Source organism: Amphritea sp. (assembly GCF_016744155.1).
Classification (GTDB): domain Bacteria; phylum Pseudomonadota; class Gammaproteobacteria; order Pseudomonadales; family Balneatricaceae; genus Amphritea.
Window position 1 is genome coordinate 57,672 of sequence record NZ_JADGEW010000013.1, and the last position, 47,829, is coordinate 105,500.

General features: G+C 47.9%; 38 protein-coding genes and 1 pseudogene. 13 read left to right on the plus strand and 26 right to left on the minus strand.

The features are described 5' to 3' along the window. Positions 1 to 21 precede the first annotated feature (21 nt). The 6 genes from QZZ54_RS11515 to QZZ54_RS11540 form a co-directional block, all read right to left on the minus strand. On the minus strand, positions 22 to 519 hold the full coding sequence (locus tag QZZ54_RS11515) for a universal stress protein (protein ID WP_290702833.1): 498 nt from the start codon (positions 517 to 519) through the stop codon (positions 22 to 24). Positions 520 to 531: 12 nt separating this feature from the next. After that, entirely contained in the window at positions 532 to 1,836 is a 1,305-nt protein-coding gene (locus QZZ54_RS11520; RefSeq protein ID WP_290702834.1) for a TRAP transporter large permease subunit, read from the minus strand. A 39-nt stretch (positions 1,837 to 1,875) separates the two neighbouring features. Beyond that, entirely contained in the window at positions 1,876 to 2,415 is a 540-nt protein-coding gene (locus QZZ54_RS11525) for a TRAP transporter small permease (protein WP_290702835.1), read from the minus strand. A gap of 152 nt (positions 2,416 to 2,567) precedes the next feature. Further along, positions 2,568 to 3,584, minus strand: a complete 1,017-nt coding sequence (locus tag QZZ54_RS11530; protein WP_290702836.1) for a TRAP transporter substrate-binding protein — start codon at positions 3,582 to 3,584, stop codon at positions 2,568 to 2,570. Positions 3,585 to 4,050: 466 nt separating this feature from the next. After that, positions 4,051 to 4,944 carry a LysR substrate-binding domain-containing protein gene (locus tag QZZ54_RS11535; protein WP_290702837.1) on the minus strand — a complete coding sequence of 298 codons (894 nt, stop codon included), beginning with the start codon at positions 4,942 to 4,944 and terminating at the stop codon, positions 4,051 to 4,053. Between the two features lie 120 nt (positions 4,945 to 5,064). Continuing rightward, positions 5,065 to 6,138 (minus strand): substrate-binding domain-containing protein, encoded by a 1,074-nt coding sequence (locus tag QZZ54_RS11540; RefSeq protein WP_290702838.1) that lies wholly within the window; start codon positions 6,136 to 6,138, stop codon positions 5,065 to 5,067. Positions 6,139 to 6,285: 147 nt separating this feature from the next. On the opposite strand from QZZ54_RS11540, the gene QZZ54_RS11545 reads away from it, so the two are divergent. From QZZ54_RS11545 to QZZ54_RS11565, 5 genes are read left to right on the plus strand one after another with little or no spacing between them, the layout of a single operon-like run. Beyond that, the gene (locus QZZ54_RS11545) at positions 6,286 to 6,777 is read left to right on the plus strand and encodes a formate dehydrogenase subunit gamma (protein WP_290702839.1); all 492 of its coding nucleotides are present in this window, start codon (positions 6,286 to 6,288) and stop codon (positions 6,775 to 6,777) included. Next, positions 6,777 to 8,393, plus strand: coding sequence for a formate dehydrogenase beta subunit (locus QZZ54_RS11550; protein WP_290702840.1), 1,617 nt, complete (start codon positions 6,777 to 6,779; stop codon positions 8,391 to 8,393). The genes QZZ54_RS11545 and QZZ54_RS11550 overlap by 1 nt, the downstream gene beginning before the upstream one ends. After that, positions 8,390 to 11,275 carry a formate dehydrogenase subunit alpha gene (fdhF, locus tag QZZ54_RS11555; RefSeq protein ID WP_290702841.1) on the plus strand — a complete coding sequence of 962 codons (2,886 nt, stop codon included), beginning with the start codon at positions 8,390 to 8,392 and terminating at the stop codon, positions 11,273 to 11,275. Before QZZ54_RS11550 ends, fdhF begins: the two co-directional genes overlap by 4 nt. Before the next feature lies 1 nt (position 11,276). Beyond that, positions 11,277 to 12,167: a formate dehydrogenase accessory sulfurtransferase FdhD gene (gene fdhD, locus QZZ54_RS11560; protein ID WP_290702842.1), complete on the plus strand. Its 891-nt coding sequence runs from the start codon at positions 11,277 to 11,279 to the stop codon at positions 12,165 to 12,167. Between the two features lie 2 nt (positions 12,168 to 12,169). Next, the gene (locus QZZ54_RS11565; RefSeq protein WP_290702843.1) at positions 12,170 to 12,385 is read left to right on the plus strand and encodes a formate dehydrogenase subunit delta; all 216 of its coding nucleotides are present in this window, start codon (positions 12,170 to 12,172) and stop codon (positions 12,383 to 12,385) included. A 431-nt stretch (positions 12,386 to 12,816) separates the two neighbouring features. On the opposite strand, the gene QZZ54_RS11570 is transcribed toward QZZ54_RS11565, so the two are convergent. From QZZ54_RS11570 to QZZ54_RS11595, 6 genes are all read right to left on the minus strand, one after another. After that, positions 12,817 to 14,115: a TRAP transporter large permease gene (locus tag QZZ54_RS11570; protein ID WP_290702844.1), complete on the minus strand. Its 1,299-nt coding sequence runs from the start codon at positions 14,113 to 14,115 to the stop codon at positions 12,817 to 12,819. Continuing rightward, the gene (locus QZZ54_RS11575) at positions 14,115 to 14,651 is read right to left on the minus strand and encodes a TRAP transporter small permease subunit (protein WP_290702845.1); all 537 of its coding nucleotides are present in this window, start codon (positions 14,649 to 14,651) and stop codon (positions 14,115 to 14,117) included. The genes QZZ54_RS11570 and QZZ54_RS11575 overlap by 1 nt, the downstream gene beginning before the upstream one ends. Positions 14,652 to 14,715: 64 nt before the next feature. Beyond that, on the minus strand, positions 14,716 to 15,753 hold the full coding sequence (dctP, locus tag QZZ54_RS11580; RefSeq protein WP_290702846.1) for a TRAP transporter substrate-binding protein DctP: 1,038 nt from the start codon (positions 15,751 to 15,753) through the stop codon (positions 14,716 to 14,718). A gap of 815 nt (positions 15,754 to 16,568) precedes the next feature. Continuing rightward, positions 16,569 to 17,234 (minus strand): SDR family oxidoreductase, encoded by a 666-nt coding sequence (locus QZZ54_RS11585; protein ID WP_290702847.1) that lies wholly within the window; start codon positions 17,232 to 17,234, stop codon positions 16,569 to 16,571. Between the two features lie 207 nt (positions 17,235 to 17,441). Continuing rightward, positions 17,442 to 17,846 carry a hypothetical protein gene (locus QZZ54_RS11590; protein ID WP_290702848.1) on the minus strand — a complete coding sequence of 135 codons (405 nt, stop codon included), beginning with the start codon at positions 17,844 to 17,846 and terminating at the stop codon, positions 17,442 to 17,444. Between the two features lie 268 nt (positions 17,847 to 18,114). Then, entirely contained in the window at positions 18,115 to 19,233 is a 1,119-nt protein-coding gene (locus QZZ54_RS11595) for a GlxA family transcriptional regulator (RefSeq protein WP_290702849.1), read from the minus strand. Between the two features lie 523 nt (positions 19,234 to 19,756). Between QZZ54_RS11595 and fdhA the strand changes: the two genes are divergently transcribed. After that, entirely contained in the window at positions 19,757 to 20,956 is a 1,200-nt protein-coding gene (fdhA, locus tag QZZ54_RS11600; RefSeq protein ID WP_290702850.1) for a formaldehyde dehydrogenase, glutathione-independent, read from the plus strand. A gap of 99 nt (positions 20,957 to 21,055) precedes the next feature. Here the strand turns inward: fdhA and QZZ54_RS11605 are convergent, their stop codons facing one another. From QZZ54_RS11605 to QZZ54_RS11615, 3 genes are all read right to left on the minus strand, one after another. Next, positions 21,056 to 21,763: a 3'-5' exonuclease gene (locus tag QZZ54_RS11605; RefSeq protein WP_366645491.1), complete on the minus strand. Its 708-nt coding sequence runs from the start codon at positions 21,761 to 21,763 to the stop codon at positions 21,056 to 21,058. A 13-nt stretch (positions 21,764 to 21,776) separates the two neighbouring features. Next, complete coding sequence (locus QZZ54_RS11610) at positions 21,777 to 23,648, minus strand: DUF294 nucleotidyltransferase-like domain-containing protein (RefSeq protein WP_290702852.1); 1,872 nt, start codon at positions 23,646 to 23,648, stop codon at positions 21,777 to 21,779. 138 nt (positions 23,649 to 23,786) lie between these two features. Beyond that, positions 23,787 to 24,914: a hybrid-cluster NAD(P)-dependent oxidoreductase gene (locus QZZ54_RS11615; protein WP_290702853.1), complete on the minus strand. Its 1,128-nt coding sequence runs from the start codon at positions 24,912 to 24,914 to the stop codon at positions 23,787 to 23,789. A gap of 353 nt (positions 24,915 to 25,267) precedes the next feature. Here QZZ54_RS11615 and QZZ54_RS11620 point away from each other — a divergent pair, with 353 nt between their 5' ends. Together QZZ54_RS11620 and QZZ54_RS11625 are read left to right on the plus strand one after the other, a co-directional pair. After that, positions 25,268 to 26,542, plus strand: coding sequence for an aromatic ring-hydroxylating dioxygenase subunit alpha (locus QZZ54_RS11620; protein WP_290702854.1), 1,275 nt, complete (start codon positions 25,268 to 25,270; stop codon positions 26,540 to 26,542). Positions 26,543 to 26,676: 134 nt separating this feature from the next. Next, on the plus strand, positions 26,677 to 26,943 hold the full coding sequence (locus QZZ54_RS11625) for a DksA/TraR family C4-type zinc finger protein (RefSeq protein WP_290702855.1): 267 nt from the start codon (positions 26,677 to 26,679) through the stop codon (positions 26,941 to 26,943). A gap of 26 nt (positions 26,944 to 26,969) precedes the next feature. Here QZZ54_RS11625 and QZZ54_RS11630 read toward each other — a convergent pair whose 3' ends face one another. The 10 genes from QZZ54_RS11630 to nhaC all read right to left on the minus strand — a co-directional run bounded on the left by QZZ54_RS11630 (position 26,970) and on the right by nhaC (position 40,815). Beyond that, a complete protein-coding gene (locus QZZ54_RS11630) occupies positions 26,970 to 27,212 on the minus strand; it encodes a hypothetical protein (protein ID WP_290702856.1) in 243 nt (80 codons plus the stop codon). A gap of 119 nt (positions 27,213 to 27,331) precedes the next feature. After that, positions 27,332 to 28,906, minus strand: coding sequence for a BCCT family transporter (locus QZZ54_RS11635; RefSeq protein ID WP_290702857.1), 1,575 nt, complete (start codon positions 28,904 to 28,906; stop codon positions 27,332 to 27,334). A 599-nt stretch (positions 28,907 to 29,505) separates the two neighbouring features. After that, positions 29,506 to 30,330, minus strand: coding sequence for an electron transfer flavoprotein subunit beta (locus tag QZZ54_RS11640; protein ID WP_290702858.1), 825 nt, complete (start codon positions 30,328 to 30,330; stop codon positions 29,506 to 29,508). Then, positions 30,320 to 31,597, minus strand: a complete 1,278-nt coding sequence (locus QZZ54_RS11645) for an electron transfer flavoprotein subunit alpha/FixB family protein (RefSeq protein WP_290702859.1) — start codon at positions 31,595 to 31,597, stop codon at positions 30,320 to 30,322. Before QZZ54_RS11645 ends, QZZ54_RS11640 begins: the two co-directional genes overlap by 11 nt. After that, positions 31,597 to 33,522, minus strand: coding sequence for a (Fe-S)-binding protein (locus QZZ54_RS11650; protein WP_290702860.1), 1,926 nt, complete (start codon positions 33,520 to 33,522; stop codon positions 31,597 to 31,599). The genes QZZ54_RS11645 and QZZ54_RS11650 overlap by 1 nt, the downstream gene beginning before the upstream one ends. A 243-nt stretch (positions 33,523 to 33,765) precedes the next feature. Further along, positions 33,766 to 35,829, minus strand: coding sequence for a dimethylglycine demethylation protein DgcA (gene dgcA / locus QZZ54_RS11655; RefSeq protein WP_290702861.1), 2,064 nt, complete (start codon positions 35,827 to 35,829; stop codon positions 33,766 to 33,768). Positions 35,830 to 36,095: 266 nt separating this feature from the next. Continuing rightward, positions 36,096 to 36,626, minus strand: coding sequence for a 4-vinyl reductase (locus tag QZZ54_RS11660; RefSeq protein WP_290702862.1), 531 nt, complete (start codon positions 36,624 to 36,626; stop codon positions 36,096 to 36,098). Positions 36,627 to 36,802: 176 nt separating this feature from the next. Further along, positions 36,803 to 37,780 carry a dipeptidase gene (locus QZZ54_RS11665; RefSeq protein ID WP_290702863.1) on the minus strand — a complete coding sequence of 326 codons (978 nt, stop codon included), beginning with the start codon at positions 37,778 to 37,780 and terminating at the stop codon, positions 36,803 to 36,805. Between the two features lie 490 nt (positions 37,781 to 38,270). Further along, positions 38,271 to 38,834, minus strand: a complete 564-nt coding sequence (tehB, locus tag QZZ54_RS11670; RefSeq protein WP_290702864.1) for a tellurite resistance methyltransferase TehB — start codon at positions 38,832 to 38,834, stop codon at positions 38,271 to 38,273. Between the two features lie 490 nt (positions 38,835 to 39,324). Then, complete coding sequence (nhaC, locus tag QZZ54_RS11675; RefSeq protein WP_290702865.1) at positions 39,325 to 40,815, minus strand: Na+/H+ antiporter NhaC; 1,491 nt, start codon at positions 40,813 to 40,815, stop codon at positions 39,325 to 39,327. 796 nt (positions 40,816 to 41,611) lie between these two features. Between nhaC and QZZ54_RS11680 the strand changes: the two genes are divergently transcribed. The 3 genes from QZZ54_RS11680 (at position 41,612) to QZZ54_RS11690 (ending at position 44,929) form a co-directional block, all read left to right on the plus strand. After that, positions 41,612 to 42,241, plus strand: coding sequence for a hypothetical protein (locus QZZ54_RS11680; RefSeq protein ID WP_290702866.1), 630 nt, complete (start codon positions 41,612 to 41,614; stop codon positions 42,239 to 42,241). A gap of 73 nt (positions 42,242 to 42,314) precedes the next feature. Further along, entirely contained in the window at positions 42,315 to 43,490 is a 1,176-nt protein-coding gene (locus tag QZZ54_RS11685; protein WP_290702867.1) for an AAA family ATPase, read from the plus strand. Positions 43,491 to 43,498: 8 nt separating this feature from the next. Then, a complete protein-coding gene (locus tag QZZ54_RS11690; protein WP_290702868.1) occupies positions 43,499 to 44,929 on the plus strand; it encodes a hypothetical protein in 1,431 nt (476 codons plus the stop codon). Positions 44,930 to 45,134: 205 nt separating this feature from the next. On the opposite strand, the gene QZZ54_RS11695 is transcribed toward QZZ54_RS11690, so the two are convergent. Continuing rightward, positions 45,135 to 46,265: a GlxA family transcriptional regulator gene (locus QZZ54_RS11695; RefSeq protein WP_290702869.1), complete on the minus strand. Its 1,131-nt coding sequence runs from the start codon at positions 46,263 to 46,265 to the stop codon at positions 45,135 to 45,137. Between the two features lie 572 nt (positions 46,266 to 46,837). Here QZZ54_RS11695 and QZZ54_RS11700 point away from each other — a divergent pair. Beyond that, positions 46,838 to 47,566: a response regulator gene (locus QZZ54_RS11700; protein WP_290702870.1), complete on the plus strand. Its 729-nt coding sequence runs from the start codon at positions 46,838 to 46,840 to the stop codon at positions 47,564 to 47,566. Continuing rightward, positions 47,563 to 47,829, plus strand: a pseudogene (locus QZZ54_RS11705) (ABC transporter substrate-binding protein); the annotation flags it as partial. The gene QZZ54_RS11700 and the pseudogene QZZ54_RS11705, both read left to right, overlap by 4 nt.

The window sequence follows — 47,829 nt, forward strand, 5'->3', positions numbered from 1 at the left end:
GTTGATGTTGAACAACCTGAATTAACGGTTGTAATCTTTGCCTGTTGGAACGACCAAGACTGGCACTTTTGCTCTCTTAATCACTTGCTGAGTGGTATGGCTCTGACTATGTAAGCCCAGTTTATTTTCAGTACCCATAACAATCAGATCAACCTGCTCCTGTTTCGCCGTAGCCAGAATAGCTTCATCATGATTGCCTTCAACCACTTTCGGCGTGACTTTCATTTTGATCGTTATATCCAGATTCTCTAGCTCTTCATCAAAGAACTTTTGAACCCGTTCTTCCATCTGCCCCATCACCTTTGAGATCCCTTCATCATGCACCTTTTTCACCAGATCTTGAGGCAGATACTGACGAATCAGCGCTTCACCCAGCTCGCCCACCGGGTTGATCACGTGCAACATTACCAATTCAGCCTGGTTTTGCTGCGCCAATTGAATGGCATGACGATAAACAGAACGGGTATAAGGCCCCAACGAAGTCGTATACAAAATTTTATTAATTTGCGGCAAGCTCATTGTTTTCATTCCTTACATCATATTCGGCAGGAACAATACGACCTGCGGGAAAAAGCTGACAATCACTACTGCCAAACACATCAGTAAGAAAAACGGGAATGCCGCCTTTACTACTTTACCAATCGACTGACCGGTCAGACCCTGCAAAATAAACAAGTTAAAACCAACCGGTGGAGTCATCTGTGCCAACTCAACCATCAGTACCAGAAATACCCCATACCAGATCGGATCAAATCCGGCCTGTAAAATCAGCGGCAGTGTAATTGGCAGGCTCATTACAATGATAGAAATACCATCGAGGAAGAAACCCAACAAAATGTAAAACAGAGCCAGAATCCCTAGTAACGCATAAGGGGACAAGGCCAGGCTCTCTATCATTTTCACCAGCTCAACTGGAATATGCAGATAGCCGATAGCCGTCGACAAAAACGCGGCTGAGATCAGAATTGAACACACCATGCAGGAGGTTTTTACCGCCCCCATTGCCGCTTCAATAACGATGTCCCAGGAGAAGCTACCCATACAGATAACCAGCACAAAGGTTGCTGCCACACCGACCGCTGCGGCTTCCGATGGCGTTGCGATACCGCTATAAATACCACCCAGTACCAGAAAAATAAGGGTAATTATCGGTATCAGATCTTTTAGACCACTCAGCAGCCGTCTCAGCGTCAGCTTTTCTTCCGAACGGGGCGCTAACTCAGGGTTAATCGTGCAACGAACGATAATGTAAGAGGAATACAAAAAAGCGACTAGCAGACCCGGCATAATACCTGCTGCAAAAAGCTTCGCTATCGAAACTTCGGCCAACACACCGTAGATAATCATCACTATTGACGGTGGAATCAGCAGTCCTAAACTACCGGCACCCGCCAGCGAACCTACCGCCAGTGAATTGTCATAACCACGCTCAGCAAGTGCTGTTGTCGTGATTTTACCCACCGTAGCTGTCGTCGCAGAAGTAGAACCACTCACCGCGGCAAATAGGGTACAACCCAACACATTAGTATGTAGTAACCGACCCGGCATCCACTGCACAAACGGTGAAAGGCCACGGAACAACCGGTCAGAAATATCAGTACGGAAGATAATTTCTCCCATCCAGATAAAGAGGGGAATGGCGGACAACTCCCAGGCACTGGAACTGCGCCAGATGACAGACCGGGCAATATAACCCACCCGATCAAGTGGAAAATCAGCGATCAGGGTCAAACTTGTTATTGCGACCAAAAACAGGCCAACAAACACCCAAACCCCAACACCAAGAAACAGTATGATAAGGGCAAGCATGATGCCCATTGTCATTAAAACGTCCATAGCAGACTCTCTTATAATTGTTATAGTTGCGACAGTAGGTCAGTCTTGCTCACTGAGCAGTCGCTGGCCTGAAACAACCCGCACAACGTAGGCGAGCATCTGAATAATAAAGATCGCCAGCCCCAGTAAAACAAAGGCTTCTGGAATCCACAGAGGTACCGCAGCGATAGTCTCGCTGGTTGAACCCCGCTCAATATTTCGGACAACACTCTTCCAAAAATACAGGGCGATATACGAAGTCAGTACCAGAGCGGCACTCACACAAAGGATCTCGATAATTTGACGACCAAGCCTACTGCGAACCCGGGTCAGCAGAATATTCACTCGGATTAGAGTATTGGTTTCAAAGGTATAGCCCAACGCCATAAAGGTCATTGCCGCAACACCGTAGCCAACAAATTCATCCAGAACAAAAGTTGAAGTACTGAAAAAAGCCCGCAACGATATCTCTAAAATTACGTGCAGAGTCATACCGGCCATCAGCATTACCGCCAGCACTGCCCCAGCTTTAGCTAAAAATGAAGCGAAGCGGATAAACAGCGCAGCTAACAACTGCAAAACATTTGAATCGGTTCTCATAGCCACACCCGTCTTAACGTTTGTTATTGTTATGACCGAAGCGGATGACCAGGCACAATAAGCCCGTACCACATCGGCAAGCACAGAACAGTTCAGATTAAAAAAGCAGACCGGGCGATTCCCGGCCTGCGTAGTGAAACAGACAAACAGACTTAGTTAGAAGCAACCTTCTTGGCTACCGCAGCACGATACTGAGACAGTAATTCTTCACCTTTAGGACCCATCTTCTTCACCCATTCCTGAATCACAGGCTGAGCCGCAGACTGCAGCTCTGAACGGAAGTTAGTAGGCACATCTTCAACAATAGTCAGACCCTTTTCACGGCCAGCGGCATAAGCTTCCTGAACCACGTTGCTGGTGTTATTCCAGACATGTGCTTCGGTCTCAGTCGCCGCGGCAGTCACTGCTTGCTGCAACTCAGGAGAAAGGCCATTCCAAGTATCCAGGTTCATAGTTATCAGGTTAATAGTGCTGTCGTAGTTAAGCGCAGTGAAATGCGATACATAGTCATTAAAACTACCGCTCAGACCGGCTTCGATTGAAGTCAGTACACCATCGATACCGCCAGTACTCAGCTGCGGTACGATATCCGCCCAGCTCAGCTGAATCGGTGAAGAACCAGCATTACGAAACACCTTAGTACCGTTAGCGTCATAGGTGCGCATTTTCAGGTTATTGACCGCTTCGTTATTAGTCAGTGCTTCCTTACCCCACAAACCACTTGAAGGCCATGGAGATGCGTACAACAATTTCTGATTATACTTAGCCAGTACACGCTGATACTCAGGTTTAGCCACATCGTACAATGTTTTAGCTTCCTCAGTATTCGAGCTCAGGAAAGGCAAAGAAGACAGTAGGAAGATTGGATCAACACCCCCTAGTGGCGGAATAAAGGTATTCGCCAACACAACAGCGCCGTCGCCTACCGCATCCAGCTGGTCTTTAGATTTCAGACCCAGAGCACCACCAAAGTGATGCGCAATTTCAATTTCACCCTTAGATGTCTTCTTCAGCTGAACACCAAAGTATTTGTCACCCTCACCCTGCACTGAAGTTGAAGGATATTCGTTAGGCATATCCCAGATCACTGTTCCAGCGCTGGCTGGCAATGCCAAGGCAACCGATAAAACTGCAGACAGACCCAATGTAGTAGTTATTTTTTTAATCATTGTCGTATCCCAAATTGTCGAACCACTTACAGCAGCTCAAATATTATTATTATTGACAGGGCATTTGAGGATCAGCAGTAGAACTGCTTTAGACTAATCCACAAAACTCTTCTTCAACAAAGAACTTCCAGATACCGGCGAGGTAGTTATTTTCTTCATCTGTAAAGTTGAAGTGATCTGACCTTTTCAGCCGATTCCTTAGATCCAGATCAATAATGTCACAATTTTTTCGCCTGACCATGAAGGGGTACTCAAGGAACTGTGAGCTGGATTCATACCAAGTAAAATAAACTCATAGCCATAAATAAAAAAACGTTGAGAGCTCCCTTGATATATATCAAGACGTTGTTTTCATTATAAAAACGGACACACCAGCACTTATGAGAGGAGTAAAAAGGGAGACATAGCGGCGTTAAAACAGGCTAAAACAACCGCTAATTTGTGACTTCAATGAATAAAATTGACCCTACTGTGAGAAAGACTTGTCATCGGTTTGCTGCAAAATCCAGTTAACAAAGGTTTCCATATTACGGGTCAACTGCATTTTTTTAGGGTACACCAGGTAATAGGAGTAGGTATCCAGACAGATATCAAACAACTGCACCAATCGGCCTTCTTCCAGATCCCGCTTAAGCAAGGTTGGACAACCTAACATGATCCCCTGACCATTGATGATGGATTGCACCCGGACATTCGTATCGTCGATAATCAGATTGGCCTTACAACTAACATTACCCGCACCGGACTTCTCCAGCCAGGCATCCCAGGCGGAACGATCCTCATCATGAATCAAGGTATAATCACAGAGATCAGCAGGCGTTTTGGGCCGCCCCTGTTGTTCTATAAGACTGGCGCTGCAGATAGGCGTCAGATCCCCCGGCAGTAAAAACTTGGCCTCCATATCCGGCCAGTCCCCTTTGCCCCAGACAATACCCAGATCGACATTATCCGTCATGAAGTCCGGTACTTTAATGGTATGAGTCAGGTCGATCTCAATTTTTGGGTTAAGCCCCCAGAAATTATTCAATCGCGGGGCCAGCCAGGCACTCGACAGAAAAGGCCGTAAGGCGATATTGAGCGACTCCCGCCCCCGGTTATGCAGGGTGTCTTGAAGCGCCCTGGCGATCTGATCAAAAGGCCCTTCCAACGCGGCATGCAGATGCGCACCATCGATAGTAAGAGTCAATGTACGGTTTTGGCGAATAAACAGCTTAAAACCAAGATAATCTTCCAGCACCCGAATCTGATGACTCACCGCCGAAGGAGAAACCAGCAGATCCTCGGAGGCTTTAGTAAAGTTAAGGTAATGCCCTGCGACTACAAACGTTTTTAACGCATTCAACAAAGGTAGGTGAAGCATGGTTCAGATCTCGTTTTGGCTTCAGTATCAAATAAATTAAAGCAGTGATATCAGTTAATCACATCACTAAGTTATTAAATATAAAAACTATTGTTCGTAAACGAAAAGTTACATTGGGTCTTAACGACTAAAGACCTGATCCACCGAAACAACGTCACCACAGTGATCCGGCGAGTACCCCGGTAATTGCTGTACCGCCTGCTGAAACGCCTCCCCACGAATACTTTCCAGCAACCGCACCATCGCTTCCTGCTTCAGGGTTTTGTTATGGCACACCAACAGGTAATACTCAGAAGATAACGGTATAAAATCAAGACCAAACTGACGGGCAGCTGCTTCGACGCCCATACCTACATCCGCCATACCGGCGCCAACAAAGGCAGCCACGGCTGAGTGGGTGAACTCTTCATCGGCAAAGCCACTGATCTTTTTACTGTTAATCCCTTGCTGGCGTAGCAGTTCATCCAGCAGGGCACGGGTGCCTGAGTCCTTCTGTCGGTTGATGAACTTTACATCTTTACCTAACAGATCTTTAAGCCCGGTTATCTGTTTAGGATTGCCAGGTTTAACCATCAGCCCCTGCTGGCGGGTAATAAACTTAATGATCTTATGCACCCTGGGTTTCAAATGACGACTGTAGGTTTCATAGAGCGCATCACTCATCCCCCCTTCCCGGCCATTAACCGGCACATGGAAACCGGCGACATCACAGACACCCCGACTCAGCGAGGCCAATGCGTCTTCGGCACTTTTGTACTGTAGGTCCAGTTGAATATCGTCAGAAAATCCTGGTAGCAACGCAACCGCGTAACCGTAACTGGCATGCAGACGCAGTAGCGGACTCACCCCTTCCAGAGCGCGGTGAATCTCCAAATTAAGCTCTGAAGCCAGACTGTCTAACTGAGGTTCGAGGCGTGCCAGCACCCGCTGTTCCGCCCAGAGTAGTTTTTCCCCAAGCCCGGACAGCGTTGCCCCTTTGCCCTTTTGCATATCCACCAGCGGCAGACCAAAAAAAGCCGCCCAGGTGTTCAGAAGATTCCAACCATGACGGTAGGATATGCCGATTTGTGCAGTTGCCGCCGTGAGCTTGCCTGTCTCATGTATCGCAGCTAATAGCGAAAATAACTGAGGATTCAACTGGTTACCGCCAGAGTCCCGGAACGACCAGCTGGGTACAACTTGAATTCGTTTCATATGCACAAGATTTCATATTTAGTAAAACATCAACTAATGCTACTTTAAAGCTATAGATAAAGCACTTAGATAAGAACATACACACCTTTTCAGACACTAACAAAGCAACCTATGAACTTGAGTTCATATGTGAAAGAGAATAATAAAATGACCGCAGTTAATGAACAGCTGTTGCCGGTAGTGACCGAAGTCATCGCCGGCCTCAAACATAAACCGGGTGCTTTGCTGCCGATCCTTCATGAAATACAGAACCGCCTGGGCTACATTCCCCCGGACGTTGTACCTGTGATCGCAGAATCCCTGAATCAATCCCGCGCCGACATACACGGCGTTATCAGCTTCTATCACCAGTTTCGCACCACCGCGCCAGGTAAACATACCGTTGAGGTCTGTCGTGCAGAAGCTTGCCAGGCAATGGGCGCGCGCCAACTGGAAGCTCACGCGAAAGCGACACTGGGTGTGGACTATCACGGCACTACCGGTGACAAAAACGTCACACTCGAAGAAGTTTACTGCTTAGGGAACTGCGCCTGTTCACCTTCAATCAGAATCGATGATGAGATCGTCGGCCGGGTGACCCCGGAGAAATTCGACCAGCTGATTGATGAGCTACGTTCACAAACACTGGAGGTTCTCTGATGACCAGCTCAATGACTAAGAGTTCAGTGACAACAATTTATATCCCCCGGGATACTACCGCGCTGGCGATGGGTGCTGATCGTCTGGCAACAGAGATCGCTGCAGAGGCCGCCAATCGAGGCGAAAGCGTTGAGATTATCCGCAACGGTTCCCGGGGCCTGTTCTGGCTGGAACCCCTTGTGGAAGTTGAAACAACTTCCGGACGTATCGCTTACGGTCCGGTAGAAAGCAGAGATATTGATAGCCTGTTTGATCAGGCATTCCTCAGCGGCGAGACAACCCACCCATTGTGTCAGGGACTCACCGAAGAGATCCCCTACCTTAAGAAGCAACAACGTCTGACATTTGCCCGTGCGGGTATCACTGACCCGGTATCGCTGGAAGCTTATCAGCAACTGGATGGCTTCAATGGCCTGAAAAAAGCGCTACAGATGGATGGCCAAAGCATTGTTGATGAGGTGAAAACCTCCGGTCTGCGTGGTCGTGGCGGCGCAGCCTTCCCTACTGGAATCAAATGGCAAACCGTACTGGATGCAAAGTCAGCTGAAGCGCGTGACGGCAAGCAGGATCAGAAATATATCGTCTGTAACGCCGACGAAGGCGATTCCGGAACCTTTGCTGACCGGATGGTGATGGAAGCCGACCCCTATATGCTGATCGAGGGTATGACCATCGCCGGTCTCGCCGTCGGTGCCGATCAGGGTTATATCTATCTACGTTCAGAGTATCCCGTTGCCCATCAGATTCTCAACGAAGCGATTGCTAAAGCAGAAGCCGCCGGCTTTCTAGGCGATAACCTGCTGAATAGCGGCAAGACCTTTCATCTCGAAGTTCGCCTGGGCGCAAAGGCCTACATCTGCGGCGAAGAGACCTCTCTATTGGAAAGCCTGGAAGGTAAGCGTGGCATGGTGCGGTCAAAACCACCACTGCCTGCGCTAGTGGGCCTGTTCGGTCAACCGACCATTGTGAATAACGTGCTCTCTCTGGCGGCTATCCCTTACATTCTATCCCAAGGTGGTCAGGCCTATGCCAATTACGGCATGGGACGCTCTCTGGGTACTTTGCCTTTCCAACTGGCAGGCAATATTAAACGTGGCGGCCTGATCGAACTGGCTTTTGGTGTCACCCTGCGTGAACTGTTAGAAGAGTACGGAGGCGGCACCTTTAGTGGACAACCCATGCGCGCGGTACAGGTGGGTGGACCTCTCTGTGCTTACCTGCCGGAAAGCCAGTGGGACACGCCGATGGAGTACGAATCTTTCCAGGCAATCGGTGCTGGTCTGGGCCACGGAGGTATCGTGGTATTCGATAACAGTGTGGATATGTCTGAGCAAGCACGTTTCTCCATGGAGTTCTGTGTCGCTGAATCCTGCGGTAAATGTACCCCTTGTCGCATAGGTTCAACCCGCGGCGTAGAAGTAATCGACCGAATACGTAACGACGAGAATCGAGCCGCCAATATGGAACTGCTTGACGATCTGTGTGAGACCATGATCGATGGTTCTCTCTGCGCCATGGGCGGAATGACCCCCTTCCCCGTTCAGAGTGCCGTTAAGTACTTCCCGGAAGACTTTAATCAACCAAAGCAAGCAGCTAAAGGGAGTGCCCGGTCATGATTCAGATCTTTGATCCCAAGAACGTCGATTACGACAAAGATTACGGCACCCCAGCCAGTGTTTCAGAAAACCTGGTTACACTGGAGGTTGATGGTGTATCCATCACCGTTCCAGAGGGCACCTCGGTAATGCGTGCAGCAGCAATTGCGGATATTAACATCCCAAAACTCTGCGCCTCTGATAACCTGGAAGCGTTTGGTTCTTGCCGTATCTGTGCGGTCGAGATTGAAGGCCGTCGCGGCACGCCAGCCTCCTGCACCACGCCTGTTGATGCAGGTATGAAAGTCACCACTCAGAACCCTCGTCTGGGTAAGCTGCGCCGTAATATTATGGAGCTGTACATCTCTGACCACCCGCTGGACTGTCTCACCTGTCCTGCTAATGGTAACTGCGAATTGCAGGATGTTGCCGGTGAAGTCGGTCTTCGGGACGTGCGTTACGGTTTCTCAGGCGAGAATCATCTAGATGCTGAGAAAGACCACTCCAACCCCTATTTCAGTTTTGATCCGAGTAAATGTATCGTTTGCTCACGCTGTGTCCGGGCCTGTAGTGAGGTTCAGGGAACTTTCGCGCTGACCATTGATGGTCGCGGATTCGATTCCAAAGTGTCACCGGGACAAAACCAGGATTTCCTTGATTCCGAGTGTGTCTCCTGTGGCGCCTGTGTCCAGGCCTGCCCGACTTCAACCTTGATGGAAAAGACCGTCATTGATGCCGGTCAGCCGGAACACAGCGTGGTTACTACCTGTGCATACTGTGGCGTTGGCTGTCAGTTTAAAGCCGAAATGAAAGGCGCTGAAGTTATCCGCATGGTGCCCTATAAAGGCGGCCAGGCAAACCATGGCCACTCCTGTGTGAAAGGCCGTTTCGCCTTTGGTTACGCCACCCATGAAGACCGTATTACCAAGCCAATGGTGCGTGATTCCATCGACCAGCCCTGGCAGGAAGTTAGCTGGGAGGAAGCCCTGAGTTTTGCGGCCACCAAGCTACGTGGCATTCAGAAGCAGTACGGGCGTGAAAGTATTGGCGGGATTACCTCTTCTCGTTGCACCAATGAAGAGACCTATCTGGTACAGAAGCTTATCCGTGCAGCTTTCGGCAATAACAACACCGATACCTGTGCCCGAGTCTGTCACTCTCCTACCGGTTATGGCCTGAAAACCACGCTGGGCGAGTCCGCCGGCACCCAGACTTTTGACTCAGTCATGTTCGCCGATGCGGTCATGGTGATCGGTGCTAACCCCACCGACGCTCACCCGGTATTTGGTTCGTTGCTGAAAAAACGTCTGCGCCAAGGCGCCAAACTAATTGTGGCCGACCCACGCCGGATCGATCTGGTGAAAAGCCCCCATGTAGAGACTCAGCACCACCTGACCCTGCGCCCCGGCAGTAACGTCGCCTTTATCAATGCAATGGCACACGTCATTATGGACGAAGGGCTGGAAGATAAAGCCTTTATCGCTGAACGTTGCGAAACGGAAGCCTTTACTGCGTGGCGCAACTTTATCAGCGAAGAACGCCACTCGCCGGAAAACACCGAGTCTGTGACCGGTATTCCTGCGGCCGAACTACGCGGTGCCGCACGTATCTATGCGACCGCTAAAAACGCAGCTATTTACTACGGACTGGGGGTAACTGAACACAGTCAGGGTTCTAGTATGGTGATGGGTATCGCCAACCTGGCACTGGCCACCGGTAACATAGGCCGTGAGGGTGTGGGTGTTAACCCACTGCGGGGTCAGAACAACGTTCAGGGTTCCTGCGATATGGGTTCCTTCCCCCACGAATTGCCGGGTTACCAGCACGTTTCCGATGATGCTCTTCGTGCTAAGTTCGAAGCCGTTTGGGGCGTTACCATTGATAATGAACCGGGCCTGCGGATTCCGAATATGTTTGATGCCGCACTGGATGGCACCTATAAAGGGATGTACTGCCAGGGCGAAGATATCGCCCAGTCAGATCCGAACACCAACCATGTGCAGGCCGCATTGCGCTCCTTAGAGTGTCTGGTCGTACAGGATATATTCCTCAACGAAACCGCGAAATTTGCCCATGTGTTCCTGCCGGGTTCCTCATTCCTGGAAAAAGACGGCACCTTCACTAACGCAGAACGACGTATCAACCGGGTGCGTAAAGTCATGCCGCCACTGGCAGGTTTGCAGGACTGGGAAGTAACTCAAGCCCTCTCCAATGCGCTGGGCTACGAGATGAGCTACAACCATCCATCCGAAATTATGGATGAGATCGCTCTACTGACACCCACCTTTACAAACGTCAGCTACGAACGGTTAGAAGAACTAGGCAGCATTCAATGGCCCTGTAATGACGAAGCACCGGATGGTACTCCAACCATGCACGAAGAAAGCTTCCCGATCGGCAAAGGCCACTTCGCTATCACTGAGTACGTGGCCACCGAAGAGCGGTCGAGCCGCAAGTATCCACTGTTGCTGACTACGGGTCGTATTCTGTCGCAATACAATGTGGGCGCACAAACACGCCGTACCGACAACCAGATGTGGCATGATGAAGATGTGTTGGAACTGCATCCACAGGATGCGGAAGATCGCGGTATTAACGATGGCGATCACGTCGGAATAGCCAGCCGTGCCGGTGAAACCGTGATGCGCGCTAAAATCTCTGACCGGATGCAACCAGGCGTGGTCTACACCACCTTCCATCACCCCGACAGCGGAGCCAATGTTGTTACCACCGATAACTCTGACTGGGCGACTAACTGTCCTGAATATAAAGTCACCGCAGTACAGGCAGTGAAAGTGACAGAGCCATCCGACTGGCAGCAACGCTATCGCGAATTTAACCAAAAGCAACTAGGCTATCTACAAAAAGCACAAACCAACGAGCCAGTGGTTGCGGGAAAGTAAGATGGCACTCAAGAAACCTACAGAGAAAGAGTCTGACATCAGCGTAACTGAGGAAAGCTGTTATAAGCAGTCCGCCGTTACCCGCTGGCAAAAGGGTCAGTCGCTGGATGCATTAGACAGTATCGCCGAAGAGATTCCGGTGGCGATGATTTACAACGGTATCTCCCACGTAGTCATGATGGCCAGCCCCTGCGACTTGGAAGAGTTCGCAATGGGCTTTAGCCTGAGCGAAGGGATCATCAGAAAGCCAGAAGAGATCTACGCCATCGATCTGATGATGGCTGATCCGGAAAATCTGGTATCGGGCATCGAGATTCAGATGTCGATCACTACCCAGCGATCCATGCAGCTTAAAAAGCGTCGCCGTAATCTCACCGGCAGAACCGGCTGTGGGCTCTGCGGTGCTGAATCTCTGCAACAGGCGATCCGCCCGGTTAAACCGGTACCCGCCCTGCCCCTGGCAACACCGGCAGCGGTTGAAAATGCGGTCGGCCAGCTAACCGGCAAGCAACCCCTACAGAATATTACTGGAGCCTGTCACGGCGCTGCCTGGTGCGACAGTGAAGGTAATATTCAACTGTTAAGAGAAGATGTTGGCCGCCATAACGCATTAGATAAGTTACTGGGCGCGCTACAGCATGAAAACATCAACCTGAGTGAGGGCTTCGCCCTGATATCCAGTCGCGCCAGTTACGAGATGATTCACAAGGCATCTAGCTGCGGCATCAGCACACTGGTCGCAGTTTCAGCCCCTACAGGGCTGGCACTGGATCTGGCAAAGCAGGCGGGATTAAACCTGATAGGCTTCGCTCGCCCCGGCAGACACGTCATCTACAACCGGTCTACAAAGGCCGATTCAATTAAAACTTCAGGCGATTCAAAGGAAATATAAGCATGGGAAATCATCAACTCACCAGCCTGATTAAAATGGCCAACCAGATCGCCGCGAACAACACCCACATCGGCGACGAAACCGCAGAAGCGGAGATGGTTGCAAATCACCTGACAAAGTTTTGGGCGCGCTCTATGAAAGCTCAGATTAAGGAGTATCTGGAAAGCGATGGGAGTGAATTGTTACCGATTGCTAAGAAGGCAGTCGCTTCGCTTTAAGCCGTAGCTCGTTGTTCGAACGGCGCTTCGCACCTTGCTCGTAACTCAACAAATAATAAGGAGCCTGATGGCTCCTTTTTTAATGCCAATCTATCAGTGTTTACTCGTAAATGTAGGAGCAGGGCCCTTGTCGAGATTATTCATCGACACGAGTGCGTGCCTCACTACTAACTAGCTTAATCGACCTGAGTTAGACCAGCCCTGCATAAAATAAAAAGGAGCCGTCAGGCTCCTTTTTAACTATCAGTCAGACCAGTAATCACCAGCAAATGTAGGAGCAGCATCTTGCCGCGATGCTTTTCGCTGCTGGTATCCAGAGGGCATGCTAAAGCAGCTCCTACAAATCACCAAACAAAGCAAAAACCCATCTTACAAAGCACGTTCTCAGCCTCTCCCAAAAGAAGGATTTTCCGAGCTACGGCCCTAATGCTCTACATCAACCCTAGTAACCTGGGGAAGAATAGCGACAGTTCCGGTACTAAACTAGTAACCGCCATCACCGGCAGCCCAACGAAGGCCATCAGCCCGAGTGCAGGTAACATCGCTTTATGAATAGGCACCTGACCAATACGACAAGCCATATAGAGAATAGGCGCCACCGGTGGACTGTTAGCCCCGATTACCACTGAGCAGGCAACTATCGACGCGAAGTGTATCGGATCGACCCCACTGGCAACCATCAACGGCATAAACAGTGGCGCGACCACCACCGTCACAGACACATCATCCATAACCATGCCCGCGATAATCAGAAAGATGTTCACCGCGATCAGAATCTTAAACGGGTCCTGGACCAGATCAGTAATCACCTCTGTCAGTTCCTGGGGAATCCGCTCTGATGCCAATATCCTACCAATCATGAAGCTGAACAGCAGGATAAGAATTACCGTACCGGTGGTTTCAGCAGCCGCTATCACACTATCGCTCAAACGCTTAAGCGTCAGATCCCGATAGACAAAGAAACCGATCACAATAGCCATAAATGCAGCTATCGCAGCCGCTTCAGTCGGCGTGCAGATACCACCATAGATCCCTCCCAGAATAATAACTGGTAGGGATAGTGCTGGTAATGCACGAAAAGCTGCGGTGCCTTTGGATGGCAGTTTTTCCAGACCATCCTGAGCCCCGGCAGAAACCTCCTGAAACAGGCGACCCACACTAAAGCGGTTGGCCATTATCAACCCTGCAATAAGTAACAAGGCAGGTCCGATTGATGCTGCAAAACAAGCCGCAACCGATTGCCGTGTTACTACCGCAAACAGAATCATCGTTATCGAAGGTGGAATCAGAATACCCAGGAGAGAGGAAATCCCCAGGAGTGCCGAAGAGTAACCTCGCGGGTAACCCCGTTTCTCCAGTGGCCCGACCATAATGGTTCCGATCGACGCAACAGCCGCCGTAGCAGTACCGGCGATAGCACCAAAGATACCGGAGGCCAGGACCATCGACGCTCCCATGCCTCCCTTACGCTTACCCACCATGACTTCAATAAAGTTCACTAGTCTGAGTGCGATACCACCACTCTGCATCAGGTAGCCGGTCAGTACAAACAGCGGCAACGCTATCAAAATTACCGAATCGATAGACCGGTAGCCCTGCAACATCAGGGTATTAAAGTTAGCATCGTAAGCGAACGTCAGATACGCCAGTACGCCGGCAAAAGACCAGGCTACAGGCACCCCTACAATCATCAGGAACAATAATATTCCTACAGCTATTAAACCTTCCATCAGCGAATGTCCTGCTGGTTTGCTTCAGCGATAATAACCGGCTCTGGATGATAACCAATTACGCATTGAATTAAGTCCCGCAGGGCGTACAGGGCGCAGCCAACACTGGCAAACATGATAGCGCTCTGAGGTATCCACAGGGGAATCGACAAACCCGGGGTGTGTTGCGGTCGACGCAGCCCCCAAGCCAGCATCCGATAAGCGAGATAGACGAAGAACCCGGTAATCACCAGAGTTATCAGCGAAATAAAACATTGATGATACCGACGGATCTGTCGGTCTCGAATACTGGTCTGAACAAAATCAACCACCAGATGCTCACGTTTACGGCTGGCAATAAGACTACCCACCATATACAGCCACATACCGCACAGCATAATCAGTTCCAGCAAGCCTATAATGGACCAGCCAAATATATAACGAGCCACGACCAGAAATAGCATCAAGCCCACCAGAGCAAGGCTACTAATCACAGCGATTGCATTGAGCAACCAACTAAACTTTAGGTCCAGCCCGGTAAAGAAACGCACAATCATGGCATTACCTCAGAAAGCAAAAACGGCGGTACAATCGCTGTACCGCCGTCGGGGGCTAAAAGCGTTACAACTTGGTTGCGTTCGCCCGGATGGTATCCATAATTTCAGAGCCAATTTCCTGATCCATCAGTGGCCATACTTTCTCGCGGGCTGCCCTTGCAAATTCTTTTATCTGCTCATCGGACAACTCAAAGTATTTCATTCCCGCTTTTTCAGCTTCTGCAACGTAGTGCTGATCTTGCTTTTGTGCATCTTTGAACTGAGTCATCATCACTTCGTTAGCGGCATCAGCTACAACTTTCTGTTGCTCTTCATTCAGCTCATCGAAGGATTCCTGGTTCATACTCAGAACACCGGTCATGAAGAAGTGCTTAGAGCGAACGTAATAGTCGAGCAGATCTCGGAAGTATTCGTAATCCCAGTAGATTACGTTACCCGCTTCACCATCAACAACGCCGGTCTGCAGTGAAGTGTAAACTTCGCCCCAGTCGATAGCAGCAGTCTGGTAACCCAAAGCCTGCATTGTCTGAGGCGCAGGGAATACCGTCATCGTACGGACTTTAAGCCCATCCGCTTCTGCAATATTGGTGGCGTATTTACCCTTAGTAGCGACACCATTGAAGCCTTCAGGCCAAGGGCCAAAGAACTTCAGACCGATATCGGAGTAGATACCACCGAGCATATTATTAACCCAGCCACCCGGACTATAGGCTTTGATCGCCTCATCCCAGGTTAAGGTCATGTAGGGGGTGTAGATAACTCCAATACGCTTATCATAAGAAGTCATTGGCCAGTTGAGCATTACATCAACATCGCCTGCCACGTGCAGATCGAATACTTCGTTCTGACTGCCCAGTTCATTCTGGTAAAAAACATTAACGTCGATATCGCCATTTGAGTTGGTCTCAATCAACTCTGCCCAGCGTTCCAGAGTATCTCCAGCGGGGGACCCTTTTGCTCCTGAATCGGTTGCCATTTTCAGGGAAGCAGCCTGTGCTGAACCGGCCATCAGAACACCTGTAGCCACGAGACCGGTCAATAGAGAACGAATCCTTCTTTTAGCAAAAGCAGGTGTACTGGTCGAATTATTTTTTATAGTCATTTACATACTCGCCGTTGTTATTTTTTATCAAAGAGTCACTGTATGGCACAGTAGAATCCGTTGTATTTTCCCGGGAGCACATAGATACCAGCAATGAAGATCAGCGGTCAAATACCACTAATACAGAGATTAACTCCATCATTATTTATTTATGTAGATTTTAAATACGTTAAAACAAATAAACACATTACTTAATTTTCACACAATTAATGCATGGTAATTCATTTCACTTATGTCACTTTTATCGCCGCTTCGCAAACAGGTAGTAGAAGTGTCGTTTCTGAAATGGTCGGTGACTAACATCACCAAATAAGAGTTTATGAGAATCGACACTTCAAATCACTCACGTAGAGTGATGAAGTAAGAACGATTAATCACAGTAGAGAAAGTAATTGATTTTTATCAAGAATATCGAGATCGGGTCAGAAAATACTTAGATGAGAATGGTTGTGAATTGGTGCCGATTGGTTCGCTTCGCTCAAGTGGTTAGTACGTCGCTGCGCGACTCGCTAGACGCGGCTTCGCCGCTTGCTAGGGGCTAGAAAAACATAAGGAGCCTGAAGGCTCCCTTTTAAATACCAAACTGATCAGTGTTTACTGGTAAATGTAGGGGTGGCAATCTGCCGCAATGCTTTTCGCTGCTTAAAGCAGCTCCTACAAATCTATCGCGACGAGGGCGTCGCTCCCACACAAAGCGCAAGCTCTACCGGACCCATCTTATAAAGCACGTTTTCACCGGATCCAGTAATAAGGCTTTTGTGAACAACGATCAAGTCACGCTTTTTGTGACGTTCGAGCTACGAGCAACGATTTTTTTACCAGGGCAAAATATCGCCATTCGAATGCCAAAACGTTCCACTATTCTCCAATGTCAGCCCATCTATGCGTTGGGAAAGCCGCTCTGCAGCCTGATCAGGGGTGATGTCACCATGACCACCGATCATCTCTGTACCGACTAGTCCCGGATGCAAAATAGCGACAGCAACGCCTCGAGGTTTGAGATCATGTGACAGCGAGACACCGGCAATATTCAGTGCGGATTTAGACATGCGATAACCGTAACGACCACCACTGGTATTGTCCGTTACTGAACCCATTCGGCTGGTGATCAACGCCACTTTTGCATTCGCAACGAAGCGGCTTGTTAAAGCTTCTGTCACCAGCAAAGGCGCCAACGCGTTAGTTTCAAACTGCTGACGAATCTGGTCTGGATCGATATCCCCCAGTACCTCATTACGCAAAATACCGGCATTATTAATCAGCAGATCGATACTGACATTTTCCAGCGCTGAACGCATACGTTCAACTCCCTGGTGCTGGGTAACATTAACCCCATCAATAATATGTACACCGAGCGACTTAAGCTCTTCAGAGGCACTTCGACACACAGCATAGACTTCATACCCGCGCGACTGATACAACCGACAAAAAGACAGACCGATTCCCCGGCTTGCACCAGTAATAACAACAGTTTGAGACATGAATAAGTGCCTATAAAGTAATAATTAAGTTATCTGTATAGATTGGGGTAGAGAAACAAATTTCAATCTTAGATCGAGGGACTTGGTTAATTCACCAAGATACTAATCCCCCTCCTCCTTCTACAACGCACGCTTTCACAAATCTAATTTAGTAGACTTTTTCGAGCAACGAGCAAGTCACGTTTTTTGTGACGTTCGAACAACGAACTACGGCAATTCAGGTTTCAAAGCTTCGACCTGATCCCGCTCCGCTTCGGTCAACTCCCCGTACCATCTGAAGTATGACCAGCCGTACCCCCATCGGAACTCTGTTGGCCAAATAGGACTACCGCCAACACGGACTCCAGCCAGCATCACTTCGGCGATGGCTGGTTTACCTACTTTAGCAACACAGGCCTTTAATGCTTTATCAGCATCGAGCCGCTGTTCATAGGTTCCACCTTTCCAATAGGATACATCGTGTGCTGTACAGCAGCTTTTCCACAGTGTCTCTTCGTGCAAAGTACCGTCAGGGAAAGAGCTACAGCCATCAGTAGTAAAGGGTTTTAGAGTATCTGCTTCGGCACATCCGGAAAGAAGACAAATAAACATCAGGAAGAATAAATGCTTCATTGGTTTTTGTATCCAGCAAGATTTAATAGCCCAAATATAACAGCGGCACGAGGGACAAGCGCTTATATCCCTGCATATTTAGCTTTATACACAGTGTAAGGAAATCCGGCTGAAAGGCATACAGTAGAAGAGGATATGTTAAGAAGAAGCCTGTTCCGGGGAGCTAAGTCATGCAAATATACTAAAATTGGCCAAGTATTTTTTTAATCTGCGTCTCTAGCACTAACCTGGTAATTCCAGGTTAGTGCTAACAGCTAAAGTGACTCACTCAGATCGCAACTGAGCCAAAGCTCGGTTCCGTCTGCGCTGAATTCAATACCGAGACAGAACGCTTTATATTGGCAAGAAAGCCGTCATCCTGAAGCGGCTCTCGCGCTTCAATCGACGAATTAGTCGCCCACACACCTTTACGTTCATCCCTGGGCGAAATACCGATATGCTTACGGTAACAACGGCTGAAATGAGGGGTTGAAACAAAACCACAGGCGGTCGATATCTCAACAATCGCCATGCTCGACTGTTTCAACAACTGGCGAGCCCGATCAAGACGCAACTTCAGATAGTAGCGGGATGGGGAGCAATTTAGATATTTCAGAAACATTCTTTCCAGTTGCCGACGGGAAACGTCAACAAACGCAGCCAACTCATCAAGACCGATAGGCTCTTCGAGGTTATTCTCCATAAGTTCGATCACATCAACCAGCTTAGGTTTACTTTCACCACAGTTATGTAGCTGTCGCAAAGGAACTTTTTGCTGATCAAACTCGCTGCGTATCCTGTCGCATATGAACATATCCGACACGGCCATAGATAATTTCGGACCATGCTGCAGTGACACCATGTGCAGGAACATATCCATAGGCGAGATTCCACCGGAGGATGTCATCCTGTTTCTATCCACCGAAAATAGTCGATTATTGCAGTTCACTTTAGGGTAGAGTTCCTGCAGTGACGCCATGCATTCCCAGTGGGTACTGCAATCATAACCATCAAGTAAACCGGCATGAGCCAGCAGATAGGCTCCGGTACAGATACCTCCCAGCGTCACCCCCCGACGGCCCATCAGCTGTAGCCAGCTAACTTGTTTTTTAGTAAAGCTACGGGTGATGTCCACGCCACCGCACACAATCAGCAGATCCAATTCAGGCATATCTGCACAGGAATAATCCGGCTTAAAGCTCAATCCATCACTGGCACTCACCGGCTCACCGGTTTCAGATACCATGTGCCAACTGTACAGTTCTAAACCCGATAATTGATTCGCCATTCTCAGTGGTTCTATCGAAGATGAGAGAGCTATCATGGTAAAATTGTCGAGTAGTAAAAACCCTACCCGGGTGGCTTTTTGGTAATCCTTAATCGGATCCAATGCAGTAGATAAAGTCATGATGAAACACCCTTTATAACGCGTAACAAAGACAATCTGAAAGGCGCGAAACAGACTCACACCGATGTTCTTCACTCACGTTAGTTTTTTATATTTTTCAGGACAATCAAGGGTGGCTGAAGAAGTACATTGAACTGTATATTCGTCGCCAGTTTTGTCGTTTTTTATTCAGCACATAATTGACTTAGGTCTTATTTTGTAACTAAACGACAAAATCAATACTATTTGATTTATATCAAACAAAGAATATCCAAAAACGACCACTTCCTGATTTCACTTACCTCTAAGCGACGCTACCATTCAGCTGCCTTTTTCTTCCCTTAAAAATTAGCCCCGGTACTTAGCCGGTCGCTAAAAGAATAACCGTCTTTATTATCCCTGTTCATAGACAGAACACCCTTCTAATGTCGTTTCTGATCAATTAGGGCGCGGTGCCGGTCAGTCTGCATCCCTCGCTTTTAATTATGGTGGTATCACACCCATTACCGGGTGATCCAATAATAAAATAATGGGAGAAGCATCCATGTGTAGCAATCATGCAAACCGTGGTGTCGTCTATAAAGGCCCGGGTGAAGTCGCTGTTGAAGCGATCCCCTTTCCAGAACTTTCAATAGGTAACCGCAAGTGTAATCACGGTGTCATTCTGCGGGTTTTGACAACTAACATCTGTGGCTCTGACCAGCATATGGTGCGCGGCCGTACCACTGCGCAATCGGGCTTAGTGCTCGGTCATGAAATTACCGGCCAGATCATAGAGTGCGGTGACGATGTAGAGTTTCTTAAACCCGGTGATATCGTCTCTGTCCCATTCAACATAGCCTGTGGTCGCTGCCGCAACTGTAAAGAGGGCAACACTGGTATTTGCCTAAACGTTAACCCTGCACGCCCTGGCGCAGCCTATGGCTATGTCGACATGGGTGGTTGGGTCGGCGGGCAGTCAGAGTACGTTATGGTTCCCTATGCTGACTTCAACCTGTTGAAATTCCCTGATTCAGACCAGGCGATGGAGAAGATCCGCGACCTCACGCTGCTATCAGATATATTCCCTACTGGCTTCCATGGCTGCGTCACTGCTGGCGTTGGACCAGGTTCAACGGTATATATCGCTGGAGCGGGCCCTGTTGGTTTGGCGGCAGCTGTCTCTGCACAGTTATTAGGTGCGGCCTGTGTCATCGTTGGCGACATGATTGAAGACCGCCTGGAACAGGCACGCAGCTTTGGTTGTGAAACAATAGATCTGCGCCAAGAAGGCGATATGGCCGATAAGCTGGAAGTCATTCTGGGTGAGCGAGAAGTGGATGCTTTCGTCGATTGCGTTGGTTTTGAGGCCCATGCTTGCGGCTGTAATCACGGTGTTGAGGCACCTGCAACGGTGCTGAACTCTGCAATGCAGATCACCCGTGCCGGTGGCCAGATAGGTATTCCGGGCTTGTATGTTACCGCAGACCCAGGTGCCGTTGATGAAGCAGCTCAAGAAGGTGCTCTTAGCATGCGCTTCGGGCTTGGTTGGGCTAAATCTCACTCATTCCATACCGGCCAGTGCCCGGTAATGAAATACCACCGTCCTCTGATGCAGGCGATCCTGTTTGATAAGGTGGATATTGCTAAGGCGGTTAACGTGCAGATGATATCTCTGGATCAGGCGCCTGAAGGTTACGCTGACTTCGATGGCGGTGCAGCTAAGAAATTCGTAATCGACCCACACGGTAGTGTAGCGGCTTAAACTTTAGCGCTGCTCCTTGCAAAGCCACCGCCCTGTCGGTGGCTTTTCTTTATCCCTTTATACCTCGATTAGTTATTCACCCGTCGTGATATAAAACTATCAGATCCAGATTTCTTTCAGCGGGGTAATATGACTGTAGCGGTGGAGAATTTGGGCCTGCAGCAATTCTGCAGTCGCAATCGCATCGGTTAGTGCATGATGCTGACCATAGTGCGGCAGGTTATAACGACTTCGGCTATCCCCGAGACGAATAGATTCCGGCTTGCAGCCAATCAACCGCTTCATCAACTGACCTACTCCTCGACGGTAGAGCATCGCTTCAAGTTCCATGGTATCAACCATAGGAAAGCATATCCCCTCGCTGATACGTCTTTTTAGCGCAGCATCAAGAAACTCACGCTCAATATAACGATAATGCACCACCACTATCCGACCTGCGATAGCTTCCAGTACCTGCTCAAGAATCCGATTCAAGTCAGGCGCATCACTCAGCTCCGTATGGGTAATACCATGAATAACAATAGATTCATCTTTCATCGCTCTCCGAGGTTTCAGCAACCAGTGCCGGGCTTCACGTAGGCGAATTCTATTCAGATCGAAAGGCACCAAACCAATACTGATAATCTCATCACTGCCTGCATTCAACCCGGTGGTTTCGAAATCTAATGCGACAAAAGGAACATCGGACAGAGGCGTATCCCCGGCTACTGTTCCTTGCTCATAGAATGCCCTTAAACGCTCATCCTGGGCGGTGAGTGCTTGCTCCTGAAATAATTCAGGCCAGTTTACTAGGTTAGAGTCTGTCACAAGAGCCACTTATTTATGGGTAACGAAATTTCAGAAAACGCTGACTATTACTCAACACCTGAAAGGCTTCTTTCAGGTTACGGCGTTCAAAATCAGTCAGATTTTCCGGTTCAACACTGTTATCAACGTCCCGCCCTGTCTCAATATCCAGAGCCTGATGTCGAATACGCACCATCGCGATAAACTCCATCGCATCACGCAGATCATTCTCCCGACCAGCTGGAAGTATGCCGGCTTTAACGACATCATCCAGCCGTTCAAATGAATTCTGGGCTCTGGAACCCACCGCCAGCGCATGCACCCTAATCAGGTCAGAAAGAGGAGCTGTCCCCCGGCGTTTGAGATTGATTGAATTTCGGTGCTGACCATCTTTTTCCATAACGAAGCCTTTAAAAAAACCCAAAGGCGGTTTACGACTCAGAGCATTACGGCCCATGCTGCCAAGAAAACGCGGTGAACGTTTTGCTTTACGCACGATAAAGAGATTGAGCTGATCAGCCCAACTCGTTTTACCAAACACACCGTCCAGATCAAAAAATATTGAACAATTCAACAGCGATTCAGGGTCCGGATTTTCTATCCAGTCGGCAAAAGTTTCCTCCCATTCCCGACGGGTTTTGCGCCACAGGGGATTGGTCGCCATGATATCGCCGCTGCAGTAAACATAGCCGCAGGTATTCAGCCCATCACTAACAAACTTAGCCAAGGCTTCAAAGTACTTCCCATGCTGAGCCGCATCAAAACTATTATCCAGAATCAGCGCGTTATCCTGGTCGGTCATCAGTAACTGCTCATCTCTGGCCATCGATCCCAGCGCTAGAAAACAATAGCGTACGGGGGGTGGCCCAAGCTGTTCTTCCGCCAGTTCCAGTAAGCGCTGTTTAAAGCAACGACCGATGACCGACATCGCACTGCCGATCATATGAGAGTTAGCGTCTTCATTTACCATGCGTACAAAACAGGCACTAATTTGCGGCTGTAACTGCGCCAGTTCCTCGACACTGTTCTGTCGCATAATGTTACTGACCAGATACAGGCTGCTTTGGGATTCATAACGAACAATATCCGAGGTCGCCAGCACACCTACCGGACGACCATTTTCAAGAATCGGCAGATGGTGGAGATTTAAGCGTAGCATCGTCAGCATCGCCTCAAAGGCATAAGCATCTTCATCCAGCGTGATCGGTTCGGCCGTCATGACTTGCGTCACCGGCGCATCCAGATTCAGACCCGGTGCAACCACCCGGCTACGTAGGTCCCGATCGGTGAGAATACCAGCCACTGACTGATCCGGCTCATCCTCTTCTCTGTTGCTGTCTGCGGCCTGCATAATCAGTATGGATGACACGCCCTCATCAGTCATCTTCTGGGCTGCCTCACGGATAGTCGCAGAATCATCGAGGCAGACTGGCTCCCGGGAGATCAGTCGAGTCACTTTTGATACCATCAGATCATTACTTTCCTGCTTACTGGAAATCGCCTGACGCAGACGGTTATCATCCATTTCGACAAAGTAGGCAAAAGAGTCAAAGCGATCACAGAGTTCGATGAACAATGCTTCAGGGATAAAATAGATCAGTGAATCTTCTAACGCCCGCGCAGGTAGCCGGATTTTATTGTTCATCAACAGTCCCAGCTGACCAAACAGGTCACCTTCACTGAGACGATTATAAAGATCACCGTTACGACGATAGATCTCCACCGCACCACTGCGAATAATACAGAGATCTTTTATTTCATCCCCGAACTGGTAGATATCATTACCGGAACGGTAATATGAAATTTCCGCCTGGCAGGCTATATCATCTACAACAGTTTCAGGAAGCGTATTAAAGGGCGGGTACTGCTTCAGAAACCCAGCTATTTCTACCTGTTCTGCTTGCATCGATTATTCCGGAATAATGCTTAAAATTTCAGTTTAGAGCACAACTTAAAACTCTATTCATCGCGCTTTAATAGCACTTTTGATAGCTCTAACAACAAAAAATCGCCCGCAGGCGATTTTCAACAACACTCAGTACTATCAAAAATCGAGAACAACATCGGTTTTTGGCACACTGCAGCAAGACAAGACATAACCGGCTGCTACATCCTCATCGGTTATACCGCCGTTATGGGACATCTCTGTTTCACCCTCTACCACCAGTACTTTACAAGTACCACAGATTCCCATACCACAGGCCTTAGGAATCAGCAGATCAAGCTTAGAAGCGGCTGCGTGAAGTGTTTCACCGGGGGCGATCTGAATACTCTTACCTTTACTAGAAAACTCAACCCTAAGCATATCAGCCTGGGTTAGCGCATCAGCTTCGTCCTGTGCAATATCAGCATTCTCAATCGCTTCCTCTTCGACACCGACCGGCATCTCACCAAAGGACTCTTCATGATAACGGCTCATGTCAAAACCATTAGTCTGCAGAAGTTTCTTAACCGCATTCATGTAGGGTGCGGGGCCACAACAGAACACTTCCCGCTCCATAAAGTCCGTTGCAATCATCTCCAGTTTGGACTGATCAAGGTAACCTCGATAGCCATGCCATGCCTGACCGCTTTCAATGTGTTCACAGATCAGGTGCAGGCTGAAGTTACTGATTCTTGAAGCCATATGATCCAACTCACGCTGGAAGATAATATCTTTTGGTGTACGGGCACTGTGCACAAAGGCGATGTCTACATCCGCGTTGGTATCAAACCACCAGCGCGCCATCGACATAACAGGAGTGATACCTACGCCACCGGATAACAACAGTATTTTCCTGGAAGGAAAATCAATACAGTTGAATTGCCCAACCGGACCGTGTACCGCCAGTTGGTCACCCTCTTTCATATTCTCATGCAACCAGCTTGAAACTAATCCGTTAGCGTCCAGCTTTACGGTAATAGAGAAACTATAAGGCACCGAAGGTGAGCTTGAAATCGTATAGGAACGCATCACCTGATTGCCCTCAATTTCTAACTCAAGGGTGACAAACTGGCCCGGTTTAAAGAAATACATCACCGGTTGTTCTGACATAAAGCAAAAGGTACACACATCCCAGGTTTCACGGATCACTTTGACACAACGAACATTGTGACGACCGTTGACCCAGGTTTGGGTATTTACCGGGATAAAGCTGTCGGAACCAACAGTAGCAGGGACGGTATTAGTCATGGTGTATCTCTCATCGGTGCGCGGTAATGCACCGGTTCAGTTATTGGGCTTAAAAATTGAACTCAATCGGATGGTTGCTAAAACAGCGCCCCACCAATTCATACTCATTGAGCACATTGTCTGTCGAGCCGGTTTTCGAATATTAACCACTAACGACATTTATTTGCTTATTGCGACCATCCCCGACATGTCATGCAATTTTGGTCGATTATGTATTCGTTTTTGTCGCAAATGGTCAATCTCATAAACATAGCCTGGTAGAGGATGAACCCATGCAATACCACTATTCCGATCAGGGTTATTCCTGATCAATTTTTAGATGCACAACGGTGCCTTGAAGGATGATCCGACTGATGAACCAAAACGACCTACTCAATTCAACCTGCGCTACGATCCATGAAGCACGGAAGGAGATGGCTGAACGGCTTGAGGCACGCCCGGCCAACTACTCCCTTGACCAACCTCTGTATAACGATCCACAGATGTTTCGGATTGATGTCGAGGAGGTATTTCAAAAAGAATGGCTGTTTGTTGGTATGACCAGCGAAATACCAGTCCGTGGCGATTACTTTACTGTTGAGGTTGCGCAAAACCCAGTATTAGTCGTACGGGATGCCGACGGCAGCGTCAATGCATTCCACAACACTTGCCGTCACCGTGGCTCGCGTATCTGCTCAGAACACCGGGGTAAAGTGGCTAACCTGGTCTGCCCATACCATCAGTGGACCTATGATCTGAAAGGCAACTTGTTATTCGCCGGCACTGAAATGGGCGACAGTTTTGAAACGCAGGAGCACGGACTCAAAAAAGCCTTCTGTAAAACAGCCGGAGGCTTTATCTTCGTTTGTCTGGGCAAAGAGGAACCAGAAGGTGACTTCGATGAGTTTCTATCTACCCTTGAAGAGTACATGGAGCCTTATGATGTAGAGAACACCAAGCTGGCGGTGGAATCTAGCATGTATGAAAAAGCCAACTGGAAACTGGTGCTTGAGAACAACCGTGAATGCTACCACTGTTCAGCTAACCACCCGGAACTATTGAACAGCCTGCTGGAGTGGGATGACACTAACGATCCCCGTGCTTCACAAGAGTTCAAAGACCACTGCAAAGACCAGGCCGCAGCATGGGACGCCGAAGGCATCCCTCACGAGCACCAGAGTTTTGGCCCCGGGCTGCGCAACCGTATCGTGCGTATGCCGCTGAAGAAAGGCACTCAGGCAATGACGATGGATGGCAAAGCCGGCTGCAATAAACTGCTAGGACGCATCAAAAATCCACAAATGGGCTCCATGCGTATTCTGCACCTGCCAAATTCGTGGAACCACATGCAGTCGGATCATTTCATCGTCTTCCGGGTACTGCCAATTTCTGCTCAGGAATCGATTGTCACGACTAAATGGTTCGTCCATAAAGATGCCGTTGAAGGCGTTGATTACGATCCAGTACAGCTGCGAAAAGTTTGGGATGCAACCAACGAACAGGACCGTGTTCTAGGTGAAGAAAACCAGCGGGGTATCAACTCTGTCGGTTATCAGCCAGGCCCCTACTCAGAAACTTTTGAGTTCGGCATCGTTAACTTCATGGAATGGTACAGCGATACCGTACAGAAGAACCTGAAGGCAAAATAAGCTTACATTATTAAACAAAGGCTGATGCTTAGTTGCATCAGCCTTTTTTATTTATACGTCTATAGTTATCAACAGATCCCTGTAGACAGACAGCTGTTAGCAACTAACAATCTGAATCAATAAAGGTAGAAATTATGGCTGGAGGCTGGTCCCGCGATGGCGCAGTGCAAGATCAAATTGATGCCAGTGTCGATGATGCGGTAGAACTGGCTCGCAGTCGCCTGCACGCTGGCGAAAGCGCTAAGTACTGTGAGGAATGTGATTGCTTGATTCCAGAAAACCGTCGCAAGGCTATTCCTGGAATTCGCTTATGTATTACCTGCCAGAGCGCACTCGAAAGCACAGAATCGAATTCGGGCAGTTTCAACCGCCGGGGAAGCAAAGATAGCCAGTTAAGATAACTACCCGTCTGCTCTAAATCTTTAACTCATTCCACATCTATCAATAACGATAGTGCATCACGCACCTCCGGTAACATCACCGTAATCTGCGTTTTCAGTTCATGCATCGATGCCCCAAACTGGTCACGTACTTCGTCATTCTGATCTTCCAACCATAGCAAAGCGGCCTGACTGCATTGCTGGGGTGAACAGCCCGGTTCCAAAGGTACACCTGCCTGCTCTAGCAGATCAAAGTAATCATCCTGGTCAATCAGATCAGTGATCATCATAGTGTTTATCTCCTGTAAACAAACCGTCAATACTGGTGCTTTATAGCACTGTATCAGAACGAAAAAAAGCTGGCATTAAGCCAGCTTTATCTTTTCAGAGTTTTAGACCAGCGGTGTCCTTACACCTCAGTCTTCAATCCCTTATAGAGACTAAAACACATCAGCAACAGAATGACTGTAAATGGCAATCCTGCTGTAATAGCACCCGCCTGCAGCGCTTTCAGCGCTTCAGCGCCTCCACCATATAGCAGCACCGCGGCAATCAACCCCTGTAGCACCGCCCAGAAAACACGCTGCGGCACAGGAGAATCAACTTTACCTCCAGCCGTAATCGAATCGATTACCAACGAACCTGAATCAGATGAAGTGATAAAGAACACCAATACCAGAATAATCGCCAATGCCGAAGTAATACCTGACAATGGTAAATTGTCCAGCATCTGGAACATTGCAAGGGAGACATCACTCAGACCACTCGCCAGAGCGCCAGTGCCGCTTTGCACCTGATCAAGCGCCTGCGCGCCAAAGGCTGCCATCCAGATAGCAGATACCACCGTAGGAATAAGCAATACCGCAATCATAAACTCACGTACTGTCCGGCCCCGAGATACCCGTGCGATAAACATCCCCACGAACGGAGACCAGGATATCCACCATGCCCAGTAGAATACTGTCCAGCCCGTGTAGAACTTCTCATCTTCACGTCCTACCCAGTTACTCAAGGGAACAATATCAGTCGCATAGCTACTGACTGTTAGTACCAGATTATTAAAGAATCCACCCAGGGAACCTGCAATTATTACAAACAGCAGTAACGCTGCAGCGATCAGCATATTAATATTACTAAGCAGCTTTACACCGCCTTCCAGACCACGTGTAACGGAGATAATTGCTATTGCTGATACCACAGCAATTATAACGATTTGAGTGGTGATACTATTCTCTATGCCGAACAGATAATTCAATCCGCCAGCAGCCTGAGAAGCACCTAGGCCCAGAGAGGTCGCTAAACCAAAGATGGTCGCCAATACCGCAATAATATCGATCACATGACCGATAGGACCCCATACCCGCTCGCCCAGTAGTGGATAAAACGCTGAACGAATCGTTAGAGGCAAGCCTTTATTGTAGGTAAAGAAGGCCAATGCCAACGCTACAACACCGTAGATAGCCCAGGGATGTAAACCCCAGTGAAACAGGGTTGCACCCATCGCTGAAGCAGCAGCTTCAGGCGTATTTGGCACAGCATTTAGCGGAGTACCCCACCAGTCGGTATAGTACGCTACCGGTTCTGCAACACTCCAGAACATCAAACCGATACCCATACCCGCAGCAAATAGCATAGAGAACCACGACATACGGCTAAAATCGGGTTTAGCCTCAGCTCCCCCCAGACGTATCCGACCGACCGGCAGCACTATCATTAGTAGGCAGAACAACACAAAAACGTTACCGCCAATCATAAACAGCCAGTCGAAGGTTTCAATTGACCAGGTACGAGCGCCTTCCAGCATCACTTTAGCGTCAGCAGGAAACACCAGGGCAAGTACAATAAAGGTCAGGATAGCTAGTGCGCTGGTGGTAAAAACCGGATTGTGAATATCCATTCCCAGTACCTGAACATTATCCTGCCCGGCCTTATAGTCAGAGGTATACTCAGCTGACTTAGGACCGTTTTGAACTTTTTGGTTCATAAAACTACTCCAGATTCTTTTTATATTGCTATCAGACGGAATGCAGATCACCCATGAATCGCCAGAGCCAAATAGTGTTATTTTCTGCAACCCTGCCTGACAGTTCCCGCATCAAACATTGACCTTTAAGCCCGCAAAAGCTGTCGGTAATTTTTGCGCAAGAAGTGTCCATCTTATGAGGAGTAGGGTTTTGATAGCTGACTTATTACGACAGAAAGAACAGTAAAATGCCTATTCTCGACAGGCTAGAATTTCATCTGGAAATCTGCCGTCGCAGAGAACATTAAGATATTTAATCGTTAGAAACGGCACATGAAAAAAGCCTATAAATCATCTTAAAAAAAAGACAAAAAAAACCACTCCAGAGCCGTGAACTTTGGAGTGGCTATAAATGCCTGGGTCTGAACATATCAGTAAATTCAGTTTTCGGGTCAGGCCGTTTCAAATCAAAGCAAAGTGCAAGAAACGAACTTAATATTACACAATAAAAACCGATTAAGACCATATTTAGCGGCACAATTTATGCAAATAACGACATTAACCAGATTTTATTAAAAAACTAATAACTTACCTACATAACTCTATTAAGCAAATTCAAATCAGCGCAACACACCCTCTTCTAACAGAAGATCAAAGATCGCTTGTGCCTGCTCTGCAGCAGATTCATTCTGCATCACTTTACCTCCCTCACTCTGAGATTTAGCAGTGGCGGCTTTAAAGCGTTCAGCGGCGGTTTTAGCTTTTATAACTTTTAACCGTTTGGGTCTCTTTTTGGCTGGTGCTTCGCTCCAGTTTTCACGCAACTGATCGGTCGATGAATCTACGATTTCTATATCCATCATAGCGCGACTGGCAGGACCATAAGCACTTTGACGCGCATCCTGTGCAGCAGAGTCAATACTGGCAATAAACGGCAATCGAATCTTGAGTGAACGTCGCTGCCCCCTGGGAAGTGCCTGCAATACTTCCGCGACCCCAGCCTCAACAGAAATAATATCAGCCACCCGTGGCACAATAGGCCAACCCAGTTTTTCTGCCAATTGATAAGGCACCATTCCGGATGACTCGCCACCCTCTGCACGTACACCGGTGAGCACAATATCCGGGGCGAACTGTTGCAGATATTCTCCTAAGGGCGCCACAGCATCAGCTGCCGGATCAAGTTCCAGCACCTGAACCGAATTCAGTCCCATGCCAGCATAACCTCTTAATCCCGGCTCCTTGGGATCACCCGCATGCAACACAACCAGACTATCGCCTCCCGTGGGGTTTCCCGAATCGAGTAGCTTCATCCCGAGTTCTACCGCACGGCTATCCTGATCAGCCCGGCGTACACGCCCAGACTGCGGATGCTTGCCGACAGAGATCAGAGATACAATTTTCAAATTATTACCCGTTGCTGCTATAGATTGCTTAGGCTGCATCCTGATCACCTCCCTCAGATTGCTGAGTGCGGAATTGCTGCACCAACGTCATCAGTTCATTGAGAATTTCCTGACTGTCGCCAATCGTGCTCAGCGCAGCACGTTTCACCATGTCACAACCGGCATCGGTATTAATGGCGATAACCTTGTCGCACTGACCGATACCCTGCATATGCTGAATCGCACCAGAGATCCCCACCGCTAAATAAACCCGTGCAGTCACCCAGGTACCCGTAGCACCGACCTGACGGACACGTGGCATAAAGCCATCATCCACCGCCACCCGGCTAGCACCTTCGGTTGCACCCAGGATGGATGCCGCAGTATGAAACTGATCCCAGTTATGAATACCGTTACCGGCAGCAAGGATGAACTCAGCCTCTGCCAGAGAGATCGCATTTGGATCAACGGCAACCTGTCCCTGGTCCTGCAGCTTAGCAATTACTGTAGGAACAGCCCCCAGCTCAACTGGCAAGGCCTCATGTCGGGTTTCATCAATCTGATCCGCACACTCTTCGGCCAGTAATAACAGTCTTGGCGTCGTACGAGTGATATCGATGGTACCTGCCGCACCTCGACAGATAGACGTCTGATTGTCCACCTGCCAGGCTTGCGCAGCAGGACGTTCGCCGATACGTGCCGCCAACCGAGAGCCCAGATCTGAACCCCCATTCACACTATCTGGGAACAACCAGAAAGGTGGTTTATACGCAGACTCAACCTGTACCAGCGCAGCTAATCGCTGCTCTGGGCAGTAACCTTCATAGCTGTCGTCATCGAGCAGCAACAGCCGGTCAACACCGGCGGTATCGAAATGCTCCTCTTTACTCTGACCAAAACAAACCGCCAGAACCGCGCCATTGCCCTCAATGCCCACAGCCAGTTTATGTGCCTGACCAATAACATCTTTATCCTGACCGGTCAGGCGTCCACCCACCATATCCGGTACAACCACCACATAAAAATCAGGATTTTCAACCTGGTGGAGCGGTAGTAGAGTTTCCTGAGCGGCACTACTACGACGACCTTTACCGGAAGCCGCTGCATTACCTTTCAAACGGTCAATTCGCTTGATCCCGTTTGGCCCAATAAAGCCTACATTATGAGGATTTTTACGCAGCAGCCCCGATGGTCCGCGGACTTCGGTTAATTCACCGCCAGCACCCGTATTGATATAAGTATCATGCAGTGGATGCAAACGGTTACGGATGATCCGTTCGGCACGAGGGTCACGTCGCAAGACATCAAATGAATTTTGATCGGTCATTAGTGCAGCTCCTCGGCCAATTGATCTACCAGAATCTCAGCAATATCTTTTACTTGTGGCCGCGGCTCCACCACACCCTCCAACATCGCTGTACACTGCTGGCAACCCACAGCAACCAGTTCTGCTCCGGTGCTGTTTACATCTTCCATACGCATATCAGCGATACGACGCTCACCCGGAATATCGGTAACCGGCGCACCACCGCCACCGCCACAGCAGCGAGAGCGGAAGCCAGAGCGTTCCATCTCAGCAATCTCGATACCCATTGAGCGTAGCAGCTCACGGGGCGCCTCGTATTCACCATTGTAGCGCCCCAGATAACAGGGATCATGATAGGTGACTTTGCCGCCACTGAAGCTATTCAGTTTCAGGCTGCCCTGCTGAACCAGCTCATTCAGGAAAGAGGTATGGTGCAGCACCTCCACTCCGTTCAGAGCATCTGAGCCAAAATCGTTATATTCATTTCGCAGACAGTGATAAGCGTGTGGATCGGTAGTGACGATCTTGCTGAACTTATACTGCGATAACACCGCCAAGTTACGCGTTGCCAGGCTCTGGAACGTCGCATCATCACCTAGTCGGCGCGCAACATCACCGCAGTCCAGTTCCTCATCACCCAGCACAGCAAAGTCTACGTTCGCCGCTTTCATCAGTTTCACAAAAGCCCTCAATATACGCTGACTGCGCATATCGAATGCCCCATCGGAAACCCAGAACAGTACTTCCGCTTCTTTTACGTCGCGCATCAGCGGCAAATTCTGATCTGCAGCCCAATTCGTTCGGCTGGCCGGTGCATAGCCGTTTGGATTATCGGTGGCGATAATATTATCCAGCACCTCTGCCCCTTTATTTGGCGTTTGCCCTTTCTCCATGGTCAGATAGCGGCGCATATCGACGATAGCATCCACATGCTCAATCATCATCGGACACTCTTCGACACAGGCACGGCAAGTAGTACAAGACCAGAGAGTTTCGGGATCAAGCAGACCCTCAGTAATGATCTGGTTAGGACCGCCTTTAGCATTGCCCACGTCTTTACCAGGGTAAGCACTACCAGCATAGTTAGCGTCTGTTCCACCGGCCAGGCCGACCACCATATCCTGAATCAGCTTCTTCGGATTCAATGGCTGGCCTGCCGCAAACGCCGGACACACCGCTTCGCATTTACCGCACTGAACGCAGGCATCAAAGCCCAGTAACTGGTTCCATTTAAAATCTGTTGGTTTGGCGACACCTAAGACGCCACCCACTTCGTGAGCAAGAGAAAGATCAACGGGTTTCAGGCCAGTAGAGCGACCCGCCCCAAAACGGTCCTGGCGCCGATGAAATGCCAGATGCAGTGCGCCGGCAAAGGCGTGCTTCATCGGGCCGCCCCAGGTCATTCCGAAGAACAGTTCACCCATACCCCAGATAATTAACCCCGTCAGCACCAGTGTTAACAACACCCCACCAGTCCCTTCAGGCAAGACGCCTGCAGCAGGCAGTGTCAGCACAAAGAACGCACAGGCAAAGGCCAGCAAGCTCTTAGGCAAACGCATCCAGGGGCCTTTGGAGATCCGGCTGGGAGGATTTAAACGACGTTTAAATACGAACAATGCGCCAACAAACATCAGCGCCAGTGAAGCCATCAGCGCCCAGGCCAGAATCTGGCTGTCGATACCCAGCAGATGAACCAGAATAATCAACACCGCAGAGAGAACAAAGCCTCCACCGGTTGCCGCATGGGTCTTGGACATGTATTTGTCACGTTCAACGATATCATGCAGATCATGCAGGTAGCGTCCAGGCATCGCCATCAGGCCGGCAATCAGATCAATCTGATCCGACTGCCCTGCCCGCCACAGATTAACCCGGCGTACGGCACCGATCACCATAAGCACCAGCGCCGTGACAATCAGAAAAGGATGTAACCACTCAAAAATCATAAGGTACCCTCATAAAAAGGTATCGGGCTGTTATACATGCCCTTCTGCTTACCGACCTACCCTACGTTGTAAACGATTAGGCAGGTACGAGAGTTCATAAACTTTCAGATCTAGTCTGGTCGAATCTGAGCGTCATAAGCGCAGGAAGTGCAAAGCATAAAGTTTACGGATGAGCAGCGCTCATGTAAGCACCAGCCGTAAACTTTTAACGCTGCAATTCCAAGCGCAATAGCTCAGATGCGATCAGAGATCTTTACACAGGCGTAAAGCATCATACATCGCCGCATGCACGTTACGCTGCGATACACAGTCACCCAGACGCCACAGAATAAGACCGTCACCGGTTTCACTGAGAACAGGCTGCGGCTTGATATCAAACAGCGCCTCATTATTGATCTGGCCCTTATTACGGGACTCCTCTTTCAGAGCGTAAAACAGCTCTTCATTCGGACGGGTACCGTTTTCAACTACGATCTGATCAACTACCCGCTCTTCGCGCTGCGCGGTATATTCGTTCTCAAGAACGGCCACCAGGCTATCGCCTTCGCGATACACTTTTTCAAGCAAGAAGTCAGAGGTCATGATTACCTCTTTCTCATACAGAGAACGGTAGTAGGTTGGGAAGGTTGTACCACCAATGCCTACACCCGGTTTGATATCGTCGGTAACGATCTCAACCAAAGAGCCTTTCGCCGACAGATAATCAGCAGCCGACAGACCGGAGAACTCGCAGATGGTGTCGTAGATCAGTACGTTTTTACCCGGCTCAACCTTGCCGCTGAGAATATCCCAGCTAGAGACAACCAATCCCTCTGCAGCACCCCATTCAGGATTCTGATCAATAAAGGGAATACCACCGGTAGCGATCACACAAACATCGGGGTTCAGCTCACGAACCAATTCTTCATTCGCTTCGGTGCCCAAACGGACATCAACGCCCAGACGCTCAACTTCCATCGCCAACCAGCGAGTGATACCTGCGATCTGATCTCGCTGAGGCGCTTTAGATGCCAGCGTAATCTGACCACCCAGTTCATCAGCCTTCTCAATCAGAATAACCTCGTGGCCCCGTTCAGCCGCCACGCGGGCAGACTCCAGACCACCAGGCCCACCACCGATAACGACAACCTTACGAATCGGACCGGTGGTTTTCTCAATAATATGGGGCAGTCCCATGTACTCGCGAGAGGTCGCAGCATTCTGAATACAAAGTACATCCAGTCCCTGATACTGACGGTCGATACAGTAGTTCGCACCAACGCACTGACGAATCTGATCGACCTGATCATTTTTGATCTTGGCAATGATATGTGGGTCAGCAATATGGGCTCGAGTCATACCAACAAAGTCGACGTAACCGGCTTCGATAATACGTTTAGCCTGATTTGGATCTTTAATGTTCTGGGCATGAATCACCGGAACAGACACAACTTCTTTGATACCCGCCGCCAGATGTAAGAACGGCTCCGGTGGATAACTCATATTTGGGATAACGTTCGCCAGGGTATTGTGGGTATCACAACCCGAGCCAACCACACCGAAAAAGTCCAGCTCTCCGGTCGCATCATAATAAGCGGCGATCTCTTTCATATCCTCGTGATTCAAGCCATCAGGATGGAATTCATCACCGGTGATACGCATACCGACAACAAAATCACGGCCAACTTCTGCACGCACGGCTTTCAGTACTTCCATACCAAAGCGCATACGGTTTTCGAAGCTGCCGCCCCACTTATCGGTACGTTTGTTAACCCGTGGAGACCAGAATTGATCGACCAGATGCTGGTGCACAGCAGAGAGTTCGACACCATCCAGACCACCCTCTTTGGCACGTCGCGCAGCCTGCGCAAAGTCACCGATGACCCGCCAGATATCTTCCTCTTCAATAATTTTACAGGTAGCCCGGTGAACAGGCTCACGGATACCGGAGGGAGACATCAGGTTAGTCCAGTTTTCACCATCCCAACGGGAACGACGTCCCATATGGGTAATCTGAATCATGATCTTACCGCCGTGCTTATGCACTGCATCCGCCAGATTCTGGAAATGCGGAATAATACGATCAGTAGACAGGTTAACCGAACTCCACCAGCTTTGAGGACTGTCGATGGATACCACACTGGAACCACCACAAATACTCAGGCCACAGCCACCTTTGGCTTTTTCCTCGTAGTACTTAACGTAGCGATCAGTAGTCATACCGCCATCGGTCGCATAAACCTCGGCGTGAGCCGTACTGACAATACGGTTGCGGATTGTCAGATTATTAATCTTTAAAGGCTCAAACAGAACATCAAACTGGGACATGATTCTTCACCCCGATACCTATTAAATGGAAGGGATTGTTTAAAGCGCTACGCTTCAAACAATCCTCTATTCAAATATTTAAATTTATGTATAAACGGTTTTTACCGCTTATCTTTTTCTTTACCCAAAAGGGTGAATGAAAGCGTGCGAACGCAGATCAGACAAGGCAAAAGTTGGCGAGCAGCGCGGAGTTTAGTTTCCTAAATGAGCACTGCGAGCCTGCTTTTAACGCCGTATGATCAAGCGCAGTAGCTTTCAACAGCCTTTTAAAGAGGCGTTACTTCAAAGTAACCTACCTCACAACCCTCTTCGGCAGCGCACTGTGTCTGCTCAGCCTTAGTTCGAACGTCATAACCCAGGCTTTCAGCGATCTGATCAAGGGCACCGGCAAACCAGCCCGTAAACATATAATCAACTTTACGATTTACTTTACCGTACTGGTAAACAAAGGCAGAGTTTTCCAGGCGAACTTTGGCGGTGCCTGCTTCCAGATCCAATTCTTCAGTGATGAAGAAACCCCAACCCCGTTGAGACAGGCGCTTGAGGTAGTGATGCCAGATATCCGCGCCGCTCAGCCCATGCTCCGCAGCTTCTTTTTCACACCAGTAATGAGCAGACTTATAACCCGCCTTATAGAGGATATCGGCATAGCGATCAGCGCCGATCTCTTCCTCGATACCCATGTGATTATTAACAAAGAAGTGGCGTGGCACATACAGCATCGGCAGTGCATCGGTGGTCCATACTCCGGTTTCATCATTTACTTCAATTGGCATTTCTGGCGCATGTACACCCATAGTTCTTTACCTCAAATTCTTTTTATTTTTTAACTACAACTAAATTCTTTTATCCATTATTCCTGACGTAACGAGCGCAGAACACACAAGGCAAAAGTTGGCGAGCGGCGCGGAGCTTAGTTCACTAAGTGAGCACCGCGAGTCAGCTTTTAACGCTGTATGATCAAGCGCAGTAGTCAGGAACCCCAAACATCTTTAAGAAGGGTTACCCAATTCTCACCCATGATTTTACGCACCTGGGTTTCAGAGAAACCATTGCGTAACAGTGCTTCAGTCAGGTTCGGGAATTCACCCACGGTACGAATACCTTTCGGGTTAATAATTTCGCCAAAACGGGTCAAACGGCGGGCGTAGCCTTTATCGTGGGTCAGGTACTCAAAGAAGTCATGACCATGGCCCTGAGTGAAGTCAGTACCGATACCGATCGCGTCTTCACCGACAATGTTGTAGATGTACTTAATCGCTTCAACGTAATCATCAATAGTGGCGTTCACACCGGCACGCAGGAACGGGGTAAACATGGTAACGCCGACGAAACCACCTTTATCAGCGATATACTTCAGCTCTTCGTCGGAACGGTTACGGGGATGTTCTTTAAGTCCGTTAGGCAAACAATGGGAGTAAGCAACTCGCTGCTTGGATTCGTCGATAACTTCTTTAGCGGTGTTCGGCCCTACGTGAGACAGATCACACAACACGCCATGCTTATTCATCTCAGCGACGATCTCACGACCAAAACCGGACAAACCACCATCACGCTCATAACAACCCGTGCCTACCAGGTTCTGGGTGTTGTAACACATCTGCACAATGCCCACGCCCAGATCCTTAAAGACCTTTACATAGCCGATCTGGTCTTCATACGCATTGGCGTTCTGAAAGCCCATCATCACACCGGTTTTACCTTCTCGCTTCGCCCGGTGGATATCTTCAGTGGTACGTACTTTCAGCAGCAGATCACTGCTCTCTTCAATCAACTCGTTCATCTCAACGATGTTACGAACAGTGCCTTCAAAATTTTCCCAGAATGAAACGGTACAGTTAGCAGCGGTCAGGCCACCTTTTGCCATATCCTCAAACAGAGCGCGCTCCCATTTAGCGCAGATCAAGCCATCGATAACGATGGAGTCATTGTGCAGATCAACTGGGTTCATTGTTGTTATCCTTTTGAATCAGATTTATCGGTACCCGGTAAATTCACAGGCCCGCAGGTAAAAAGGACTGCAGCAGACCTTTCCATCATTAGAATCAGTGTAGTTTTTCATGGAAATTTAAAAGGGGCTGGAAACGACTTACCCAATACCAAAAGCGACGGGGGTGATTGAATTAAGTTCTCGAAGTGCTTTGTGGAGGGTAATAGAAGGGGAAAGCGCTAGAGCGTTTGCTACCACAGAGGGCACATAGAACAGGGATAAAGCGTTAGAAAAATTCAAAAAACGGCAGAGAACAAGGAGCCCCTGTATATTTTTTTGAGAACTAAAACAGAAGTATCGGCCAACAACGGGGCGAATTAAAACCTGAAATTAAGGGGACAACCCCACCTGAGTATACGGACAGCCTATGACCTTCGAATAAAAAAATCTAAGCTGCTATGTACTACTAAGAGAAAGAAATCTGTCCCCTTTATCTATCCACACCTTTTATCTAGCCAGGTTTGCGCGCCAATAGGGTAGCAAACTGCAATTTCGCACCATTGTGCATAGTACCGACATCTTCATTGTACTTAATCAGCTCCCATCCCTCATAAGCCTCACGCAACTGCCCCGCTTTCAGGGTAAAAGGGAACCGAACTGGGCATGGGTTCTCATCAGTGCTCATGGCGCAAACAATCAGGTTATAACCGCCAGCCAGAGTGCGCTTATGCATATCGGCAATAACAGCATCAACACGAGCTGGATCGATGAACATTAAGGTTACGGTACAGGCAATAAAGTCATAGTCCTCACCAAGGCTCGCATTGTTAATATCGTACACCTGAGCCTTAATACTCATCCCCTCTTCAACAATAATGCTTTGCAGCATATCAATGGCACCGGGATTAGCATCTATAGCGGTCACGCTAAATCCGAGTTGGCCGAGGTAAACAGCATTACGTCCATTCGAGCAACCCATATCTAACGTATCGCAGGGCTCAATAATTTTGCACGCTTCTACCACTTCACTATGCGCAGGATTTAAGCCATAGCGGCTATTTAGATCAACTATCATGGTAACCACTTGGCTTTGAAATGAGGGCTGTCATCTTACTACTAATCTTGCTCAATTAAATATGAACGGGCTGGTTTTATAGCTTTTATCTGACGGGTCAACAGCACTACTTATTAGAATTAAGCTAATCAAGATCGGTTATATGTCATCAAGTTCTGAATTCGTACCTTGAAGCAACCGGTTTTTATATTGCAGCATCAGTCTTGATTTTTTTTGTTTTTTCACCAACCAGAACAGGTCAGTTCGATATAGAAAACATTTAAAAAAACAAAGCACTCTACCCGACGCTTTACGTCTGAGAGATAGATATGCCCCCCTTTGTATTCTCCCTTTGATGCGTATAGGGTTTTGTAGCAAAAATCTCAATCTGTTCTGCAATCAGAACGGCGACCGGATCTCTTTGTGTAGAATTTCATAAGACGACGCCGTCGAGAGTGACGGCGTCGAATCCAATTTTCACAGAGACTAATACTGTGATCCTTGTCGCTTACTAGGAGGTAACAGTCTCTTTCTTCATTATATTTGCATGGTCCAGAGCGTCTTGTTCTTCTGCCTTGGCCTGGGCTAGTTCCTGCTCAGATGCCTTGGGAGAGAAACGTCCGGTTGCCGCATAGATCAAGCCGAATATCGGCGATAACCAGCAAGCAAACGCCAGTGGAATATAGAGTAGGTTTTCGAAATTTCCGTCGCCAATGCCTAATCCCAGAGCGGTTATAACAAAGGCACCACCAGCATTCCAAGGCACTAGCGGCGAAATGAGAGTGCCACCTTCTTCTACAGCCCGTGAAAGATTCAACTTGGAGTAGCCGATTTTCGTATAAGCCGGTGCAAACATTCTTCCAGGCAACGCGATCGATAGGTAGGGGTCACCAGCAACCAGATTGGTAACTACCGCTGAGCCTGTTGCAGCTGCTTGCAGACCAAAGAAAGTGCGAGTGCGCTTAACTATCGCATCGATCAGAGTTTCAAGACAACGGGTGCGCTCCAGTGCACCGCCAAAGCTCAGGGCGATCAATACCAGCGTAATGACCCAAGTCATTGAAGTAATACCACCGCGGTTTAGTAGACCATCAATTTCCGCTATGCCAGTGTCAATTTTGTACCCTGAGTGCATAAAGTTAAAGATGTCGTGTACCGATATTCCCTGAATTATTACAGCCATCACCGCACCCAACACCGCGCCGGTAAACAGCGACGGTATCGCAGGCATTTTCTTCAGGGCCAAACCGATAACCACTATCGGTGGTAATAACAGCATCAGGGATAGGTTGAAGTTATTCTCGAGTCCCTCAGTGATAGTCTTAATTTTTGTAAAATCAACATCATTCGATCCAATCAGGGTGTAACCGACTACCGTATAAATGCCGAAGGCAACCAGCATTGCAGGTACAGTCGTTGGTAACATATTGCGAATGTGGTCGAACAGGTTAACACCGGTGACAGCGGGTGCCAGGTTAGTGGTATCAGATAGCGGTGAGATCTTATCGCCGAAGAAGGCACCGGAAACTACCGCGCCAGCGGTCCAGTACATAGGGATATCAAAACCAGAACCGATACCCATCAGAGCCAGACCCACAGTACCGGTAGTACCCCAGGAGGTGCCTAGGGAAACCGAGACCACGGCGCACAGCACCATACCAGCGGCAAGGAAAATTTCCGGGCTCAAAACCTTTAGCCCGTAGTAGATCAGCAGCGGTACAGTGCCACTGGCAATCCAAATACCTATGATCATGCCGACCGTCATCAGGATAGCGATAGATGGGAGCCCCACTCGCACTACGTGAAGTGCACCGTCTTCGATATCATCCCAACGATAACCTCTAAACCAGCCTATCAGCGCTGTAATGGCCAGGCCAGCGGCCAAGGGTATATGGGGTGTAAAGTCTCCAAAATAGAAAAGCTGGACCCCCAGAATAGCAAGTGTCAGTACTATCGGCAGTAATGCCATGGAGAGACTGGGTTTGGGAATTTTATTATTCATATTCTGTTCCTGGTTCAGTTTCAAGCTTCGGAAGCAGCCTCATAACATAGCGTTTTTGCTATGATGATGGCCCATCAAAGGAGAAACACTAACACTTCGGAATAAATCAGTGGTTAATGGCCTGTAAAGAGTTGTAAACGACATGTACCTGAACAGATACATAGATGAGCCTGAGTAGAGGGTTGGCCTCTACCTTCTTTTTCTGCTTTACCTGGTTAACTAATGCGAACCTCATAAAATCCAGTAAGTTAATACCGCCATCACAAATCTTGATAGCAACAAACATCTGACCCTATTGTTCTCAGACACTGTTACATCTGTTCAATGGGTATGTGATGAATCAGATGAAAAGAAAATGGAATCCGTGCGCCTGCATGCCAAGGATTGGCTATACAGATATAGAAAAGCCGCAATGAGCTAGTGTAGCTTTGCTACTTTGAGTGTCGGTAAGAACGCATACGAAACTTATCTGAGAGAACTAAAGGCTGTCCGAGCGGGCCTACCTATTTTTACTAGGAATGAGTTTAAAAAAATATCACTTTATATAGAGTGAGGTTTGAACGATCTTCATAAGACTTGGAGAATGGGGACATAGATCAATGATCTCTGACCCATTAGTGCTGGAATACTAGAAAAAACCAACCTTTTAACTGTCCTTGTTATTAATTGCTACAGACCTTGAAAATAAAGTAATAAATCTAGAGAATAAAGGCTCGGGTACATCGGAGCTACATATCCGATGGATCCATGGAGATTCAGCACCAAAATAACATGGAAGTAAGGTTAATATAATACTATGGACAGCCCTCACCAACCCACCCCAAAACGTCAGAAAAAACCACTAAATACAACAGCTAAATGGATGTCTTTAGCTATTTTAGTATCAGTTGCCACTGCGGGTATCTTAAACCTACTTCCACCTACGGCATCTGATGATACTCTTTCAGCCGAACAGATTGCACGCATACATCAAACGATGAGCGGCCCTGTTGAAATACCAGCGACCCGGGTCCGTCCAGAAGATTTAGCCCGAGCCCTTGCTACCTTTCCTAATAATCAGCCTATAGCTAAAGCCATTGCTGACAGTCACCAACCAAAGCTGACACTGGCAAATCACGAGCCCACTGAAAATCAATACTCATTACAACTTGAAGAAACTAAGACTGAGCTAGTCTGGATAAAGCTATGGGACTTTGCCAGTCAGGACGGAGATATTGTCGAGATAGAAAGCGCAGGATACCGAGTACAGGTTCTGCTGAAGAAAGAGCCTGCAGTCATCGCTGTTCCTGTTAGAAAAGGAGGTCAAGTTACAATGAAGGGAGTATCAGATGGAGGAGGCGGTATAACCGTCGCTTTAAATCAAGTCGATAATATTCTCCTAAGACTTTCTCCTGGTCAGATTTATCCTGTCTCATTGATGTACTAGACATATCATGCATAAGCTCCTTCATACACTGAATCGGTACATGCCTCTGATCATAACCATCATGGTTATGATTATGTTGTTTCAGTTCATGGAAAAAATACCTTTCAGCAAATATCTAGCATCAATGGATAATTTTTCTGAAAAGTATACAAATGAACTACTTTATATCTCTGTTTTTTTATGGGTATTGGTTATCTCAGCCTTGCTACATAAAAACAACATGCTTCCTTTTTTCCTACGGATAGGTTTTTTTATGGACATTTTAGATCGCCTTACCAATAAAACTAAAGTCACTGAGGGTATAGAAAAGATAAAAGAAGATACGTTTATCGATTCTGAAGCTTTAACTTACGCTCTCAAACAGAAAATTATTGGTCAGGATAATGTCTGTGATGATATCTCATCTCAAATACGAAGACGTCACGCACTTGTGAGAAGAGGCAAGCCTATTGGTGTATTTCTTCTGGCAGGTCCCCCAGGAACAGGCAAAACCTACTTAGCCAAAGTGCTAGCGAATGAACTGGATAGAGAACTGATTCATTTGGATATGTCTCAGTTCTCTTCTGGCAGTTATGGATTATCACAACTCTTCGGCATGTCTAAGGGTTATGTCGGATCAGACAGTTACGGTCTGTTAACTTCAGGTCTGAGAGACACACCAAACGCTATAGTCCTGCTTGACGAAATCGAAAAAGCACATCCTGATGTTCTAAAATCATTTTTAACCGCTTGGAATGATGGTTTTATAACTGAACGCTCTGACGGTAAAAGTATTTCAACCACACAAGCCACCTTTGTTTTAACCAGTAATTCAGCAACTGATAGGTTAACCCAACTTCATGACATCTATAAAGATGATCCTGACAATCTGAGATCTGCAGCAGTTGAAACGTTAAAAGAAGCCAAGTTTGCACCTGAAGTACTAAATCGAATTGATCGTATATTTGTATTCAGAAAGCTTGAAGGGCTTGATTTGGCTAGAATAACTGCTTTAGAAATTGAAAAGATGATCCATAACTACGGACTTAAAGTAGACAGCCAAGGCATCGATCCTGATATCATTTTAAGCCTAATGTACAGATTTCAGAAAATGGGAAAATCAAGCTCCGCAAGGGATATGGTCAGGAGTATTGAAGATAAGATTGCTGATTCTTTAATCGATGCAAAAAAGCATAACGCATCTTATGTATCTATCATCGAGAAAGATGATGGTTCAATAAAAGCAAAATTCACAACAGCAAAAGCTTAGTATTCAAAATGACATTATGGATAAAAACAAAATCCTGGATTGTTCTCTTATTCCTTGCTTGCTTAACGTTGTATATGAGTTTTCGGCATCACGGAACACCGGCTCAGCTCCCCCCTACTTCAGTGGCGAGCACAACTACGCCATCAAAAACATCGCTATCCCAACCATCCGTACCACCCACGTACGGAACTGTAGATAAGAGTGGTATCAATCCACACCATGACGACAGTTTTAACTTTGATGTGTCTACACGTCTGAATAAATTTCCAACACACACCGAGCTTCATGTGTTGAGTGCTTATGAAGGAAGCGGTGGAAAAAAGGAGCAACCCTGGTGGTCAAAATGCGGATTAGATCATACGGAAGACCCTTCAAAAGCCATCGAATGTCACCGTAAGTGGACTGCTGTCCATGAAACAAAGCCGATCACTATCCAGTTCAATCCTATAAACCCTTCAGTCCTTGTCCTCATGGCATATGAACCGGTTAAATGGAAGGTCCATAGTCGTAATATCGATAACATCAAAAAAGTAATTATTTCAGGCTATCACGCTCAGGAAGTCACAGGCATTCCTGATCATATACCTGTAGAAATCGGCTCCTATATATCTTCAACCGCTTGCAGTAATTGCATTTTAGAAGCAAGACTTCCATTCACTTATAAACGAACCTCGAAGGTGTACAAAACGCTTGAGCAGTCCCTGCTAGATAGAACAGGTATAGCCATTACAAGCTTCCAAGGTCAGTATCAAGTTAGTAGTTTCTCAGTTTCTAGAGTTACTCCGAGTATTCAACCTACTTCAGCAAAGCTAAAGGTAGATGATCTGCTCGGCAATCGATATTCCGATAGTTTTAATATAACTAATTTCTCATTACCCCTTCCCGCAGGTGATTGGGAAGTCCTGGCATTCTATAAAGTTCAGCAAAGTGAAGATGACAAAGCAATTATCTTCTTTCAGCAAGAAGCAGGACAGCTAAAAAATTTATACGCTGTACGATTTATCCTTTCCACCAATGGAAAAGGCTTTCGTCAGAAAAGTGCTTGTTCAGCTAAGAGGGGTTATGTCAGTGAAGTATCTTCAAATCAAAGTTTCGGTCCCCAAAACTGCTTTTGGGTGGAACATTCAACCAAGCCCTGGGAGCTACCTATTTTTAAACTTAGCTACCTTCGTTTAAAAGAGAAAGGTATCCACGCTCCTGAAGTTGTTATCAATTCAGCCTTTCACCGTGCTGACCAAAATAGTTCCCTGACAGCATATTATTTTTCTAACCCTGAACTCTCTGGAATAAAAACTCAAACTTCAAGTTGGAGTACCAGCCCCTGGCACCCTCGAGTCATTGAGGGCCACCCAAAACTTGAAGCATTCGCACAAGAGCAAGTTCTCGATATGAAGTATATGTATAAAGTTTTTAGCGTATTACAACTAACTAGTAATTAAAATTACAGATAAATTTATCACTGCTGAGCAGCCCCAGAACTATCCTTTTTAGACAAGAATCGTTCAGGTAAAACAGAATAAAACAAAAAATAGAAAAGTACTGCGACATTCAAAAAACAAACTGCAACGCGGCGTCACTCTTAAAAAACATTCTAACCCGTCCAACAAGATGCCCACTAGGTACCGGATCCAACGTCACCTTGGACTACTTCTCCCGTTTATCCTTCAGGGGAATTGAGCCAAAAGTAGACTCTGTTTTAGCCTCCGTAAAGGCGCCGCTGGAGACAAACTCTTTAGCCGTGGGTTGGGGTTTACTCGCCACTAGTGTCTGTTTATTTTCCTTATTAACTCGCTCATTCTCATTACCTTTGCCCACCACAGAGCGCTCTTCCCGGGGAGGAATACCCATCTGCTCACGGTAACACTTGCTAAAATGAGGGCTGGAAACAAAACCACAGGCGTCGGCGATATCTATAATCGACATAGAGGTCTGCTTAAGCAGTTGCCGCGCCCGCAACAATCTTAACTTGAGATAATAACGGGAGGGGGAGCAATCGAGAAACTTCTGAAACAGCCGCTCCATCTGCCGTCGGGACAGATTCACATAATGGGCCAGCTCATCCATCTCGATCACTTCTTCAATATTGGCCTCCATAAGCGCCACTAATTCCAGCAGTTTAGGCTGGGTAGTGCCTAATACATGACGTAGGGGTACTTTTTGCTGATCTTTATCATCACGAACACGGTCACAGATAAACATCTCAGAGATAGCCGCAGAAAGCTGATAACCATGCTCCAATTTTATCACATTGAGCATCATATCCAGCGGCACAGTGCCACCGGTACAGGTCATCCTGTCCCGGTCCAGACTAAACAGGCGGTTGGAACAGTTCACTTTGGGAAATGCTTCCTGCAGTGCCGCCAGATATTCCCAATGGGTACTGCATTCATAACCGTCCAGCAATCCAGCATCAGCTAACAGGTATCCACCGGTACAGATCGCACCCAGCTTACAACCTTTACGATCCATTTCCTGTAGCCAGTTGATATGGGTACGGTCATAGCCTTTGGTAATATTCAGACCACCGGCAACAATGACGGTATCCAGCTTCGGGCAGGTTTCGACACTGGCATCAGGCGTTATGGTAATGCCATCACTGGCACTCACAGGCTGACCGTCCATCGTCAGGGTGTACCAAAGGTACAGTTCCTCACCACTGAGCTGATTGGCCATACGCAAGGCCTCAACGGCGGATGCCAGTGAGATCATAGTGAAATTATTCAGTAGCAGAAAGCCGATGGCACGGGGCTGGCCACTATTAACTTCAAGAGTCATATGTAAACCTGTGCCTACATCGCATTCCCTGCGTAATTTAATAGGCTGTTAGTTGATATCTGAAAGCGAGTATTAAATCAGCGCTTATTATTAGCCCCTTATTTAACATCAATCTCTGCAATTGAGAACTCTTTATCCAAAGATTACAACGATTTAGTTGAAGAACTATCATTCAGGTAAATTAACGGCGGGACCTTTTCCCAGAAGATCAGGTACAACACCCTTTAACTTTAGCATACCCTTTTGGTGCCAGCCCCTTTGTGCTTAAAACGAACTAACAAAGCCTATTCACGCCTTCCTAATACAGTAACTTGTACCTATCTAACTAATTAAGGTGGCCAATTGTGTCAAAAAACTAATTAAAGATGCTTTTATCAAAAGCAACAAAACCATCTCCGGGTTTAAACCTCAAGATGTAAAACGTTGTAAACAATATGTAAACAGACTTGCCAAGCCCCCCTAAGAAGCACTACTTTCAGTAGTTAGGATTTCACATTGATCGTAAGGATTTATAAAAATAATAAGGCACGAGGGTATAACGCAACTACCTGTGCCGAGGAAAACACTCCTTTATGAACACAGATGCCCGAATTCTTGTAGTCGATGATGAAGAACTGACCCGGCATTGTCTGAGCAGTTATTTTGAACAGGAAGGCTACACTGTATTTACCGCAGACACGGCTGAGCAAGCTGAAGCGATTCTTCGCAGCGAAGCGATCGATGTTATTCTGCTGGACATACGCCTGCCCGGCAAAGATGGCCTGACCCTGACCCGTGAACTGAGAGTCAATACCGAAGTAGGGATTATTCTGGTAACCGGTCGACTGGATGAAGTGGACCGTTTAATCGGTTTGGAATGCGGTGCCGATGAATATGTCACCAAGCCATTTAACCCCCGTGAGATTCTGGCTCGTACCAAAAATCTGGTTCGCAGGGTCCGCCACTGTACAGATCAGAAACCAACCGATTCCCTACCCCATAGTTTAAAAAGCTTCGAACGGTGGAAACTCAACCTGGACCGACGTCAGCTCATTGATGAGCAGCAACAAATTATTCAACTGACAGAAGGTGAGTTCCAACTGCTCAATACGCTGATGATCAACTCCGGCAGAGTGATGAGTCGGGAACAAATACTTGAACAGATCCGCAACCGGGAATGGGTTCCGAGTGACCGCACCGTTGATGTACTGATTGGCCGGCTACGGCGTAAGCTGAATGATGACCCCGCCAATCCCAGAACGATTCTCACTGTGCACGGTACCGGTTACCTGTTTACACCCAAGCCTGTAGATATGTCATGAACTATAGTGGGCAGGGGCTACTGATCACGCTATTAAGCGCTGTATTAGCTCTATTGCCCACCACCAGCTACAGCCGCACATTGACAGCTTGCGGCCACCCTTTTTACCCCCCCGTATCCTGGATCAGTAACAAACAGCTGACAGGGCTTGCCCCTGCAGTCACCCAGCAGCTATTTGCCGAACTTGGTTACAGTGTAAAACTCCGGGCGGGCTATAACTGGAAACGCTGCCTGCTTGAAGTACAACAAGGCAACGCTGACATT

Bases quoted from the DNA above. Each gene is read 5' to 3' on its own strand.
- QZZ54_RS11680 (WP_290702866.1), top strand. From the start codon at position 41,612: ATGGACAGCCCTCACCAACCCACCCCAAAACGTCAGAAAAAACCACTA.
- QZZ54_RS11625 (WP_290702855.1), top strand. From the start codon at position 26,677: ATGGCTGGAGGCTGGTCCCGCGATGGCGCAGTGCAAGATCAAATTGAT.
- QZZ54_RS11635 (WP_290702857.1), bottom strand. From the start codon at position 28,906: ATGAACCAAAAAGTTCAAAACGGTCCTAAGTCAGCTGAGTATACCTCT.
- QZZ54_RS11630 (WP_290702856.1), bottom strand. From the start codon at position 27,212: ATGATGATCACTGATCTGATTGACCAGGATGATTACTTTGATCTGCTA.
- QZZ54_RS11585 (WP_290702847.1), bottom strand. From the start codon at position 17,234: ATGTCTCAAACTGTTGTTATTACTGGTGCAAGCCGGGGAATCGGTCTG.
- QZZ54_RS11590 (WP_290702848.1), bottom strand. From the start codon at position 17,846: ATGAAGCATTTATTCTTCCTGATGTTTATTTGTCTTCTTTCCGGATGT.
- dctP (WP_290702846.1), bottom strand. From the start codon at position 15,753: ATGACTATAAAAAATAATTCGACCAGTACACCTGCTTTTGCTAAAAGA.
- fdhA (WP_290702850.1), top strand. From the start codon at position 19,757: ATGTGTAGCAATCATGCAAACCGTGGTGTCGTCTATAAAGGCCCGGGT.
- QZZ54_RS11545 (WP_290702839.1), top strand. From the start codon at position 6,286: ATGACCGCAGTTAATGAACAGCTGTTGCCGGTAGTGACCGAAGTCATC.
- QZZ54_RS11575 (WP_290702845.1), bottom strand. From the start codon at position 14,651: ATGATTGTGCGTTTCTTTACCGGGCTGGACCTAAAGTTTAGTTGGTTG.
- QZZ54_RS11690 (WP_290702868.1), top strand. From the start codon at position 43,499: ATGACATTATGGATAAAAACAAAATCCTGGATTGTTCTCTTATTCCTT.
- dgcA (WP_290702861.1), bottom strand. From the start codon at position 35,829: ATGTCCCAGTTTGATGTTCTGTTTGAGCCTTTAAAGATTAATAATCTG.
- QZZ54_RS11620 (WP_290702854.1), top strand. From the start codon at position 25,268: ATGAACCAAAACGACCTACTCAATTCAACCTGCGCTACGATCCATGAA.
- fdhF (WP_290702841.1), top strand. From the start codon at position 8,390: ATGATTCAGATCTTTGATCCCAAGAACGTCGATTACGACAAAGATTAC.
- fdhD (WP_290702842.1), top strand. From the start codon at position 11,277: ATGGCACTCAAGAAACCTACAGAGAAAGAGTCTGACATCAGCGTAACT.
- QZZ54_RS11640 (WP_290702858.1), bottom strand. From the start codon at position 30,330: ATGCAGCCTAAGCAATCTATAGCAGCAACGGGTAATAATTTGAAAATT.
- QZZ54_RS11530 (WP_290702836.1), bottom strand. From the start codon at position 3,584: ATGATTAAAAAAATAACTACTACATTGGGTCTGTCTGCAGTTTTATCG.
- QZZ54_RS11615 (WP_290702853.1), bottom strand. From the start codon at position 24,914: ATGACTAATACCGTCCCTGCTACTGTTGGTTCCGACAGCTTTATCCCG.
- QZZ54_RS11565 (WP_290702843.1), top strand. From the start codon at position 12,170: ATGGGAAATCATCAACTCACCAGCCTGATTAAAATGGCCAACCAGATC.
- QZZ54_RS11695 (WP_290702869.1), bottom strand. From the start codon at position 46,265: ATGACTCTTGAAGTTAATAGTGGCCAGCCCCGTGCCATCGGCTTTCTG.
- QZZ54_RS11535 (WP_290702837.1), bottom strand. From the start codon at position 4,944: ATGCTTCACCTACCTTTGTTGAATGCGTTAAAAACGTTTGTAGTCGCA.
- QZZ54_RS11650 (WP_290702860.1), bottom strand. From the start codon at position 33,522: ATGATTTTTGAGTGGTTACATCCTTTTCTGATTGTCACGGCGCTGGTG.
- QZZ54_RS11525 (WP_290702835.1), bottom strand. From the start codon at position 2,415: ATGAGAACCGATTCAAATGTTTTGCAGTTGTTAGCTGCGCTGTTTATC.
- QZZ54_RS11550 (WP_290702840.1), top strand. From the start codon at position 6,777: ATGACCAGCTCAATGACTAAGAGTTCAGTGACAACAATTTATATCCCC.
- QZZ54_RS11610 (WP_290702852.1), bottom strand. From the start codon at position 23,648: ATGCAAGCAGAACAGGTAGAAATAGCTGGGTTTCTGAAGCAGTACCCG.
- QZZ54_RS11595 (WP_290702849.1), bottom strand. From the start codon at position 19,233: ATGACTTTATCTACTGCATTGGATCCGATTAAGGATTACCAAAAAGCC.
- QZZ54_RS11515 (WP_290702833.1), bottom strand. From the start codon at position 519: ATGAGCTTGCCGCAAATTAATAAAATTTTGTATACGACTTCGTTGGGG.
- tehB (WP_290702864.1), bottom strand. From the start codon at position 38,834: ATGATAGTTGATCTAAATAGCCGCTATGGCTTAAATCCTGCGCATAGT.
- QZZ54_RS11660 (WP_290702862.1), bottom strand. From the start codon at position 36,626: ATGGGTGTACATGCGCCAGAAATGCCAATTGAAGTAAATGATGAAACC.
- QZZ54_RS11570 (WP_290702844.1), bottom strand. From the start codon at position 14,115: ATGGAAGGTTTAATAGCTGTAGGAATATTATTGTTCCTGATGATTGTA.
- QZZ54_RS11645 (WP_290702859.1), bottom strand. From the start codon at position 31,597: ATGACCGATCAAAATTCATTTGATGTCTTGCGACGTGACCCTCGTGCC.
- QZZ54_RS11665 (WP_290702863.1), bottom strand. From the start codon at position 37,780: ATGAACCCAGTTGATCTGCACAATGACTCCATCGTTATCGATGGCTTG.
- nhaC (WP_290702865.1), bottom strand. From the start codon at position 40,815: ATGAATAATAAAATTCCCAAACCCAGTCTCTCCATGGCATTACTGCCG.
- QZZ54_RS11700 (WP_290702870.1), top strand. From the start codon at position 46,838: ATGAACACAGATGCCCGAATTCTTGTAGTCGATGATGAAGAACTGACC.
- QZZ54_RS11520 (WP_290702834.1), bottom strand. From the start codon at position 1,836: ATGGACGTTTTAATGACAATGGGCATCATGCTTGCCCTTATCATACTG.
- QZZ54_RS11540 (WP_290702838.1), bottom strand. From the start codon at position 6,138: ATGAAACGAATTCAAGTTGTACCCAGCTGGTCGTTCCGGGACTCTGGC.
- QZZ54_RS11685 (WP_290702867.1), top strand. From the start codon at position 42,315: ATGTTGTTTCAGTTCATGGAAAAAATACCTTTCAGCAAATATCTAGCA.